Below are 57,671 nucleotides of genomic sequence, written 5' to 3'. Positions count from 1 at the left end.
AGTTGGGACGGTATTCCCGATCGCGACAAAGCTAAACAAATCGGTTCTACAATACTAGCGATCGTACCAAATCCCGACAATCCAAGCGAAGGTAAAGTGTTGCAAGACAAGGGTAATAGTCGCTACGTGATGGGCGACGACGTGCTGACATTGATTACAGAATCAGACACCCTCCATGCCGAAGAAAGGCTGTGGTATCTCATGCCCAATTTGCGGCTGCGGACTAGCTTTGTTAAACAAGCTAACGGTACGGAACAAGCTTCTTTTTGTTCGGAAATTCGGATGGGAGTAACTGCCCCAAGCGAAAAGTGAAAAATAACTATCTAGTACGCAAAGTTTACACTCTATTTCTGTTTTCTCCCTTCTTTCTTCGGCCTTCTTTGGCAATCGCTTTTAACTTGGTATGAAAATCAGTGTGTTTGACAACTGGGAATGATTTTGCCACAGGTTTGTCCGCTAATTTTTGCTCGGCTTCGGCTCGATCGGCGAGGGCGGTAACAGCCACATCTTCATATACAACAAATTCTGTATTTTCTTTTGTGCGATCGTCGGCTGCGGGCAATTTTCCTGTTTCCTCTGCCTCTGTGTTTGGGACTTCTGCATGAAGCGCCACATCAAGTTGCGCCTCTGATATCCCAAGCAAATCTAACTCTGCGGCAGTTACTTTGGATTCCGGGTCCGATAAAAGTATATCTTCCTGTGGTAGTTGAGCAGCATTTTCCCCGGTTAAATTTTGAGGAAAATTATTGCATACCAAGCGTTCAAACTCGCGATTGAAATGATAGAGAGGTTGACCTATCCGATGCCACATACTCAATAGCTGTCCCACAGAAACAGCCTTGTAGCGGCCTTGGTAAAGCGCTTCAACCACTGCTAAACGCAGCCAATAGCCGGGATACTTGGTCAGCCATTCACCCGCCAATTTCTCGGCTTTTTTGCCACCTAGGTCAAAACCGTAGTGAACCAGCAGAGCCGCTGCTTGTGCAGATATTGCGGTCACTTCTGTCATTTGTTGACTGTTATCTGTTGACTGTTATCTGTTGACTGTTATCTGTTGACTGTTATCTGTTGACTGTTGACTGTTGGTTCCAAATTCCCAATGACCAATGCCCAATTAGCAAATTGAATTAATCGGATAAACGCACCCCTCCTTCTACAGTTCGCGCGTCCCCGGAAAAAGGTTCGGGAGTCCCATTCCAGTTGAAGTCGCTAACTCTAAAAGTCAGGCTGCCGACTTGACGCTCAGGATTAAAACGCAAAATGATTGCGTAGCTGCGGCGACTGTATTCTAAAGTGTAATTCGTACTGATTGTTTCCCCGCTTTCTAAATTAATAGCACTTTGAAATCCAACTCGAAAGCCTCCGTAAACTTGCTGGACAAGTCCAAAAGACAGGACTCTCAAATCTACTAAGCGATCGAATAAAAACGGCGATATACCGTCCCGTCCCACCTGGGTATAAGTCACGTTAAACCCAGTGTAATCGAGGAAAGGGCGGGAGAAATGGCCGAACTGCCCTTGAATGCCGACGCTGCCGGCGAGCGAATTTTGTCTGTCGCCACTGCTGTAATAAGTTCCAACCCCCCGGAGTCCCAAGGCCAGTTGCAAGAAAGGAACCACCGGCGTCCGCGTATACCTCAAACCCTGGGTGGGAGTGCGAGGCAGCGGTTCGCCCTCCCACAGGTTGAAACCGCGACTCAAGGCAAAGCTGAGCTGGGAACGCCCCAGATCGACGCGGTTGTTTTCCCGCACTGGTTCGAGCAAGTCTGCTTGATCGGTGTCAGCATTGATAAATTGATACCCAGCTTGGTAGCTGAGATTGATGCCCGTGCCTCCGAGTGGGATGACTGGGGAAGTCAGGACTGCCCCCAGGCTGCTCTGCACGGTTTGATAGCCCAGAGAACCGTTGAACAGTCGATCGCGATAACTGTATTCTGCTGCCAGAGTGTGAGTGCCGATCAACTGTCGCAGGCGCAAATTCCCCCGAAAGCTGTCTTCCGGCAAATTGGGGAAATCTTCAAAACTCAGAAATATTGCCGATCCGTCCAGGCTGGTGCGCGGGCCGAGACTAGCGCGTAACCTCGCTTTCAGCCCGTAGCTGTCGGGAGAAAATGGATTACCGCCGTTCTCTGCCACGAGCCGCTGGAGGTAAATTTGGGGCGTCAGGGTCAGCCGCACCGGCCCGTTCTGCAACACCTCAAAACCGCACTCGGCATACAAACCGCCTCTGTCCCCCCCGTCGTAGCCAAAGGTCAAACATGGGCCGTTTTGCTGCCGGCTGTCAAACACTTGCCTGCGGGGATACACGGGTATTTTGACGCGGTTGTCGAACACCAAGCGGGGTTTAGTTGTGACTAATTCCTCTGCCGTGGGCGAAATCCTTCTAATCGTCGCCGTCCGGGCCCTGTATTCAAATTCCGGCGGGGAAAACGGGTCGTTAGTAAGCCGAATGTTGGTTGCTACCCTCGCGCCGTCTGGCAGGAGTTCGATGCGTTCTGCTTCAAAGCGGATGCGGTTGACGGCACCGACCACTTGGGGGGCTGCTAGCTGTCCGCCTCCGCCGATAGTCACTGTAGCAGCGCCGGGGGATTTGACTCCGCGCAGGGGCTGCTGGCTGGTAATTCGATCGCTCAGAGGCTGTTCAAGAATCGTCCCGGCACTGATATCTGTCGGCAGTGTGGGAGTCAATTCGCTACCTGCTGCGGGCAGGAATATTTCGCCCCTGGCTTGTTCGACTGCGCCGCTGTTGAGGCCGAGATTGAACTCCATCCGCTGACCGCGCACTACTTGTTGGCCGCGGGTATAGGCGACATTGCCGGATGCTACCACTTGGCGGGTGACTAAGTTGACGATCGCTCGATCGGCATCAATCACAGTTTGCCGGAACCGCACAACGACATTACCAACTGCCGTGACAATTTGCTGCTTGTCGTCGAATTCTTGGCTGTCAGCTTTAACTTCGATAGTATCGGCCGGACTCACCGGAAAAGGCACGGTTCGCCCAGAAGGGGCGGTGCGGACTCCCGGCGGCGCGGCTGGTTTAGGTTTCGGTGTCGGGGCAGCGGGGGTTCTGGGTGCGGGGGCAGTTCCTGGTGTGGGAATGTCGAACTGCTGTTGCCCGCTGGGTGCTGGTTCTAGCGCGGGTTCTGGAACGGGAATCTCCGCAGGTTCGGGAGAGTTATCTTCTAACTGCCGGCCTTGGGCCTGATACCAACTTTCCTGCTTTCGGACAACATTCCCCTCCTGTTGTTTCTGGGCCTCTGCGGTTCGTTTTCGATTGCGAATGGCAACGGCATTTTCTACCGAACCCAATGGGTAAGCCGTAAACGAGGAATCTTTCGGAGTTTCCGCAGTTTCGGGTTCTCTCACAGGGGCCTGACGCTGAAATCCCACCACTGCCTCGCCGCTTTCCACTGCAGCTAAGGGGTCGGCGATTTCTGGAAGCTGGTCGGTGGCTGGGGTGGTGCCCCGGAGTGGGGCTGCGGGTTCTTCTGGGGCCGGTGTGGGTTCTGGCTGAACGATATCTGGGCTTGGTTCCGGTATTTCTGTGGGGTTGCGGAGGGTGTCTCCATCGCCGGCCGCGACAGTGAGGGCGACTTTTTTTGGTTTTGCGATGTAGATGATGCCAGGGGGTTCTGGCGGCGGTACCGGATAGGGCATAGTTACAACAGGTAAGTCATCCGATTTTAGATTTTAGATTTTAGATTTTAGATTTTATAGGGTGCAAATTATTGAAAATTTTGCATCTAGAAGGCAACTGTTTAAACATTAATCTGATATCTAAAATTCCCCGTGGCTTTGGCGCGCCGGAATAGGGCTGCTTTCAGAAGTTGCTTTCGCCACAAGATAACCTCGCTGGCGGTGCGAGGTCAAGTTTTGTCCGACTAATTTTCGCGGGTTTGTCGGCTGTTGCAGGGGCTGCGGTGGCGCGCCCCTACTCTGCGGGCGAGATAACTTGTTTATTCCATGTCTCTGCGGTTGGGGTTCCGGGCTGGGTCATTGGACAAAAATCCAAATACAAACAGGGAAACAAAAAATAGGACAACTACATTAACTACGATTTTGAGGGTTAGCACTGTGGGAGTCTCCAAAGATGGCATAATACTGAGCTGATTTGCTGCTGTTGCGGCAACTTTTTTATCATAAGCTAAAGATTAGTCAATTTTATCTTTGCTTTTGAGGATTTTGGGCAAGTTGATTTTTGCCCAATTCCATAGTTGCTCGGCGATGTTTTCTAGCCGCAGCATAACTCGATCGAGCCATTCGAGCACTTGTTCTAGGGGGTGCTTAATGTATCCCATCGATTCTGCTTTTGTTTCTAAGTAGTCGTCTTCTGCTGGGACGCCTGCGCTGGGATTTTTGGCTTCTGCTGTGGCGGGGGTTGCGGCGGTGTATCTGCTAGTTTGGGCGGTGATTGCTGGAGAGTGGTTGTTTTGTCGGGTGTTCGGGTTTGTGTTTTTTGGCACTTGGGTTTCCTGTGCACGCCCTGGGGTTGATTCTGCTGCGAGTGCAGAGCTATTTTTTTGAGTAACTGCTAAATCAGATAAATCAGATGCTGTTTGGGGTTGACTTGTTGGGCTTTTTGTCAGCAAGCTCTGTTTTAGCTGCCCCAGCAGGCGGTGAAGTGCTTCGGGGTACGGGGATATTGAGACTGCGGTCGATCGACCTTCTGACAATTCTCCTAATTCTGCAATTTTTTGCTTGACTTTTGGACTGCTTTGTGATATTAGGGGCGCGGAACTTTCCTCTATTAAATGCTGCGGTGCTGGTTCCCCAAATAAGTCTTGCCAATTCAGCCACGGTCGATCGACCTCTGGGCTTATTTGCGTGTTTTCTTGTTCTTGTCGCTGTTTCAAATAATACTGAATGGCGACGGATTTCTCCGTATTATCACTCGCTGCCGTTTCTTTGCCCAGGAGGTGGTCTACTGACGACCAAATCACTTGTTCGATGTTTCGAGCGTATTTTTCGAGGATGTCGCGGGCGGACAAATCTAAATTAGTTTCGTTGCCCGATGTGCCAATTTTGACTCCGGGGTTTTCTGTGGGTGCGGGGGTTGTTTTTACCGAGGGGGGGAGGGTAAATTCTTCGAGGTTGACGGCGGCGCGATCGAGTAATGTAACAAAGGAGAGAGGAGTAGGGGGTCGATCGAACTTGCTGTTAAAATTAGTTTCTAGTTTTGGGGTATTGTGGTCGATCGAATTCGATGCCGCAATTGACTGCTGTACGGTTTTTGCTTCAATCTGCGCGCGGGCTTTTTGGACTAGGATGGCATTGCGGTCGATCGATTTTTTAACTGCGAGGATTGATTCTCCAAACTGATTTCTTTTCAGAGCAACCGGACTCGTCTGAAGCCATGCCATCAATTCCCAAAAACGACGCATCGGCGGCAACTGCGCTTTTTTGGCAGCCGACTCCAAACCAAGATTAAATTTTAATTCTTTTTGGGTAATTTCCCGTTGTTCGGGCCCGCAGTTTGCTACTTCCCAAGTTATGCGACCTTCGAGCATTTCCTGCTGTTCGGGCGTCAAAATATCTAATATCTGATTTTCTTTTCCGACCAATACTAAAGTGCGGGCTGGGATAAAACTGGCAATTCCTTCAACTTTCGGTTGCGGTTTTAATTGAGTTTTAGCAAGGGGGTGTTCTAAGACGGAAGTGGTTTGATAATTGGCGGTTTGTCCGCTAAAATTGATGGCCGGAGGTAAATCGTTAACAGCATTTCCCTGATTTATTAACAGCGGGAAGCTGGCTAAAGTTTTCGCAGTTTGCGACGAGTTTAGTAAATTTTCGGCTAGGTGTAAAATTTCGGCGATCGAACTTTCCTCGGAAGTTTCCCCCTGATACCAATTTTGTTGCCCATCGGCATTTTCGTCACCGCCAAATTCTTGCAGTTCCGGTAAATCTATTTTTTGACTTGATTCCCGCAACTGTCGGCCCAGCAGTCGGGAACTTTGCACCAGCAAGTAAGCTGGATAAAGCAGAATTTGGGTGGCGGTGAGAGTTGTTTCTTTAATTTGACGCCAAGTTCGATCGCAATTGTCAGCGACTTGGCGGGACTGTTTCGATATAAAATTTAATAGTCGGCTTTGGTATGGGCCGTAGTAACCGTTGGACATAAGTTTTATTCTTGAATTCAGATTTTTGATTCGCGCCGGAATTGCTGAATATTGCTGTAAAATCAAAGCGAGATATTAATCGCAGCTTCAAACCCTCTGAAACCTTTATTTCTTCGCGTCCTTTGCGTCTTCGCGGTTCAATCCGATTTTTGATTAATACACAATTCCTATTTTAGCGAAATATGAGCGCTTCTGTGTCACCTGCTAGCAATAATATTTCTGAAGTTGTCGAGAAGTTGCGCCGCCTCAGCCAAGTGGAGGTTCAGTCTGGTTGGAGGTACTGCGATTCTGACTCTGCTGTCTCTTCAGTAAATATTTGTAACAGTCCTGTTGCCGAACTTAACGACAAAGGACATATTGCTTGGCCGTCGGGGAAGCAAGTTTTATATTTGGGCCAGCAATTTGTAATTCCTGACAATTTGCACGGCTATCCTGTGGTTGGTTTGCGGTTGCTGCTGGGTTTGACTTGGTGGGCAGAAGATGCTCAAATTTTTGTGAACGGCGAGTTAGTCGGACAGGGAGATTTATTTGATTTTGCCGATCGAGTTTTGTTGAGTTCGTCGGCCAATCCCGGAGATGAGTTTTTAGTTATTTTGCGGTTGGTAAGTCCGGGTCACGATAACGGTGCTTTAGTGCGATCGATTTGTCTGTACGAAGCTGCGGACTCTTCTTGTTTCGATCCGGGTTTTGTGGCTGCCGAATTAGAGATTTTGCAGAATTCGCTAAGTCGAAATTTAGAAAATGTAAATTCCCAGTACCTCTCCACTGAAACAATAGCAAATCGCCCTATGTTTGTCAAGGGGGAAACGCTGAAATCAGAGATTGATTTGGCGATGAATTTGATTGATTGGTCGGCTGTGGGCGATCGCGAAATGTTCGATCGATCGCTGTCGGTTTTGCGGCACAATTTATTGGGATATCTGCGGGCTTTTTTGGGGGATTTAGATGAGGGAACTGCAGAGGCCGCAGAGGGCGCAGAGGGAGGAAGAAGAGAGGAAGTTTCGGAGGTTGGAGAAAATAGCAATGCTACATCTATATATATAGGAGAAATTGGTGAACTGACATCTATATATACAGGTAAAATCTATTTGGTCGGTCACGCTCATTTAGACTTAGCTTGGCTGTGGCCTGTCTCGGAAACTTGGGAAGCGGCAAAGCGAACTTTTGAGTCGGTATTGAAATTGCAATCGGAGTTTCCCGATTTGATTTTCTGTCATTCTACTCCGGCACTTTATGCTTGGATGGAAGAGCATCAGCCGGACTTATTTGCTGCGATTAAAAAACAGGTGGCGGCGGGTTGCTGGGAAGTTGTCGGGGGGATGTGGGTAGAACCGGATTTAAACTTGATTTCCGCTGAATCAATGGTGCGGCAAGTTTTTTACGGACAGCTTTATGCAAAAGAAAAATTTGGGGAATTGATGCGGGTGGCTTGGCTACCGGATACTTTCGGTTTTGGGTGGCAATTACCTCAGATTTTGCGCGACGGTGGAGTTGATTATTTTGTGACGCAAAAGTTGCGTTGGAACGATACAACGGAATTTCCCCACGGTGCGTTTTGGTGGGAAGGGTTGGACGGTACTAAAATATTTAGTATGATGTCTCCTCCAATTGGTGAAGGCATAGAATCTGTGAAAATGGCAAGTTATGCTTTTGACTGGCAAGCTAAAACTAATTTGCAAGATGCTCTTTGGTTGCCTGGGGTTGGCGACCACGGCGGTGGCCCGACTCGTGATATGTTGGAGGTGGCGAAACGCTGGAAAATGTCGCCTTTTTTCCCAAGGTTGGAGTTTGCGAAAGCGGTTGATTATTTGTCTTTGATTGAGAGTCAGTTTTTGCCTGAAGTTACGACAACTAGGGCAGAAAGTGATGTTCCAGAATCAGACAATCAGGAGAATTTGCAGGCGCGAGAATTGTCTAACTTGTCGGCCATGAAGGATGGAAATCCTTTCACCTCAAAACTCAAAACTCTTCCCGTTTGGAAAGACGAACTTTATTTAGAATTCCACCGGGGTTGCTACACGACTCGCGCAGACCAAAAACGCCAAAACCGCCGCTGCGAAGAATTGCTCTACCAAGCGGAGTTGCTGTCTTCGCTGGCCACTATTTGTACTGGTGCGGTTTATCCGAAATCTGAGTTAGAATCAGCTTGGAAACAAATTTTGTTTAACCAATTTCACGATATTTTGCCCGGTTCTGCGATCGCCCAAGTCTATGCGGATGCTAATCTAGCCTTTGCTGAGGTCGATCGCACTTGTCGCGAAATCCTGTTAAAATCTTTGGATGCCATCTCGGCTCAGATTTCTCTGCCGAATCCTCCTGGGCCCGACGCTCAACCAATTTTGATTTTCAATACTCTCAATTGGTCGCGCTCTGAGGTTGTCGCTGTACCGCTTCCCGATTCGCCTGATTCCGCTTGGCAAATTTACGACTTGTCCCGACGGCGATTGGCTTCGCAGATTATCAAGGGCGATCGACCGCAATCGCCATCTACACTGTTATTCTGGGCAAATAATATGCCCGCCGTTGGCTACCAGGTGTTTTGGCTGTGTCGCGAAGACGCTCCAACTGTGGATAATGCGTCCGCGAGTCCAGAAACCGAAAAAAAGACAGAGTTATCAAAACTTACATACGGTATAGCACAAAAAAACACAGTTAGTCAAGAAACGCCTTTTGCAGCCGCACAAATGGTATTAGAAAATGAATTTATTCAGGCAACAGTAGATGACAAAACTGGGGATTTATCCAGCATTTGGGATAAAGTAAATAACCGAGAAGTCTTGAATGCAGCAGGCGGCAATCAACTGCAAGCATTTCAAGACAGCGGTCAATATTGGGATGCTTGGAACATCGACCCAAATTATCAAAAACATCAATTACCCGCGCCGACACTCAAAGAGATTGCTTGGGTAGAGCAGGGAGAAATACGGCAGAGTTTGCGCGTAGTCCGACAAATTGGCAAATCGGAGTTTTGTCAAGATTATATACTAGAAATAGGTTCGCCGCTGCTGAAAATCAAGACAGTGGCAGATTGGCAAGAAAAGCACGTTTTAGTAAAAGCAGCCTTTGGGTTAAATGTAGAAGCAGATTTTGCAACTTGCGAAATTCCCGGTGGTGCGATCGATCGCACCACCAAGCCGCAAACACCCGCCGAAAAAGCCAAATGGGAAGTGCCGATTTTGCGCTGGACTGATATCAGCAATGACGGTTTTGGAGTGAGTTTGCTCAATGATTGCAAATACGGTTGCGACCTTCAACCAAATCAAATTCGGCTGACATTGCTTCGGGGTTCGACTTGGCCGGATGAACAAGCAGATGTAGGAGTTTCCGAATTTACTTATGCCGTCTATCCCCACAGCGGAAATTGGCAAGATGCAGGTACTGTTCGACAGGGGTACGAGTTAAATTTACCACTGCTAGTAAAGGTGTTGCCCAAGTCGGGAGAAAATCGAAACAAGAGTTTACCCGCAGTGAGGAAGTTCTTGGATTGGTCCGCCGAAAATTTAGTGTTGATGGCTTTCAAACAATCGGAAGATGATTCTAATGTTTGGATTTTGCGGTGTTACGAGTGTCACGGTAAAGAGGCGAAGTTGGAATTAAAGAGCGATTTGGGTTTGGCGATTAGTCAGCCTGTCGATTTATTAGAACAACCCATAAATTTGCCCCAGAATTCAGACGATGGGACAAGTTTCAGAATATCACCGTGGAAAATAGCCAGTTTTGCAGTAAATTTATCATTACCAATTCAGATATAGCGGTTCTCAAAAAAAAGTGCGGTATGCCCTATGCCCTATGCCCTATGCCCTATGCCCTATGCCCTATGCCCTATGCCCTATGCCCATGAGTACCTCATCTTTCTGAGAAAGGCTATAGTACCCCATCGCAAATTTATCCCACATTTTGAGACTTTGGGAACTTAGTGCTAACAAAATTTGTCAACCTACGCCAATTAGCTCTCACAATTTTCTTCTGATCTAAAATATGCAAAATTACGCAGGCTAAAAACGTGTACCCAAGCCAAAAATGCAAACTCCTTCCTACCTCAACCAGTGCGGAATTCTGCGGAAACATATCCGGCAAAAGAATTCCGAAAAATTTCACATTGTTACTTTTGTAAGAGTTAGAAAGTAAGAAACCCGCAACCGGAACTAGCCACATAAAAACGTACAAAGTTGCGTGCAGAGCAAAATTTTTGTACCATTCCTTAGTAAACTTTGGCAGGCGTTTCGTATATTTTTTCCACCATACGCGCAGCAGAGTTAAAATCCGCCAAGTCAGCAAAGCCATTGTCAGCACTCCTACGGATTTGTGAAAATCGTAAAGGGGGCCTCGAATAAACAATTCTCCCGGCAATCGAGCCATAGACGTACCGGTAATAAACAACACTAAATAGCAAGCTGACATCACCCAGTGTAAGGACATCAGTTGTTTGAACGCAGAATTAAGTCTGGGTTTCGCAGCGGGTTGGGTAGTCACTCTTCCTTACCTCCTTAGCGTTTGCTGGACAAGATTAAGTATAAACTATAGGACTAAAGCTCGTGGTCGATTGTGCATTATAAGATTTACTTAACTTAAGTATTATAAATATTTATTAAACAGTCTAATTAATTAGATTCACGATCGTCATTCCCAACACAAAACATCGTACTTGGGTCGATCGCCTCCCAAGCAGTTTTCAGGTCGAGTATCCCCAAACCCACCGCAAAAGCTGACCCGATAATTGCCACCGCCGCCCGGTTCATCCGCAGCCTCGGCAAATATCCCCAACCGAATCCGAAGTAGGTCAGTCTCACTACTAGGTATTTGAGTGTTATCATATATACTTAAAACTATTGATTGCCGATTTTTTTTATTGTCTAGGATGCTAAAAGTACAGCCTGGGTAATTGCAGCTAAACCTGCTGGCATTGCAACTATCGGGAAATATCGTCTGCAGACCGTGTACCAGCTACAAACAAACACAGTGGTTGCATTGGGAAGCGAAAATCAGGGTGCTGGACAAGTCGTATTTTTGTTACAAGTTGTAACTTTTTTCAAACAACAGGTTTAATTTAGTTTCACAAAAAAGTTAAATTCCAGAAAGTAAAATTAATTACAGTCGAGTTAAGCTAAAAGTGTTTGCTAAAAAAAGTCATTCAAGCAGCCCCGAAACCAACTATTCTCACTTGATCGACACCGACGGCGACTTCGCGACAGCAAAACTTTCGTGCAGCCAACAAGTCGAACAAGATTGGTATGGAACTCTCTACGAGAATTTTCCGGGCATTTACTTCGTTCTAGATGCTTTGGGAAGAGTTTTTTCGCTCAATCAATTCGGTGCGTCTCGCCTCGCCTACAAATCGCAGGAATTAATTTGTCATTCAATTTTTAACATATTTTACTGCCCAGAGCAAGGCAAAATGCAGGCAGAATTTGCCGGATTGGCCCAGTCGGAAAACGGTACGTCAACTCCAAAAGTTGCCTGTTGGGAAGGCTGCTTGACTTGCAAAGATGGCAGGATTATTAGGGTAAAAGCTACCGCGCGCGCAATGCCGGCGTTAGATTGGAAAATAGAGGAAAATACTAATGGTCGTTCAATTGCCAATTTCCAACGACCGGCTGTACTGTTAGTTTGCGAAGAAATTAAGGCCGCTTCGCAGTCACCCATGCCGCCCAACCAGAGAGGAAATTGGCGCAGTCCAACTTTGGCGATCGCAAAATTAGCCAAAAGTCAACTTAAAGAACGCAATAATATAGAAGACTTCATCCGCGAAGTAACAGAAACCGCTGTCAGTATTGTCAACTGCGATCGAGCCAGTATTTGGCTGTATGGCGAAGACAAAACGCAGCTTCACTGCATCGACCTTTACCAACAAAATACTAAACTCCATTCCGTACAAATCATCCTCACTGCAGCCGACTGTCCGGCTTATTTTCAAGCTTTAAAATCGGCAAGTGTGATCGCAACTGTGGCCGCAGAAAATGACCCCAGAACGCGAGAACTTGTCGGTCTTTATTTCGTCGATAAGAGCACGACTTCCCTGTTAAACGTACCGATTGTGCTAGCAGGTCAAAGGTTGGGAATAGTCAGCGCCGAACGCCAGGGTTCCGACGGTGATTGGACGGAAGAAGAACACGAATTTACCCAAATATTAGCAGATTTTGTGTCCTCAAGTTTGTCAGCTAGCGAAAAGTTAAAATTAGAAGCAATGCGGCACGAACAGCAGCAAAACTTGCTGACCCAATACTACGATCAACTAGAAGAAAGAGTAGAAAGACGCACTGCTGAACTCAAAAAAGCTAATCACAAACTGCAAAAAGAAATAATTAAAAGAAAACAAGCAGAAGCCGAACTACGCCTGCAGCAACAAGAACAGCAAATTATTTTTGATTCCGTGCCGGCGATGATTTGGCTCAAAGATACCGAAAGTCGTCTGCTGCGAATTAATCAAGCCGCCGCTGCATCGAGAGGTTTGCCTGCTGCTCAATTAGAAGGTAAATCTTTTTATGAAATCTATCCAGACGAAGCAGAGCAATATTATTTAGAAGATTTAGAAGTAATCAAGTCGGGCGTTCCCAAACAGGGGCAAGTCGAACTGCTACCAACAGTTTCGGGTCAAAAATGCTGGGTGCGGACAGATAAAATACCTTACCGGGATGAAACAGGTAAAGTCGCTGGTGTAATCGTGTTTGCCGTTGATATTACTGATTTAATTAGAGTCGAAAAAGAACTGCGAGAATATCGCGATCGCCTCGCACAAAAAGTCGAAAAACGTACTGCTATGTACAGGCAAGCCATGACCGCTTTGTACTCGGCAAATACGCAATTGCAACAGTTAATTAACAACAGCTATTCTGCCGCAGAAAATGGCAGCAGCCACTCAGCAGCGCGCTTGCTCGAATGCGAAGCTTATTTTGAAGCAGTTGCCGTGGCTGACCGCGACACAATTTTGAGCGTCAGCAGCAATTTTGCCGAACTTTTCGGTTACGAACCGGCGGAAATGGTGGGAATGAGCTTGCTGGAACTACTGTCGCCTAAATCATACAAACAGGCGCCGCAAATGATTTCTGCAGCTAGCAATACAGTCTGTGAAACTATTTTTCTCAAGCGAGATGGAACTGCTTTTCCTGCTGACGTTCGCAGCAAATTTGTATTTTGGGAAGGTCGTTTAGTACAGGTGAAAGCAGTCCGAGACCTCACGGAACGAAAATTGACCGCAGCAGAATTAGAGCGATCGCGCTCTCTGCTGCACGCTACCTTAGAAGCAACCGCCGACGGCATTCTCGCCGTTACTACGGCCGGAGAAATGATTAGCTATAACGAAAAATTAGTTCAAATGTGGGGAATTTATGAAGAAGTTAGAAATTCAATGGATAGAACGCTGCGGCTGGCATTTCTCACTAAGCAAGTGAAAGATCCGAGAGCTTTTTTGCAGAGAGTTAAAGAATTTTATAGCGATGCGGAGTCGGAAGGTTGCGATATTCTAGAATTTAAAGACGGCCGCACTTTTGAGCGCTACACGCAGCCGATTCGAGTCGGACAAAATATTATTGGCAGGGTGTGGCGCTTCCGCGATATTACCTCTCGCGAAAAGGTGACGGCAATGTTGGGAGATTCTCAAAGGCGGTTTCGGGCAATTTTTGATTCTTCTTTCCAATTTGTGAGCTTATTGAAACCGGACGGTACTCTGCTGGAAGCTAATCAAACTTCTCTAGATTTTGCCGGAATTAAGCTACGGGATGTGGCCAATAAACCGTTTTGGCTATTGCCCTGGTGGGGAGATTCTGAGGAAGTTCAGGAACAGTTGCAAGAGGCGATTTCTCGATCGGCACAAGGTGAATTTGTCCGCTATGAAGTGGAAGTTCAAGGTGTAAATCGGACGGCAATTGTTGATTTTTCTCTCAAACCTGTCGCGGATGAAACTGGGAAAATAGTATTGTTGCTGCCGGAAGGTCGGGACATAACTAAAAGTAAGCAAGCCCAAGTCGCGCTGCGGCAACAAATAGAACGGGAACGCTTGATCGCACAGATTCAATCACGCATCCGTTCTTCTCTGGATCTTCAAGATATTCTCAACACTACAGTAGCGGAAGTGCGGGAGTTTTTGGTAACCGATCGCGTGCTGATTTTCCGCTTCCGACCAGACTGGAACGGAGATGTGGTGGTGGAGTCGGTTGCAGAAGGATGGATGCCACTCAAGGGGATGGGAATTGACGATTGCTGTTTTGCCAATACTTACATCGGACAGTATTTAAAGGGCCGCATTCGCGCCATAGAGGATATTCATGCTTCTAATTTGAGCGAGTGTCACCTTAAATTTTTGGAGACTTGTCAGGTGAAGGCAAATTTGGTGGTGCCGATTGTCCAGCAGGGCATAGAACCTAGGGAAGGTAACGGTTCTTGTCAAGTGCCGAAGTTGTGGGGTTTGCTGATTGCCCACCACTGTTCGGCCCCCCGCCAGTGGCAGCAGTTTGATGTGGATTTGCTGAGTCAGTTGGGTACTCAAGTGGCGATCGCGATCGAACAATCTTTACTTTACCAGCAGCTAGCTGCGGCCAACCAGCGGTTGGACGGGTTGGCGAATTTGGACAGTCTGACTCAACTAGCTAACCGCCGCCGTTTTGACGAGGTGATCAACCGAGAATGGGAGCAGTCGAGCTCTTCGGAACCGCTATCTTTGATTCTGTGCGACATTGACTGTTTTAAACTTTACAACGACAATTACGGCCATCAAGCCGGGGATGCTTGTTTGCAGCAAGTGGCGCGGGCGATCGGAGATGCTTGCACAAATGCACCCCCAGAACGCCTCTATTTGGCTGCTAGGTACGGCGGCGAGGAATTTGGGGTAATTTTGCCAAATACGGATGTCGTCGCTGCACAGGCGGTTGCGGAGGCAATCCGCAGCCGCGTCAAAGCATTGGCCATTCCCCACATCAAGTCTGTTGTCAGTGATTCTGTGACTCTCAGCTTGGGAGTTGCGGCAGTTTCGCCAAGTCAAAATTCCCCGAAAATGTTGATTGAAGCGGCGGATAAGGCACTGTATCGAGCTAAGTCTGGCGGGCGCGATCGAGTGGCTATTAATCAGTAGTCAGGTTATTTGAGATTTGAGATTTGAGATTTGAGATTTGGGAATTACTGATGAAGCTGCTGGTTTGGGGCTTGTCTACAGTTCCATTCTTGTTTGAAACTGGTATTACTAAAAAAACGATCGCCCTAACTGGCATAAAGTTAGTGCGATCGCGGTACTATGAATCAGCTATTTATCTATCAGACTCAGCGCGGAATTTTTACGCATTTCCACGAAGATTGTTACAAGACTTCACAGAAAGAGGGGAAGCGTGAGAGATGCGGAAATTTTTCCTTATAATGACAACTGATAACAGTCAACCGTCAACAGTCAACCGTCAACAGTCAACCGTCAACTGACAAAAGTTTTTGAAACACCTTATACATATCCTCAGCCAACTTTTTAGGATTCCACAAAGGTGCGAGATGTTCTGGCTGCTTAGATTTTACTAAATGCTGTTTCACCGCATTTCTGAAACCAGCATCGCGGCCAAACTTAACTCCCCACTGCGTGTATTCCTCCCAACTCCATGCTGCACCAACATCAAGATTTGCACTTTTCAGAAAAGCGTAACCCATGCGCGAAAGATATTGGTCACCCGATCGAGTTACCACTGGCAAATTCGCCCACAAAGCCTCTAAATTGTGAGTCCCGCCGTTGTAAGGATAGGAATCTAAAAGCACGTCGGCTACATAATAAATAGCCCGGTGTTCTTCTTCACTTCTGGTTTGCCCTATAAACTTAATCCGAGCAAAATCTACTCCCTGAATTTCGCATTCTTCGCGGTAAGTGCTGTGAATAACATCGGGGTCGCCTTGACCTTTGCGGATTAACACACTATCTGGTACTTCCTTCAGAATTGTAACTTGAGCTCGTACCATTTCTGGATTGGTTTTTCTCCCTGGGGCAACGCACAGATAAGTCATTTGATTTAAGCCAATTCCGAGAGCATTTCTAATCGCCTCTCGATTCACAGGAATGCTTTGCAGTGCGCCAATTGCTACCGAACCTGCAGGCAGTCTTACTAACTTTTCTAAGTAATTTTTTTCAACACCAGGGGGGTGAGTGTGTTCGTCGCACAGAAAGTAGTGATTATCTGAAATGTAAGGTGCGTCGAATCCCAGCCAAGAAACGCAAATCCGCGCAGGATATTGATACAGCACTTCCACATTTGTGGGTACTGTCATCGAGTCTAAGTCTATCAATACATCCAAGTTGTCTTGCGCTACTTCGGCGAAGATTTCGCCGCCGTCAGCAAAGCCGTTTGGATATTTTTTAGGCCAGTAAAACTTGCCCGCCATGTCTTCAAACCGCTGCGTAACCTCATCTCGGTGGAGTTTCCCGGTGACGTAAAGGTGAACGTGGGGGGTGATGTGGCTTAATTCGCGAATTAAAGCTTCGCTGCACCAGCCTACTGAGTGGCGGCGGAAGTGTTTGGAAAGGAAGCCTATTTTTAAAGGACGCTGTTCTTTTGTTTGGTAATTTGCTAGGTTGCTTCTGTTAATTTCCTGGCGTTTAGGAACGGCTTTTTGGTAGTATTCTTTGGCAATGAGTCTGTAAAAACTGGCATTCTTTTCGCGGTTGTCTCGCAGGTGAGAAACTGCAAACAGGAAGATTTCGTAGAGTAGTTTTAGTTCGATCACGCTAAAGGTTTCGACCTTTTCGTAGCATAGTTTCTCGATTTCTTCGAGTTTCTGAATTGCCTGTTTGCTGACACCTGATTGCAGGTAGGAAAAGACGTAGGCTGTAGCTGACATGACTGGGGCATTTTCGCCGCAGTTTTCGCAGTATTTGTCGGCTACGCTACGGGCTCCAGCGAGGTTGGTGGAATGGCTTAGCAAGTCGCACAGTTGTTGGTAGGCTTCGCTAAATTTGGGGTTGCATTGGATCGCTTTTTCAAAATTGGCGATCGCCTCCAAGGGCTTATCTTGTTTCTGAATGTGTCCCATCCGGCAGTAAACCTCTGCCCAACTCGGTTTTAATGCCAAAGCTTGCTGATAGCTGGCTAGAGCTTCTTCGAGCCGCCCCTGCATGGAAAAACAACTGCCGAGGTTAGCGTGAACTTCCGGCCAGTCGGGCTTAATTTTCAGAGTATTTCGGTAATTAGTAATTGCTTCGTCGTACTTGTTTTGCTGTAAAAAAGAATTGGCTATATTGAAGTGCAAAACTTCTAAATGTGGCTTTAAAGCTACAGCTTTCTGATAATAAGCGATGGCGGCGTCGAGATTGCCTTGTTGCGATCGCGCGCTGCCGATGTTACCGTAAGCTTCTGCCCAATCCGGTTTAATGGCGATCGCCTTTTCGTAGCATTCGATGGCTTCGTCGCGCTTTCCTTGGCCCAAAAGTCGATTACCTAAGTTAAAGTGGAAGTCTGCACCGACTAGCTGCGGGTTGAGTTCGGAGGTTCTTTTAAAACAGGCGATCGCTGCTTCGATGTTGCCGTGTTGGTGATATACTTTCCCTAAATTCCAGTGAGCTCCCGCTAAATCGGGACTCAGGGCGATGGCTTGCTGGTAATGGGCGATCGCTTCTTCCAAACGCCCCATTTTGAAATACATACTGCCGATATTGGCGCGCACTTCCGCAAAATTTGGCTGCAATTCTAGGGCTTGAGAATACGATCGAATTGCAGCTTCAGTTTTGCCTCCTGCTTGCAAAGCATTGCCTAAAGTGACGTAAGCGTAGATGAAATCCGGTCGAATTTTTAGCGCTTGCTGACAAGCTGCGATCGCCTCTTTAATTTTACCTTGAACTAAAAAGTCTTCGGCGAGTTTATTGTACGGTTCTACTTCTTGAAAATTGGCAACTTGTCCGCTATCTGGAACATTAATCGAGGTAACTTGTTCGGAAAGTTCGGCGGGGTTTGTAAACGGAGTATTTAAAGTCTCAGTGGTGGGCGCTGCCGGCAAATTGATACTCGAAGGCTGCAAGCCGTAGCCTTCATCTTTGTTGACAGATACTGGTGGCGATTCCCCTGATTCTGTTTCTAATTCGATAAAGTTGCTGTCAGTAGCGACCAGCTCTTTTTGTGCGATTAAACTCGATAATTTCTCAGCAGCGCTGGCATCTCCCGGTTGCTGTTGCAGCACTTTTTGATAGCAAGTAATGGCTGCCTCTAACTTTCCTTGCTGCTGCCAAACACTGCCCAGCATCATATTGACAGAAGACAATTGAGGATTAATTACCAGAGCTTTTTGGTAATAATTGGCTGCCTGTTCCAATTGCCCTAACTTGTAATACATACTACCGAGATTCGCGCTGGCTTCAGCAAATTCTGGCTGAATTTCTAAAGCTTGCAAGTAAGCTTCTATTGCCATCTCCAGCTTTCCTTGACTGTGCAAGGCATTGCCCATTGTCAAGTAAGCGGCAGCAAAATTAGGTTGGAATTTAAGAGCGAGATTGCAAGATGCGATCGCCTTTTCAAATTCTCCTTGCAAAACATAAACTTCCGCCAACTTTTTATGAACTTCTGCATCTCCTGGATTAAACTCTAAAGCTTTCTGATAGTTCTCGATTGCGCCACCGAGATCACCTCGCTCTTTCAGCCAATTTCCCTTTTGAAAATAATCTCTCACTGCCTCTAAACCTACTAAAGAATTCCCGATCATTTGCTCTGCCACTCTTACAGGTTTTACACTAATACTATTCAGCCATTCTACCCACTATCGGGATCGCACAGACCAAGTACACCCTCGATTTATATATTCTACCTGCTGTCTCAGATGATTTTCAGCAGTTGCGCCACCCGCACCGCTCGCCTCATTTAAAACTCCGACTATCGCCTCTAAAAACCGCCTTGTATATCCCTCCCAATCTGCGTTGCCCGCCCGCTTCCAATTAGTTATCGATGCAAAATTTTTCACCCCTGACATTGAAACTAGACGGGCAAATCCAGCAGTTGTTTCCGGCAAAGCTGCCAATTCACTCGTCACAATCCGGCAACCGCAGGCCATCGCCTCTATCACGGCAATAGATGAGGTTTCCAAATAGGTATTTGGGTAAGCTAAAACCGCGACTGAACGCAGTTGCCGGACGAGTTCGGGTTGCGGTAAGGAACCGACTTACTCGACGCCTTCTGTTTCCTGACACTGGTAGTAAAGTTGACCGAAAAAAAGCTGTTATCATTGTCGTCTATTTGGTGTACTTTAATGCTTGAAGATACTTTTAATCTGGTTCCGGGGACAGCTTGACGAATTTCGGGAAAGACTTTTAACAAAATATCAAGTCCGCGAAATGGAGTGCTGGTGTAAGCTAGAATGGGCGGTCGAGATTTTTGAGAGAGGATAAAAATATTATCAACAAAAATATTAGCAAAACCAGGTAGGATCGCATTTATTAAAACACAAATGCGATTGGAGTCAATCAGGAAACGGCAATGAAATTGCTCACGCTGCCAGTCGCCGACAAATACAAAAGCATCGCAAGCATTGATTTCTCGCTCATTCTTAAAATCTTGGAGGAATACAAAGCCCGGTTCGTTATGAATCCACAAAATTAATTGAGTGCGATCGCCCAAAAGCGGCTTAACTTCCAGCGCTTTGCCGACTGTATTGACTATAACTAAAAAATCGAGCGATCGCAGCAATTATAAATTTGATTTGTCTCCCACCCTGCGCCTGCAATCAACACCGTGCGACATCCCCGACTCGGAGGTATTGTTGAGCAAAAATACCTCGTTTCCCTGTGCAGCCAACGCCTCAGCTAAGTAACAAATAGCAGACTGAGTGCCGCCCAAAGGTTTGCAGTAAGGAGTTTCAATATTGTAATCCCAAGTGTAGGTATCGAGAAAGCCGATTTTCATTGTGGCAATTATCCACCGATTTGTGAACTAGATTTTTTTATTTAACCGCAGAGGACGCAGAGGGACCAGAGAAAAAAGAGAGAAGTTCCCACTTGAAATAATTTGCGATTTCCCTCTCTTCTTCTTCTTCCTCTCTGCGTTCTATGCGCTCTATGCGGTTAAATAAATCCATAATAAATGGTATAATCTTAAAACTATTAAGGAGTACCGAACATGACCACAGAACAAGATCCCGTAAAATTGATGAAACAGCAAGTCGGCTTTGCTGCTGCCGATCGCGTAAAATCTGGTATGATTGTCGGACTCGGCACCGGGTCAACTACAGCTTATACTATTCAAGCATTGGGCGATCGCATAAAATCAGGTGAACTCAAAGATATCAAAGGAGTGCCGACATCTTTTCAATCAGAAGTGTTAGCCAAACAGTACGGAGTACCGCTGACAACACTAGATGAAATTGACAGAATTGATGTGGCTATTGACGGCGCTGATGAAGTCGATCCCCACCTCAACTTAATTAAAGGTGGCGGCGCAGCCCACACCCGCGAAAAAGTAGTCGATTACCTCGCCACTCAATTTATTGTAGTAGTTGACAGTTCTAAAATTGTAGATAAATTGGGTTCGACTTTTCGCGTACCCATCGAAGTTATACCGATGGCATTAACACCAGTGATGCGCGCCATTGAAAAATTGGGCGGCAAACCCGAACTCCGCATGGGCGTGAAAAAAGCAGGCCCGGTAATTACCGATCAAGGTAATATGGTAATTGATGTCAAATTTGATGACATTGCCAACCCCGGAGAAATGGAAAAAAGCTTGAATAACATTCCCGGTGTGTTAGAAAATGGTTTGTTTGTAGACTGTACAGATTTGGTTTTAGTCGGCGAAATACAAGACGGAAAACCCGTAGTCCGGGAGATTTCTAAATAGTCAAAACTGCCACACTGGCGGTCAAAAACTCTTGGTGGAACAGGCATTTTGCCTGTTCAGGAGAATGCTGCAATATGCGAGTTAAGCTGTTGGGCATCTAAATTGTATTTTTAGGGCGGGCTTTCGGGCCCAACCCCTACTCCACACAAGACTTTTCTTAAATTTGACTATACAATTTAAATGCACTTGGGCTTACCTTGACTTTGATTGTCAAAATTCAGGGGTTTAAACTCCTGTATGGCGGAGGAATATTTTTAGGGTGGTTTATAAATCTCCATCCTAAAAACCAGGCGATTCATCTGTCAACTGTCAACTGTCAACTGTCAACTGTAAACTTTTTATGATGCAATATCGCAGATTCGGTCGCACAGAATTATCCATGCCCGTCTTTTCCTGCGGTGGCATGAGATATCAGTATAAATGGCAAGACGTGCCAGCCAATGAAATCCCCCCAGACAATCAACAAAATCTAGAAGCGACGATTAGCTACTCGATTGAATGCGGCATAAATCACATAGAAACTGCTCGCGGTTACGGCACTTCCGAAATGCAATTGGGGTGGATTTTCCCGAAGTTTTCCCGCGAAAAGTTGATAGTGCAAACGAAAGTTAGCCCCAAACCAAACTCCCAAGAGTTCCGCGAAGACTTTGATAAATCCTTAGCTTATTTGCAACTAGAATACGTCGATTTGCTGTCGCTACACGGCATTAATACGTGGGAATTGCTAGAGGAGTCTATCCGTCCGGGCGGCTGCATGGATGTGGCGAGAAAGTTACAAGCAGAAGGGAAAGTTAGGTTTATTGGTTTCTCAACTCACGGCCCGACGGATGTGATTGTCAAAACAATTGAAACCAATCAATTTGATTATCTTAACTTGCACTGGTACTACATCAATCAAAGTAATTGGTCGGCTATAGAAGCTGCTAAACGTCACGATATGGGCGTTTTTATTATCAGTCCTTCCGACAAAGGAGGTCAACTTTACAGCCCGCCGCAAAAATTGGTAGATTTGTGCTATCCGCTGAGTCCAATGGTGTTTAATGATTTGTTTTGTTTGTCGCATCCGCAAGTACATACTTTAAGTTTGGGGGCCGCCAAACCTGAAGATTTTAACGAGCATCTTAAAGCTGTAGAATTGTTAGATAGAGCCGATGAAATTTTGCCACCATTGTTAGAAAAGTTAGAAAAAGCAGCCATTGATAAATTAGGAAAAGATTGGTTTAAGACTTGGCACGTCGGTTTACCAACTATCGAAAATACTCCCGGAGGTATTAATATTTATGTGATTCTGTGGCTGTGGAATTTGGCGCAGGCTTACGATACGATCGACTATTGCAAGATGCGCTACAACCTCTTAGGTAATGCCAGTCACTGGTTCCCGGGCCAAAAAGCCGATCGCCTCAATGAATTAGACTTGCGCCGCTGCCTAGCCCACAGTCCTCACGCTGCTAAAATTCCCGGTATTCTCCAAGCAGCCGATCGGCTTTTTGGGGGCGAAGCCATCCAGCGCTTGTCCCAAGAATAATCAAAAAAAACCCGGTTTCGAGACAGAAACCGGATTAGTGAACCGGAGCACGTGAGTTAGTTACGCGCACACAATTAGCCTATACTTGAGAAACTATCACAACCATCGCCCATCCGTCTCATCCATTCGGGCGATACCACTTTTTTTCTCAACTCACTCCCATTTTGCTTTAATCTGAGATAAAACAGTTAATAATGCACTTAGGTACTTTTTATGACTCTCAAACGCCGAGATTTCTTGTATTTAGTGACAGCCACCGTCGGAGCTATTACCGCAGGTGCTTGCCAAGCGTCAGGAAATAATGTATCGCAAGCAAGTCCAATTGCAGAAAGTCCCAAAATAGCCCAAACCCCCGGGCCTTTTACACTGCCACCTCTGCCCTACGAATACAATGCTTTAGAACCGCACATCGATGCGCGGACAATGCAATTTCACCACGACAAACACCACGCCGCTTACGTTAAAAACCTCAACGATGCTGTCAGTAAATACCCGCAACTCAAAAATATCTCTGCGGAAGATATGCTGCGAGATTTGAGCAAAGTGCCGGAAGATATTCGCACAACCGTGCGTAACAATGGTGGCGGGCACCTAAATCACAGTATGTTTTGGGAAATCATGGGTCCCAACGGCGGCGGCGAACCTACAGGGGCACTTGCAACAGCAATTCAGCAAAATTTCGGCAGTGTTGACGATTTTAAAACAAAATTTAACGATGCCGGCGCCAAGCGTTTTGGCAGCGGTTGGGTTTGGCTAGTCCGCAATAAAGCTGGCAAACTTGAGATTACAACTACGGCAAATCAAGACACTCCTTTCATGGAGGGCAACTATCCAATTATGGGTAACGATGTTTGGGAACACGCTTATTATCTCAAATACCAAAATTTGCGCGCCGACTACTTAAAAGCTTGGTGGAATGTTGTTAATTGGGCGGCAATTAACAAGCGCTACGAAAAGGCTATCGGGTAGTTTTCAATTAGATGAAATACAGGACACGGCCGATGAAATACAGGACACGGCAGTGCCGTGTCCCTACTAGCGCACGGGACGCTCGAACTGCTGTACAACTTTCCGCAAGTAAACGCAGTGCCGTGCCCCCTGACTCGTCGGCGTTGTGAATGCTTCGACTGACTCAATGGTGCCGCCCAAATGCTCGATCGCCCTTTGCAACTCGGTTTCTTCCTCCACCGTCCAATTCCCTCGGTAAAGTACAGCTAAACCGCCATTTTTCAGCAGAGGCAGTGCGGATTTAGCGCAGAGAGGAGCGGCTCCCACTGCTCGGAGAACTGCTAAATCGTAAGCTTGTTTGTGCTGTGGCTGTCGGGCAATTTCATCGGATCTGCCCAACAAAGTCGCCGCATTTTCTATCCCTAAAGACGGCACAACTGTTTCCAAAAAAGTAATTTTTTTGCGAGTAGAATCCAGCAAAGTAACTGATAAATGCGGCAGGGCGATCGCGATCGGTAGACCCGGAAAACCCCCACCAGTCCCAATGTCGATCGCTTTCTGAACCGACTCGGCGCCTAATTCGGGATTTTCCGCCGAATTATGATTAGCTGGCAGCAGTCTCGCAATTCCCCGCAGAGAATCCCACAAATGTTTTTCCCAAAACTCCATCGGCTCGGTAATTCGAGTTAAATTCAAGGAGCGATTTCCCTCGACAATTAACTCATAAAGTCGCTGAAATTGTTGCTGCTGCGAGTCATCCGGCTGCCAATTCAGCGTTTTTTGCCACAGGTCGTTCATCTGGGGCAACATAGGCATTGTAATCTGATTCATCTTCTATTCCCACTCTTTTGTAAGCTCTGCAAATTCTCTGTACTTAAAAATGCTTCATAATGCGATAGACCCGCCCGCACTAACTAATGACTAATGACTACTGACTACTGACTACTGACTAATGACTAATGACTCACAAAACTCGTTTCCTTAGCTTCTAATTTAGCCCGATCGACCTCCTGCAAATCCCCGTGATCTAAAGTCCAAAATCGGTCAGCAACGCTCAGCAAATCGCTAGCATCGTGAGTGACAATCAACAAAGTCCAGTGACTTTTCAACTTACTCAACAAGCTTACCAACTGCCGGCGCATCGACCAATCCAAACCCGCCGTCGGTTCGTCCAAAAGTAGCAAATGCGGCTGCCGAATTAGCTGCACTGCCAGGGCTACCCTGCGCTGTTGCCCGCCGCTCAAAGCGTGGGGGGAAGCGCGCAGAGGCAAATGTCCGAGTCCCACTTCTGCCATTGCTTTGTTGATTTGTTCTTGTCCCAATTCAGGATGCCCCAGTCGCAATTCTTCTAAAATTGTGCCTCCGCAAAAATGCCTTTCTGGAAACTGGAATACTAACCCTCCTAATTGTTGCAAGTGTTCCGGTGTTAATTCTTGTTCCCGCCAGCGGATGTCGCCGCTAGTTTTTTCCGCTAAACCTGCTAATATTTCTAATAGGGTACTTTTGCCTGAACCGCTGCGGCCCACAATCAGCCCCATTTGCTGCGAGGGAAGTTCTAAGTTAATATTTTTCAGAATAGGATTCGGACAGGCGGTAGGATGATATACTAAGTTTTTTAGATAAAGCATTAACGGCAGTTGTTAGTTGGCAGTTGGCAGTTGGCAGTTGGCAGTTGGCAGTTGGCAGTTGGCAGTTGGCAGTTGGCAGTTGTTAACAGTCAATAGTAAACAGTCAAAAATCAGAAAAATATTTATTGTTGGAGCGGGGAAATTCGGGTTGTGCTATTGATAGTTAAGGCTGTTTTTGGCTGGGGTCGATCGCAGAGAATTATTTTACATAAATCTTGACAAAATTTTTCTTTATTTTTCAGGATTGGCATTTGATTTTTCTGTTTTTTCATGGTATATTTTGATAATGGGAATCTGTGCTTCAATATATTACAAGTCACAATTCCATTATTAAAATATACCTCAACAACCATCAAAAATCAAGCAAATTTTACTCTTTTTTTGGTCGCGGTCCGAAAGTCTAAAAATTTTACTCTCTTGTTTCTAGTTTACAGTATATTACATTGAGAGAATTGACGATGACGAAAACCCCTTTAGCATCGCTGGGCAAGCAAATGTTAAGTTCTAAACAGACAGTGCGGGCGATCGCCAGTGCAGCAGCGATCGCCCTCAGTATCTGCATTAACTCCGCAGTAGCGGGCGATCCCTTTCGCAGCAGCAACCCGCAGGCGATCGGGCCCAACACCGAAACCGCTTTCAAAACAATGTTTCAGCAAGGAAACTACAAACAAGCAAAAACTCAAATTAAACAAGCACTATCAACCGAACCAAACGAGCCGCTAGCCTATGCAATGGCAGCCTCCCTATCCTACATCGAGCAGGACTTAAACTCGATGAATTCCTACGCACAAAAAACCCGCGAAGTCGGCGAAAAATTGACTAAAACTAATCCATTGCGCGGCAATATTTACACAGCAGCAGGTTACTTTCTAGAAGGGGCGAACATTATAGCCAAAGAAGGAACAGCCAAAGGCGCGCCCCAAGCGTTGAGTAAATTGCGAGTAGTATTTCAATACCTAGATGCCGCCGACAAAATAGCGCCCAACGACCCAGAATTAAACCTAATCAAAGGCTACATGGACTTAATGCTAGCCACAAACCTACCCTTTTCCAATCCCAACGAAGCAATTCAAAGACTCGAACAAAAAGCCTCTCCCCGCTACTTAGCTTATCGCGGCATGGCAGTAGGATATCGAGACTTAAAAAAGTACGATCGCGCTTTAGAATTTGCCAACAAATCGCTAGCTGAAACGCCAAATAATCCCGAAGTTCTCTATCTAAAAGCACAAATCTTGTTTTCCCAATCCCAGGGAAAAGACAGCAACAAAACCTTACTTGAGGAAGCCAGAAAAAACTTCGACGCAGCCTTAGCAAAACCCGACCAACTGCCACGCAGTTTAGTAGCAGAAATTTTCTTTCAGCAGTGCAGAACCCGTAACCGTCTCGACAGCCAATCTCGCGCCTGCGACCCGATGCGCGATAAAATTAGAGATGCAGATGGAGTCTGGGGGCCGGCGGCCTTACCACCACTATAAAAACACAAAAAAACTATGCAAGTAGAGTTTCGCGAGTTTAACCCCTTTGACCTCTGGATTTGGCTGAAGTTCAGCAACGTGCCTTCAAACGGTGAAAAACAGTATGTTGAAGAAGTGTTTGACTCTTGGTTTTTCTTGGGAAAACTGGGAGGATTTAATGCAGAAAATTTGCAAGTTCAAGATGAAGGCTTAGATATCAGTCAGATGAATTACGATGTTAATCTAGCCGACCAAAGCATGATGGCTTTGATGCACAATATGGGAGAAATGGAGTATCAAGGTTCTTGGGCTCGCTGCTGGTTTGATTTGGGTACTAGCGATGCAATTGGCCTCGATGTCTTGATTAATGTTTTCCAGCAACTCAGCAAAGAATTCGTAACCATTGAAAAACTCATTATTGGCGGGGAAAATAGAAACTGGCCCGTTGACACCAGTCGCCGTCGAGAGACTTTTGCCGCTGATAATTAGTGATTAGTGATTACTCATTAGGGGCGGATTCTACTCGTTACTACGCTCTGCCTGGTCACACATATCCGGAGGCTCTGCCTCCTATTTTGCTGCTCCGAAAGCGAGGCAGAGCCTCTGGACATTGATTCCTAGACATAGCCTAGGAACCAGTTAACTGATAACTAATGACTGATGACTAATGACTGATAACTAATTATGCAAAAAGGTAAAGTTCGCGTAATTGTTTTAGGATTAATTCAATCGGGCGATCGCATTTTCGTGTCAGAATGCGAAGATCCCGTCAAACAAGACACATTTTACCGCGCTTTGGGCGGTGGCATAGAATTCGGAGAACACAGCATCGACGCTTTGCAAAGAGAGTTTCAAGAAGAAATTCAAGCCGAGTTGACAAACATCAAATATTTGACTTGTTTGGAAAACTTCTTTGTTTATAATGGCCAAGCCGGACATGAATTAATACAATTATACCAGTGCGATTTTGTCGATGGCAAATTTTATGAATTGGAGAGTCTAGCCTTTGCAGACGGAGAGTGGGTATTTAACGCACTTTGGATACCGATCGAGCGCTTTCGATCGGGCGAATTGCGCCTCGTTCCAGAGCAATTTATCCACTACTGCGAAAGCAAATAACTCAACCAATACCAAAAAACAAATACCTGATATGGGGGAATTAAACCTAAAATATTTGCCGAAGAGGCGGGTTTCACCTGAAATATTTGCGATAACTAACAGGATGAATAAACCCGCCCTTTCCTTCCGCCCCCCGCATTACCCGGATCTACCTTACACTAGGCAGAGTCCGCAACAGCTCATAGAGCAAAGAGTTGATAAAACCGAGGGCGATAGCCCCCAGCAAAGCACTCCAAATTCCCCAGCGCAAGCGAAATCCATCCACTAGCCAAGCCGCCAATCCAAAGATAATCGCGTTGATAACAATTATCCACAAACCAAAAGTTACCAACACCAAAGGAAAACCCAAAACCACAAAAAGTGGCCGCACCAAAGCATTCAGCAATCCAAAAACCGCAGCCGAAATCATCGCTTTTCCAAAAGTGTCAATATCCACCCCGATGGGCAATTTGGAAATGATAAAAAAGCTCACCGAAGTTACCAGCCAAGCAATTGCCAGCGAAACGATATCCATGTGCCAATCTCCTTAAAAAAGCTAAACATTAAATCGGAACAACAGCACATCCCCCTCTTGTACAACATACTCTTTCCCTTCACTGCGAACTAAGCCTTTTTCCTTAGCTGCATTCATCGCGCCCGTAGCAACCAAATCTTCATATGCTACAGTTTCGGCCCGGATGAAACCCCGTTCAAAATCCGAGTGAATTACCCCCGCAGCTTGCGGTGCTAACATTCCGGCGATAATCGTCCAAGCGCGAGTTTCCTTCGGGCCGCTAGTAAAATAAGTCCGCAAACCCAATAATTCGTAAGTAGCTCGAATCAGAGATTTCAAACCCCCTTCTTTTACCCCCAGAGATTCTAGGAAATCCGTTCGTTCTTCCTCTGACAACTCCACCAATTCTGACTCAACTTGCGCCGAAACTATGACAACCTTAGCATTTTCTTTAGCTGCTACTTCCCGCACTTGTTCGACATAGCTATTTCCAGTTGCTAAATCGTCATCAGACACGTTAGCAGCATAGATAATTGGTTTATTGGTCAGTAATTCCAAACCTTTAACTAATTCAGATTCTTCATCTGTGAAACTGTACTGCCGCGCAGGTTTCCCCGCATTCAAAACCGCGACCAACTTTTCGAGTACATCCACTTCAGCCTGGGCTTCCTTGTTGTTGCGGGCTTGTTTGCGAGTGCGATCGAGCCGGCGTTCAATTTGAGCTAAATCTGCTAGAATTAATTCGAGATTGATAATGTCAATATCTCGGATCGGATCGACAGAACCCGCAACGTGAATGATATCATCATTCTCAAAACAGCGGACAACGTGGACGATCGCATCTACGGCCCGAATGTGAGATAAAAACTGATTTCCCAGTCCTTCCCCCTGACTCGCCCCCTTCACCAAACCCGCAATATCCACAAACTCCATCCGCGTCGGCACAGTTTGCGCGGAATTGGAAATATTGCTCAGCACCTTCAACCGTTCGTCTGGCACTGCCACGATACCCGTATTTGGCTCGATCGTACAGAAAGGAAAATTAGCAGCAGTCGCCTTGGCATTAGCAACCAGAGCATTAAACAAAGTAGATTTGCCAACATTAGGCAGTCCGACAATTCCGGCAGTAAGCATAGCTATTTAGAAACATATCACTGTTTCAAAATATCATAAGCAATAGCAATATATCTGACTTGTCCCTTCTAACTTCTACAGCTAAGCTTGAATAAATATCTAACTTGAGGTAGATGGCTCAATGGTTAACAAGTGGTTAAGCAAAGTAACGATCGCTGCGGGGCTGTCGCTGCCCCTGTTAGGGCTGGCAGCAGCTAGCGTTTTCGCTGAGGTGGTCAAAATTTCGGTGATTAACAACAGCGGCAAGACGATGACAGCCGTTTATATGTCTCCTCCCGATAAGGATACTTGGGGAGAAAACGAGCTAGAGGCCCCCATTACCGATCGGGAAAAGGCAGATTTTGAGTGGGATCAAGCTGACTACGGCGGCTCGGATGCGGGCTGTATTTTCGATGTCAGGGCCGAATACGATGACGGCAAATGGACTGCTTTGGGTGCTGTTGACCTTTGTAAAGAGACTGCGCTCAACTTCAAGTAATCGATAATCTACGCAAAAACCGAGTTTTTTCAAGTCTGATATTCAACAAAATGATTGGGGACTTGGGAGAAAGCCGGTTTTTGCGATCGACCTTACAAACAATCTTAAATTTCGCGATCGACCAAAACATAATTTAAACAGGTTCAGGGATTGTCTGAGGAATTGGCCCCGGCACTGTTTGAGGAATTGGAGAGGGTACAGTTTCCGGCACCGGTTCGGGAATGGGCTGCGGAATTGGCGCAGGTACCGGTTCGGGTACAATGCCGGGAATCGGTTCGGGAACGGGGCCCGGCACTGGTGGCGATGCGGGTATAGTCGGGAACCCCGGTTCGGTACTGGGAATCTGCGGGCCGGGAAATGGACTAGGGTTGGGAAAAATCACGGCAATTCTATTAATAACTCGATACGATCATGGTAGATAAAAAACTAGAAATACGACATCTATCTAAATAGTGAAAATTTATTAAAATTGATATTTTGTACCATTTTAAATCAGCTTTTTGGAGTAGACGAAAGCAACCGGGTTTATTTGTATTTAATTTTTTAGGCTGACCGAAAGCAATTTGGTCACAGCCCCCCGGTACAGGCCGTGAACCCTTGAAAAAAGCGTAGCGTACTCATCACGTGCGATCGATACAGCCCGTGGGAGCAAATCTAAAATCTACAATCTAAAATCGATCGCCCTCCGAAAAGCCTTGCCAGCCTGTGGTTTGGCACGACACCTAGCCAAAAGTACAGGTTCTGTCCTGTACTTACGGCCAGTTGCGAGCTGGCCTTTTGGCTAATTTAAGACTGAACTAAAAGCTAGGAAATTTTTGGGGGTTGCTCTCTTAGAATCAAACCACGACCAGCCCCAAATTTTAGTTGAAATTCAACAACTAAAATTAAGCATTATGACACAGAGTGATGAATTATATCAAAAGCTGTTAGAGCTTGATGAAGATAGTCTCAAGGCGCAGCTTGGAATCAGAGTTCAAGAAATAGCGAGAGATCCAACAGCGCGATCGGCTTCTTTAGAAAGCCTTGATGAGGCTCTAATTGCGACTCCGAGAGGTGGAACTCCCGATCGTGCTGATGTCAACTTTGGCGATCGTCTCTTCAAGAAGGGGCTAAATGTCAAATCCTACAATCTGATGTGCAGCGAACTGTTTACTGATTAAGACTAGCTAATTAGCTTTCCTATAATTTTGCCTTGTTCTCTCTATAAACTAAACGCTCATGACTCGTAACATCTACGCACTATTAGTTGGAATCGACAAATATCAAGACCCAGTTCCTTCATTGCAAGGCTGTGTTAACGACATAACAGCGATCGAACTATATCTAACCCAACGTTTTGACAAAGACAAAGGGTATGAGCTTATTCCGCCAAAAAAACTCCTGAATTCGGAAGCAACCCGTCAGGCGATTATAGATGGATTTCGGCAACATCTATGTAATGCTCAAAGCAATGATGTGGTTCTTTTCTACTATAGTGGTCATGGCGCTCAGGAAGAAGCACCAGAGGAATTTTGGCACGTAGAGCCAGACCGACATAATGAAACATTGGTCTGTTATGACAGTCGCCAGGAAGGAGGCTGGGATTTAGCAGATAAAGAATTGGCAAAACTGATTTCTGAAGTCTCAGCTAAAAACCCACACATTACTATTATTCTTGATTGCTGTCATTCCGGTTCTGGCAGTAAAAATCCATTCCAAGAAACAGGAGTCCGTCTCGCTTCCACAGACAAGCGCCAGCGCCCAATAGATAGCTTTATCTTTAAACTTGAAGAGTTAGAAAAACTCTCTAATTCCAGTAACGGTGAACTGAATTCCATTGGCCTGAAGCTTCCTAAAGGTCGTCACATTCTCTTAGGGGGTTGTCAAGATAGTCAACTGGCGAAGGAATATAATGGAGGGGGTCAAAAACGGGGTGCTTTTTCCTACTTTTTGATGGATACGTTGCAACAAGCTAATGGCAAGTTGACTTATCGGGATTTGTTCAACCGAGCAAAAGCTATAATTGGTAGTCGAGTTTTAGATCAGTCTCCCCAACTTGAAATAAATCATCCAGGAGATGATAATCAATTTTTCTTAGATGGCGCGATCGCCGAACGGACTCCCTATTTCACCGTTAGCTATCACAAAAAGTATGGTTGGGTCATTGATGGGGGTGCTGTTCACGGAGTTCAAAGTCCTTCTAACGGCGAAACGACTTTACTAGCACTCTTTCCCTTTGACAGCCATGCTGAAGACTTACGGGAACCATCCAAGTCTGTCGGTGAAGCCAAAGTAACTCAGGTTTTGCCCCAGTTAAGTCAGGTCGAAATCAGTGGAAGTGAAAACCTAACGTCCGATCAGAATAAGACGTTTAAAGGTGTTATTACCAGTTTACCTTTGCCACCTCTAGGTGTTTATTTTGAGGGAGAGGAAGCGGGGGTAAAGTTAGCACGTCAAGCGATACAGTCAGCAGGACTGAACAACCAACCCTCTGCTTATGTCCGCGAAGAACAGGAATTCACCAAAGCTCAGTTTCGTTTGCTATGTCGGAATGACCAATATTTGATTGCCCGACCCGCTGACGATCGCCCCTTAGTAGCTCAAATTGAGGGTTATGCCCCAGAGAATGCCGAAACAGCGATTCAACGATTAGAGCATATTGCGCGATGGAATGCGATCGCAGAACTCCCCAGTTCGGGTAATGGTCTGATTAAAGTTGGGGATGTGGAAATGAAACTTATCTTTAATGATCCAAACATTTCTCAATCCGGGCAGATGCGTTTGGAATACAAGCACAATGACGATCAGTGGGAACCTCCTAGTTTTCGGGTTAAATTGACTAATAAAAGTCAGAAAAAACTTTACTGCGCTTTAGTCAATCTAACAGATTCTTTTGCAATTAGCTCTCCTTTTTTTGATACAGGAAGTGTAGCTCTCAAACCTGGAGAAGAAGCTTGGGCTTTAGAGCGAGAAGAATTAGAGCTAGAAGTACCTGATGAGTTATGGGAGCAAGGAATTACCGAGTTTAAAGACATTATTAAGTTGCTTGTTTGTACGGCTGAGTTTGATGCTCGGTTACTGACTCAACAAGAATTGGATTTTCCCCGACCCACAGCAAGAGATGTTCCATCCTCCAATCAAAACTCTCTGAATCGTTTGATGAATCGAGTGCAAAGTCGTACTATCAAACCCAAAAGTCAAGGAAAATATGATGATTGGTTCACAGATTCGATCGCAATTACAACTGTTCGACCCTTAGATGCTATTCGAGTTTCACCCACAGCAGAAAAGGAACTGGCAGCAGGAGTCAAGTTACAAGCGCATCCTAGCTTACAAGCAAATGCGCGTTTAACGACAATTCCTCAAGTGAGTCGGGATTTAGGAAATGCGATCTTGCCTCCTATTTTGCGAGAAGATCCTCAAGTCACTCAAACTTTTCAATTCACGAACAGTCGCGGAACCGATCCAGGTTTAAGTGTACTGGAATTGAGTCAAGTTGAAGACTATACAGTTGTTACCCCTGAGGCGCCTTTAAAGTTGTTAGTTGACACAACATTAGGACAAAATGAACATCTCTTACCGGTTGGCTATGATGGTGAGTTTTTCCTACCGTTAGGTCGAGGTCAAAAAACTAAAGATGGCAAAACGGAAATTCAGCTACAACGATTACCAAAACCATTCAATCAGGACAGAAGCGTACAAGGGTCTATTAAAATCCTATTTCAAAAGGTGTTGTGGGAACCGCTGGGTTTAGAGTTTGAATATCCGCTTCTGAGAGTGGCTAAGGTAGCGTCAGATGAAACGATAACCTATGTCACCGATCAAACGCAGATAAAAGCACTGGTAGCGAAGAGCAAGCGAATTTTGCTCTATGCTCACGGCATTCTCGGTGATACCGATAATATGGTCAAGAGCGTTCAACGAGCGAAAGTTAAATTGAATGGGAAACTATGTCCTCTCAAAGACCATTACGATCTAGTTCTGGCTTTTGACTACGAGAATATTAATACTTCAATTGAAGATAATGCTCGTAAGTTGAAAAAACGCCTAGAAGAAATAGGATTGAAAGCTAATCACGGCAAACTTTTGCATATTGTTGCTCATTCAATGGGGGGATTAGTTTCCCGTTGGTTGATTGAGCGAGAAGGCGGCAATAAGTTGGTTCAACATTTAATCATGTTGGGGACACCAAATGCAGGTTCTCCTTGGCCAACGGTTCAAGAATGGGCTACTTTTGCTTTGGGAATTGGGCTTAATAGTCTTTCCACCGTTGCTTTGCCTGTGAAAGTATTGGGGTGTTTACTCAGTGCCATAGAAGCTGTGGATGTAGCCCTAGATCAGATGAAACCGGGTTCTGAGTTTCTGAAATCCTTGGCTGCGAGTCCTAAAGATCCAGGTATTTCCTATTCAGTTCTTGCTGGTAATACTTCTATCAAAGCCATGCAAGGACAAGGAGAAGAAGCGAGTCGATTAAAGCGGCTGATGCAAAAATTATGCAGTCAAATTGTAGAATTTCCCTTCCTGGGTCAGTTGAATGATATTGCTGTGACTGTGCAGAGCATTAAGAGCATTCCCGAAGGAAGAAAAATTGCTCCTGTGATAAAAGACGTGGCTTGCGATCATTTGACTTATTTCGATGATTCAGAAGGTTTGAAGGCGTTGAGTTTAGCGTTGACTCAACAACATTAAAATTTTAAAAAGGTGCAGTAATTTTCTTGATGGCTGTTGCCTTTCTCACCTTGTCATTTATTTTAAATAGGAGTGCATCAATGTCTAAGTCTAAACACGATTTTCACCGTAATATCGCTATTATTATCGGAATTAATGATTACAGCAATGAAGTTCCTCGCTTAGAGACAGCAGTTCCAGATGCTGAAGAATTTGCTCGCCTTATGCAAGAGCGATATCAGTATGAAGTTCATTTGTTACTTAATGAAGATGCTACACTGAACAAGCTAAAACAACTGATTGACTGCTTCAGTAATAAAAAAATACCTTTTGGAAAAAATCCAGAGATTAATGATAAAGATCGCATCATACTCTATTTTGCAGGACATGGAAAAGCCTTGGACGCTAAGGAAAAACAAGAGGGACCAGTTGGTTACTTAATTCCTCAAGATGCTACTGATAATCCTGATACTTACTTGAAAATGCAGGATTTACACGATGCACTACTAAAACTTCCTTGTCGGCATCTATTGATCATTCTTGATTGCTGCTTTTCAGGAGCATTTTACTGGTCAAGCATCAATCGAGATGTTGTTCCGAAAGTTAAACTTTATAAACAAGTCTACGACCACTATATCAAATATCGGGCTTGGCAAGTTATTACCTCAACTTCTGATAAGCAAACAGCCATAGATTCTCCTCCCCGAGGCAAAGTAGTAGTGGGTTCAAAGGTTCATTCTCCCTTTGCAAAACATCTTTTTGATGTTTTAAAAAAAAATGATGATTATGAGGGTGGCATTATTACTGCCAATGATTTGTATAGATTTCTGCGAAAAGCAGTTGCAGTAGAAACAGAAGAATATAAAGCACAAACTCCTGGTATATGTCCGCTTAAACTACACGAGAATGGAGAATATCTTTTTCTATTGCAGAGTGAACCTAATTTAGAGGATGCACCTCCACTACGCCTAAAAGATAGTCCGTATCGAGGATTAGAGTCATATCAAGAAAAACACAAAGACTTATATTTTGGGAGAAAGGAACAAATTGAACAGCTTTACGAAAAAGTTAATAATTTCAATAACCGATCGCTAACAATAGTGCTGGGTGCTTCGGGAACAGGAAAATCTAGTTTAGTTGCAGCGGGCTTGATTCCCTACCTAGAAGAGAAAAGAAAAAGTCTGCAAAAATGGCACATTTTGAAAGAGCCGATTCGACTGGGAGAATTTCCTCTTATAGCATTAAAAAATAGTCTTTCACAACAGCTTAATTTTATAGATCCTAATCCAGATTCTGAGGAGACGCAGCAGGCAGATAAATCTACATGGTTTAGTAAAATCTTAAACTATGTATTTGGTAGGAAAGAAGTTAATCCAACCAAACCACAACAATCGCTTGAGGAAGAAGTTAAGTTACTTTCCGATCGCCTCAAAAACTGGTTTGACAAAAATTCATATGGCACGCTTATGTTGGCGATAGATCAGTTTGAAGAACTGATTACTCTCCAACCTCGCCCGGAACAAAAAGAGCAAAAGAAAAAGCAGAAAAAAAAGGGCCAACCAGAAAAGACACAACAAGAACTGGTTTTGATATGGCTGAAGGACTCACTAGATTTTTATAAAGATCGGCTGCGGATTGTATTGACTATTCGTTCTGATTTTGAAGTTCAATTTCAAGATAAAGACTTGAAGGACTATTGGACAGAGAAAGCCCGATTTCATATTAAAGAGATGACAACAGCCGAATTGCGAGAGGCAATTACAGAACCTGCGTCAAAAAATTCAATATTTTTTGTGCCGAACACGCTGATCGATACATTGGTGGATGAGGTCGCAGGGATGCCAGGAACTTTGCCCTTGCTTTCATTTACGTTAAATGAGCTTTACCGCATATTTGCAGAAAGTGTTAATGAGGGAGAAAGAGACGATCGGGCAATTATCAGAAAAGATTACGACAAACTGGGGGGAGTGGCGCGATCTCTGACTCAAAGAGCAGAGAAAGAATACGAAAAGTTAGTCAAACGCGAACAAGTTTATCAGTATTTACGCAAAATAGTCATATTTAACGATCCGCTGATAAGCCAGAAGTATTCTCGAATTTTTCAGTGGCTGTTTTGGGCAAGTTTTGCATACGAGCAAACAATTTGTCGTGTGATGTTGCGGATGGTTGCAGTTGGTAGTGGTGAATTAGCTCGCCGACGAGTACTTGAGTCTGAATTGGAGTATTCAGAGCCAGAAAATACCAGACGGAAAAAAGTAGTTGACGAATTTGTAAATGCACGCCTACTTGTTAAATATACTGAGGACGGTCAAACCTATGTCGAACCTGCCCATGATGTCTTAGTGCGAGGATGGGATAGGCTGCTGAAGTGGAAACAAGAGGAGGAAAAGAAGGGAAACTTAATTTTACAAAGGCAGCTTACACCTGCGGCTGTTGAGTGGAAATTTGAGCGATCAAAATCAAACAGGTATCTTTGGGACAATCACCCACGTCTTAATTGGTTGAAAAAAGAGCTAAAATCCTCTCAAAATTGGTTCAATCAGTTAGATGCTGAGTTTGTGAATTGCAGCATTAATGAAAAGTATCGGAAAAATTTTTTAATTATCTTGCTGAGCGGAGTCATAGGAATTGGGTTTTTCAGTCTCATTGCAATTAGCTTGAGAAACAAAGAAATAAGTGGAATCCGTACTTCTACAGATGCAGCAAAAGCAAAATTATCGCAACAAAATGATTTAGAAGCTTTGATAGAGCTTTTGCAAGCTAGCAAGAATATTGATAATTCATCAAGTTCGTGGACTCAATGGATAGCTCTACTTGAGCAGAATCAAGCTATAAAGAATCTTGATAGTCAATTAAATAGCAGTTTAAAATTTAGCCCTTTAAACTTGATAGGTGTGTATCAGCAAGATGAAGCTATGATAGCGAATGCGCAACTAAGAGCAACTTTGCTTAAAGCAGTTTATGTAGCAAAAGAACGCAACCGACTGCGACTGGATAGAGGGAGTATTTATCGGGTTGCTTTTCACCCTACAAAAGATTTACTCGCTACAGTCGGAGAACGAGATGTGGTTAGGCTATGGGATAGTTCAGGTAAACAAATTGACTTACTATTAACGGGTCAAGGTGAACAAAATGTTGAAGTTTACAGTGTAGCATTTTCTAATGATGGCAAGTTCCTAGCTACAGGCGATAACCAAGGCAAAGTCAAGCTTTGGGAAATCAAAGATGATAATACAGTTAAGTCTCAACCAATGCAAACTATCCCCCTCGACGTTGAGTCTAAACCAACGCAAACTATTGCCGCCGACACCGACAAAAAAAATTCTTCTATTGTCCGTGATATAAGCTTTAGCCCCGACAACAAATTCCTAGCAATAATCAAAAAAGAAGCGACAACCGAAGCGACTGTTGAGTTTTTCAAAAAAGAAAAAAACGGTCAATTCAAACCCAAAGATATCTCGAATAGTCAACTAGGTCAACAAAAAAATATATGGGATTTAGAATTCAGTAGAAAAGAATCTCCAGTACAACTTGCAACTCTTAACCCAAATAACACAGTTAGCTTGTGGAGTATTTCTTCATCAGAAAAAGATAACACGCTTAGCTTTGATAAAATTTCATCAGCACAAGAAAAAAATCATTTCAATAGTATCGCATTTAGTGTAGATAATAACCTAGTAACAGGTGGATACGGTAATATTGAAAACGAAAAAAACGAAAACTTTGATAGCAAATACTTGTGCGAAAATGATAGCCAAGTTCGACTTGAAGACAAGAAATGTGAATTTCAAAGCCAGCAAAGGGAAATCTATGAATTGGCATTCAGTAAGGATGGCAAGCTAGCAACTGTTGGTGCTGATGATACAGTCAGAATCTGGAAATCAGGTACAGAAATTGACAAAATTCAACCCCCTGAAGAGAGAACTGAACAAGTCCAAGCCCAAAGTATAGCTATTAGTCCTAATGGTCAACTTTTGGCAACCGTTAGAGGTGATGATAGCGTCACGTTATGGAACGTTTCAGGTGACGCGATACGCCGATTCCGAACAGAGGGGGGAAAGATCAACAGTGTGGCATTTAGTCCTAACAACGAACTGCTGGCCATTAGTACAGAACAAGGTAATGTTAGTCTATGGAATACTCAGGGCAAAAAACTTGATGAAATTCAGCGAAAGAAAGACGATAAGGGACAGTCGATAAAGAATGTGATCTTTCATCAGGAGAACAATGTCTTGAAGTTAATAACTATTCCAGAGAAAGGTACTATTTTTGTTTATAATCTTGAAGACAAGAAGTTTAAGAAGAATAAAGGAGAATACGATCGTACTGAACAATCAAAACTATCTGATTTAAAGAGCCTAGCGTACTCTCCTACGAAAAAGCTAGTAGCAACGATTGGAACAGATGGTACTTTCAAGTTATGGAATTATCCCGATTTCACTACTATCCAAAATGTTCCTGGTCAATTTAGTAGTGTAGCATTCAGTCATAACGGCAAGTGGCTGGTAACTGGTGACAAGAACGGTACAGTTAAGCGTTGGGAGATTAAGGAAAATTCACAAGGCTTGACGCTGTATGACGAATTCTCAACAGGGAAAACAAGCCTTAATGACGTAGCATTTTATCCTTTAAATAGCTATAGAATTTTCACGGCTGGGGATGACGGTACAGTAAGAGAATGGGACTTATCATCTAATCGACAACTTCCATCTTCAGCAAAAAATAAGGAAGAAAATGTCAAAAAACAAGTTTTTAGCCCTGATGGTAAGCTATTAGCTACTCTTGATGAAGAGAAACAACTCAACTTATGGCAAATTCCAGATAACGGCACTTTTTCAGAAAAGAAAGAAATTAGCAAGGCTGATATTTTTAAATCAAAAAGTTTTGAAAGTGTGATATTTAGCCCTGACAGCAAGTTCATCGTGACTGCCATAAACCAAGACGGTAAGAACCAGATCGTTCTAGGGAATATAGAGGGCCAAGAGGTCAAACAGCTTGACAAGCAACCTCTTGACAAACAACCTCTAGAAAAAAATCAGAATATTAAAAGTCTAGATTTTAGTAAGGATAATAAACTGTTAGCGATAACAGGTGATAATAAAATTAAGCTTTGGCAAATCAAAAATAAAAAATTAGAAGTTCTAGATGTTCTTCCCGAAGAGCTTAAAAAAAAGAGTATTGCTTTAGCCAGATTTACCCATGATGGTAAGAAAATAGCAACTGTTGAAGTTACTAAAGATAAAAACAGCGAGAATAAAAATAAAAACAGCAAGAATGTAGAGTTGTGGCAGATTTCCTCTGATGATTCACTTTGGCAAAAAATATATTGCCACTTGCCCTGGTCTAAATGTCCTCAACCTAATCCTTTAATCACTGTCATACCCACGGAACAAGAAAGCGTTGAGAGCTTGGGATTTAGTCGTAATGGTCAAAAACTGGCAATAGGTGGTTCTGACGGTACGTTTAAATTATGGACTATTAAGACAAAAGAGTTCAAAAAGTTTACCATAAAACAAAATCAACAAGCAAAAATTTATCAAATCCAGTTTAGCAAAGATGGTGAACTAATAGCAAGTATTGAAACCGATCCAAACACAGGAAATAACACCGATCCAAAAACAGCAAATAACAATGTTATATTATGGGATTTGGAAGGCAACCAACTCAGGACAATAGCATTGCCAGGAGCGAGTGTCAAAAGTGTATTCTTCACTGAAGATAGTAAACGATTACTCGTCGCAGATAACCAGGGTAAAACTATATTCTTTGAAGTTGATTTAAAGGAGTTAAGAAAGAAAAGCTGTCAATTAGTTCAGGATTATTTAACGTACAACTCCGATCTCAATATAAATGAGACGAAGAAGCTTTGCCCCAGCACTAAAGGTGATTCTTCTTCAAATAGGTATGTTGATGATAAAGTTAGTGGAGGTGAAAAAGTGTTATTAACAAAAATCAATAATTCTTATGAAAAAGAAGAAGGAATCGAATATTTTGAGCAGGGAGATTTTGAATTAGCTGAGTTACTTTTTGATTATTATTTACTAGAAAACAAAAACGATCCAGAAGCCAGAATTTACCTAAACAATGCCCGAATTGGCGAACAATCATCACACACGATCGCAGTATCAGTTCCCATTAGCAGCGATGTCAACGGTTCTTTAGAAATCCTGCGGGGAGTAGCTCAAGCTCAAAACGACTATAACAACTGGGCAAAGACACAACAGGGTATCATACCAATACGGGTATTAATTGCGGACGATCGCAACGATCCAAAAGTAGCGAAAAAGATAGCAACAAACTTAGCTGACAACTCTGATGTTCTCGGAGTTGTAGGACACTTTTCCAGCAGCGTCACCCGGGAAGCAGCCACAGTTTACAACGATAAAGGATTGGTGACAATTTCTCCAATTAGTACCTCAGTCAAATTATCAGAAGTGATGGGTAAAGATAAATACATTTTTCGCACGGTTCCTAATGACAAAGTAGCTGCCCAAGAGTTAGCTAATTATACGCTTAACTCGTTAAAGAAGCAGAAAGCTGTCTTGTTCTATAACTCCCAAAGTGAGTACAGCCAATCTCTTAGCTCTGAGTTTAAATCTGCTTTTGCTTCCAAAGGCGGGCAAGGATTGAAAGAAAATGAAGTTGACTTGTTCAACCAAAGTTTTGATCCTACAAAGATTCTTGAAAAGATTGATGAAAATACTGCGCTGGTTTTCTTAGCCGATAATAGCAAGCTCAATCAACTTTTTGAAGTTGTAAAAGCAAATAATGGAAAGTCGCCTATCTTAGCAGGAGATGATGTCTATGGGCCTCAAGTATTGGAATTCTTTCATAAACAGAAGTTACCAAATCCAAAAGGCTTATTTGTTGCAATTCCTTGGCACATTGGAAATAATCCCAGCTTACAATTTTCGAGTCTCTCTAAAGGACTTTGGGGCGATCGAGATGTTAACTGGCGAACTGTTACCGCTTACGATGCAGCAAAAGCTTTGATTGCAGCTATCAAGCAAAATCCCGACCGCAAAGAAATCGCTAAAATTCTCCATTCCAATACCTTTCATGCTCAGGGGGCAGTCGAACCAGTACAGTTTTTACCATCGGGCGATCGCGATGGAAATATTATCGAACTCGTCAAGATAGTTAAGCCTACTTCTAAATCTCGTTCCGGCTATGACTATGAGTTTGTTCCCGTTGAGAATCAAACTAGGTCAAACTATGTCACTAAACCAAAAACCTCAAAATAGGTACGTTTAGGAATCCAGTAAAAGCGATAGCAAAAATTATTCCACTTTAATCACATCCAAACACTCAGGAGTCATTATGTTAACCCTTCCGTTACCTTGCCATTGGCATTGGCGAAGATCGCCTTCCTAAAAAGCGATCTTGCAACAGAAAAACACACTCTAAAAAGGCAATAAACAATGGTATTAGAAATTAATCGCAATTTACGCTCTGAAAGTTTGCACCATGACCATACTGCCTGCACGGCACCTATTGGTTTCACCGCAGAAGAAATCGAGCAATTCAGTTGGGGAACGCGAGGTCTTTTTGAACAAATGCCTGCCAGTGGGGTTGGCTATGAATGTTACGGACTCCCTGACAAGTGCTATGGTCACTCAAACGTCCTTAAGGCTCTCCAATACATCTGTACCGAGTGGGCAAAACTCTATCCCAATGGGCCTCGGATTGGCATTGGAAATATTAGTCTTCCAGACGGAGGGCCGATGCCACCCCATAGCACTCATCAACACGGACTCGATGTTGATATTGCGCCTGTTGCTAACACTGATGAAGAAATTTCTCTCACCTATTACGATAGTAAATACTCTCGCCAACGCACTAAAGAATTGGTAGATTTATTCTACAATAATCCAATTTTGGGTATTCGGACAATTCTCTTCAACGATCCAGAAATTACACAGGTAGCGCCTTGCGCGGGACATGACGATCACCTTCATGTGAGTTTCCTTTCCCCTGGAATTGATTCAGCCCCCTATAGCAGCGACCAAGACGGGGATTTGCGTCTGGTGATACCTCCGATGCAGGGAGAACGAGTCCGCAAACTTCAAGAAGATTTAGCCAACGTTGGCATTTCAGTTACAACAGATGGTATCTTTGGCACCCAAACTGATGCCGCAATCCGAAAATTTCAGGCTGAACAAGGCTTGCAGGTTGATGGAATTGCGGGATTTGTAACGCAAACTAAACTGACACAATTAATTTCTGGACAGTCTCGTGGGGTTTCCGGCGAACCATCGGGTCTGAAACTCCAAGACGTGATTGACCAAAAGCAATCGATTCCTTTTGATAATATTCACTCTGGAGTGTTAGTTGAAGATCAACTATTCTGTGCAGAAATTCAAACCATCTTACGCGCTAATCATCTTTTAGAGGTTGTTGATGGGATTTACGGCCCTCAAACCCAAGAAGGCTTAAGGAACTTTAAAGCCAGCCGTAAACTTGATGGCGGAGATGTGTTAGGCCCAACAACCGCTAAAGCATTACTGGATGCAAAACCAGGTGTTGGAATGTTACCAGATTGGCAAGGCGGTTATAAGCAAGCCACAGTGGAGGCAATTATCAAAGAAGCTCATCGCCAAGGGATTACGTCTCAAGCTCAAATTGCTTACATTCTCGCAACCGTTGAACATGAAACAGCAGACAGTTTCCAACCCGTAAAGGAATCGTATTATTTGGGCGAACCAGAAGCTGAAAACCACCGCAAAACCTTACGCTATTATCCGTTTTACGGACGGGGGTACGTGCAACTGACCTGGGATTACAATTATCGGAAATATTCTGATGTGTTAGGCCTAGATTTGGTTAACGACCCCGATCTTGTCATGCGTCCCGATATCGCACTCTTTATCCTGGTTGATGGTATGAAATTCGGTGTGTTCACGGGTATCAAACTGGATGACTGTATTTCAAACAACCGCATGGATTTCTTGAAAGCCCGTACAATTATCAATGGCACTGACCAGGCAGAAAAGGTTCAAAGTTATGCTATGAATTGGCAAGCTCAATTAGGGTAGGAGTTAGGGCGATCGCAACTCAACAATCTACCTTGAATTTAAGCTTGACTTTGATAGCTATTGGATCAAGCTATTAAAGCGTCTTGGTAGTGTGTGACAGTAGTGCGCGATCGCCCAAAACTTCCTCACAACAGTAAGCTGAAAAATAGCCGCAGACTGTGGTAGGATTTTGTGCTGTAACTGAAACCACAGCCCCTAGAAAAACCATAAGTAAAGCAGTAGCCAGGATTTTCAACTGTTTCGGTTTCATACTTAAGCAGTCCATATTCAGTCATTTTAGAGAAGTTTGAAATTGAGACAGTGTTGCTTGTGGGCGATTGCAAGGAAAAAGGAAGAAGTCGATACGATCGCAAAATTTCCAGCAAGGGTTTCAGCAATTAATAACGTCCAGTGAAACCTCGGCGGTTGCTATAATTCCAAATAATCAAATCAGGATTAAGCGTGTCACCAGCAAACTCTCAACAACAAACTCCCCTATTAGATGCTTTGCGCGCTCGCACAAATCACCCACACGCCCCATTTTATGCCCCCGGACACAAAGGCGGACAAGGAATCTCTCAACCCCTAATTGACTTATTCGGTGCGACAGTATTTCGATCGGATTTGCCGGAATTGCCGGAATTAGATAATCTCTTTAACCCAGAAGGTGCAATTGCCGAAGCTCAAGACTTAGCCGCCTCAGCATTTGGAGCCCAATCAACTCGGTTTTTGGCTAACGGTTCGACTTGCGGAATAATCGCCGCCATCTTAGCGACTTGCGGCCCTGGCGATAAAATTATCCTACCTCGAAATATCCACTCCTCGGCAATTTCTGGTTTAATTTTATCCGGTGCAATTCCAATTTTTGTCAATCCAGAGTACAACTCGGATTGGGATATTGCCAACAGCATCACCCCAGAAGCCACAGCCGCAGCATTAGAACAACATCCCGACGCGAAAGCAGTAATGATAGTTTACCCAACCTATCACGGCGTCTGCGGAGATTTGCGGGCGATCGCCCAAATTACCCATCAATACAACATACCGTTATTAGTAGACGAAGCCCACGGCGCCCACTTTAACTTTCATCCAAACTTGCCAGAACCAGCACTATCAGTCGGCGCCGATTTAACAGTACAATCAATCCACAAAACCCTCGGTGCAATGACACAAGCATCGATGCTGCACGTCAAGGGATCTCGCATAGATATCCAAAAATTAAATAGAGCATTGCAGTTAGTACAATCTACCAGTCCGAGTTATATACTATTAGCATCATTAGACGCAGCCCGCCAACAAATCGCACTCCACGGCAAAGAATTAATGGCGGAAACTTTACAGCTAGCAGAAAAAGCGCGATCGCGCATCAGTCTTATTCCCGGCTTATCAGTTTTAGCACCGTTAAATACAGCGGGTTTTGCAGCATTAGACCGCACCAGGCTAACAGTAAAAGTATCAGATTTAGGAATCACAGGATTTATAGCCGATGAAATTATGCACTCTCAACTCGGCGTCACCGCAGAACTTCCCATGCCTCGACATTTAACATTTATTATCAGCTTGGGAAATACAGAATTAGATATTGACAATTTAGTTAAAGCTTGTACTTTTTTAGAAGGAAGAAGGAAGACGGAAGCAGGAAGTTTGGTAACGGATGTAACGGATGTCAGGAAGAAGGAAGAAGTCCGAAAGAAGAAGTCCGAGAGAAGAAGTCCGATGTCCGATGGAAGATTTGCCCAATCTCCCAATCTCCCACTCTCCCCCTCTCCCCCTCTCCTCTCCCCCCGCGAGGCCTTCTTTTTCCCAGCGGAAACAGTACCCGCAGACAAAGCAGTCGATCGCCTGTGCGCCGAACTCATATGTCCCTACCCCCCAGGAATACCCGTCCTGATGCCCGGTGAAATCATTACCCCAGCAGCCGTTGACTACCTGCAACAAATCCTTGCCGCCGGCGGAAAAATCACAGGTTGTAGCGATAGAAACCTCCAAACTCTCAAGGTTGTGCGACAGTAAATATTAAGGCTTGGGGGAAATTGGGAGAATTTCTACTTCTTCCGCGAGTTCCAACTTCGGTCTTGCTTCACTCAAAAATCAAAAATCAAAAATATAACTATGCTTTGGCCCTACGTCACTCCAGGCATCCCGGATGACTTATTTGAACGTTTACCGGGAATTCCCATGAGTAAGCGAGAAGTCCGACTGCTGTTAATCTCCCACCTGCGGCTGCAAGCAGATTCAGTGGTGTGGGACATCGGTGCAGGTACTGGTACGATCGCCGTAGAAACAGGTTTGCTGTGTCCCAAAGGCCGGATTATTGCCGTCGAAAGGGACGAAGAAGTAGCAAGCTTGATTCGCAGAAATTGCGATCGATTCGATCTCGACAACGTAGAAGTCATAGAAGGCAGTGCCCCGGAGTGCCTGGAAAACCTGCCCCAACCCCCCCACCGAGTCTGCATCGAAGGAGGTCGCCCCATTAAAGCCATTCTCCAAGAAGTGTGGCGCTACTTGCCACCCCACGGTAGAGTTGTCGCCACAGCATCCAATTTAGAAAATCTTTACGCCCTTTCCGAAGGGTTCGCCGAGTTACAAGTCCGCAACATTGAAGTAGTCCAGTCCGCCGTCAACCGCTTGGAGACTCGCGGCCTCAGTCAAACCTTTGCCGCCGTCAATCCCATATTTATTCTCAGTGGCGAAAAGCTGGATTAGAAGTTAGTTGACAGTTGGCAGTTGACAGTTGACAGTTGACAGTTGACAGTTGACAGTTGACAGTTAACTTTAACCTGGTTCCTCGGCAGATGCTGGGAATACATACCCAATGCCCCATGCCCTATGCCCTATGCCCATTCCTAAATGTAATTCTTAATCTTTTTTAAGTTCACTTAACCTTCATACTTAAGAATAGGGGCCACCATAGCTGGATTGACCACCTGACTTGAGATATTGGATGACCGATGGGGGATGGGGGTTAGTTGTGCAAGGGATCAACTCGTGCTCTAGAAAAATCCAAAATCTCCAATCCAAAATCCAAAATCTAAAATCTAAAATCTAAAATCGAGTGATCCACCGCCGTCTGCAAGAGAAATTCATTTTATGCCTTGGTCTCGTATCCTGAGTGGAATAGTTGCGATCGCCCTTGCTTTGGGAATGATTATTATGGGCGGATGGTACTTCACCGTCGGCTTTGGAGTCATAGTCTACCTAGGCCAATTGGAATATTTTCAATTAGCCAGGGCTAAAGGCATTGCACCCGCTGCCAAAACTACCTTAGCAGTCAGTCAAGGGCTATTAATTACTGCAGCCCTAGCACCGGAACTCGTAGATGCCATGTTCCCCTTAGCGGGAACCTTAATTTGTTTCTACCTGTTATTCCAGCCTAAATTATCGACGATCGCCGATATTGCCTCCTCAGTTTTAGGATTGTTCTACGGCGGTTATTTGCCCAGCTATTGGGTACGGCTGCGAGTCGGCCTCGACCCAGGGAATCTTGCTACAACCCAACTTTCGCAAGCAGTAGCAAGCAATTTGCCGGTTAACATTTACCCGTCCCCGTCTTGGACAAATTCCAGCCACATATCTTTAGGATTGACTTCGCTGCTGCTGGCTTTCTTCTGCATCTGGGCCGCTGACATTGGGGCTTATTTTGTCGGCAAATTCTTCGGGCGCACTAGCCTATCCCACATCAGCCCCAAAAAAACCGTTGAAGGTGCCGTATTTGGAGTTTGCGGCAGCATCGCCGTGGCAGTCGCTGGTTCTTGGTATTTACACTGGCCGGGGTGGCAGTATACTGGGGCTGCTTTTGGTCTGTTGATTGGGGTTGCTAGCCTGTTGGGAGATTTAACTGAGTCGATGATGAAGCGAGACGCCGGCGTTAAGGATTCGGGACAGTTGATCCCCGGTCATGGCGGCATTCTCGATCGCACTGACAGTTATGTTTTTACCGCGCCCTTAGTCTACTATTTTGTGACTTTATTTTTGCCCGCGATCGACTCTTTTTTAATTAATTGGTAATTGGGAATTGGGGATTGGGAATTGGTAATTGGGAATTGGTAATTGGGAATTGGGCATGGGGAATTGGGCATGGGGTATGTATTCCCAGCCTCTACCGAGGAACCAGGTTAAAGTCAACTGTCAACTGTCAACTGTTAACTGTTAACGAACTAAGGCAAAACTGTAATTCCTCCCCGACAAACAATCTCCCCCTGACTCAAAATCAATTCTTCAATCTCAACTTCCGGCCCAAAATCAATTTTAAAACCATTGAAATCACTGCTCTTTAATTCTCCATCCATTTCGATTTCTGGTGATTCAAACATCAATTCGCGACCGCTGGCTATCCGCAAACCCGTCCGCAATACCAAAGGAATTTGCCTACCGCCAGCGCGCAAAATTGCAGCCGAAAGCGTCAACAAACCCGCCTCAATTGCAATCTGCGAATTTTGCAACTTCAGCGACTGTTCCCTATCTGTCAGTGGCAGCATTGGCAGCAAAAATTCGCTTAAAGCATCAGCCAGCAAAGGCGCTTTCAGCGACGCATTCAAATCCGCTTGGCTAAGCCTCAAAACGCCTGCCACGGGAACAGATTCCAGAAGGCGTAGGGGTTGGCCTTTGAGAGCTTGACCGAGGTTGATGCGAATGCCACAGCCCTCTATGGCAACTTCAGTTAGGTGTAGTCCTTTATACACAGCACCGCGAGCGGCAGCCGTGACTTTGGGGATCGCACCGCTGAAGATTTGTCGATCGCTCCCCTCAATTTTCACCTTCAACTCGTCCACCTGCTGAACTTGCGATCGCAGCCACAACTGCACAGCCGGAGACAGCACTGCGCTCGCGATCCGGCTGCCTTGACTCGGCGAAGGTCTCCCCGGCTCAAGGTCGAGATTAACCGTCCCACCAGAGCCAGCAGCCCCATCTCTATTGTCAAATTGAAGAGAGTTTCGATCGACAGTCATAAACAATTTCAGAATATAAACCTTAATATTCAAGCACATAAATTTAACTAGAACTTGCACATCCAGCCTCAAAAACCCGGTTTCTACACAAATATACGGCTATCAACCTCTGATTTTCGTGAGAAACCGGGTTGATGAACACAAGTCCGATTAACTCCAAAATCAAGCATCAATCTGGCATCAGCAACGCCAGAAGCAGAAAAATTCTCAGCTTTCTCCCCTTGGGATATTGGGGTAATTCACGAGTTGTGCGATCCCGATGAAAAATTCGCGATCGAGCGTATAAATTTAACCAGGAGTACGGGATTTATGGTAGTGTTGGTTTATGGTCGGGTCAGACCCACACCTTTCAAACCAGCCGCAAACCAACGGTGCAAACCTGTGCCTGCCGCGAGTCTTTTCGTCGTAGTTTTTGCACAGCATTCAGGGTAATGCCATCAGGACAATCTGCACCGGGCACAAGGACAATCTGCACTCTTGCCGGGCGTCCTGTAATAATTGGTCAGCATTATAATTTATTCCCAACCAGGAATTGAGCATTGCTAGTACGGTTAATCAATTAACCGTGTCGTGTTTCCTCCCCACCGTTCGCTCGTTGGGGATTTCCACACTCCCGTCATGTCTGATGAAAGGCTGCAAAAAATCCTCGCCCAGTGGGGCATTGCCTCTCGCCGTCTTGCAGAACAGATGATTGTAGCTGGACGAGTCCGAGTTAATGGCAATATTGTTCGCTTAGGAGAAAAAGCGAATCCCGATCGCGATCTCATCCAAGTCGATGGAGTTCCGGTGAAACCAACGGATCGACCCGCAAAGGTCTATCTGTTGCTCAACAAACCGGCAGGCGTAGTTTCTACTTGCAGCGATCCAAGAGCCCGATCGAAAGTTCTCGACTTGCTGCCACCCCAACTGCGCTCCGGTCAAGGCATCCACCCCGTAGGACGCTTAGATGCAGATTCCACCGGCGCCCTCTTGCTCACCAATGATGGTAAGCTGACATTTTGTTTGACCCATCCGCGTCACTTGATCGCCAAAACTTATCAGGTTTGGGTGAGCGGCGATCCCCCGGAACCCATACTACAAACGTGGCGTCAGGGCATCATCTTGTCCGGCAGAAAAACTTTGCCCGCGAAAGTTAAAGTTCTCGATCGCGCGCGAGACCAAACTCTGTTAGAAGTCATTCTATCAGAAGGCAGAAACCGACAGATTCGGCGAACGGCCGAACAGTTGGGATATCCCGTGGTGCGCCTGCACCGCACAGCCATCGGCCCGATTCAATTGCAGCGGCCCGGTTCGCCAATATTGCCACCCGGCTGCTGCCGACCCCTAGAAGATGCGGAAATTATTTATTTATGGAATCTAGTCAACCTAACATCAATAAGCGTGCCAGTAAATTCCCAGGAGCACAGCATATGACAAAGAATTTATTGTTTTTATTCTTCAAAACCACTAAGCAGAAACTGCACTCCCAAGAGCCAGAAACAGCTCAGAAGAAGCTAGCGGAAATAGGAACTCAACTCCGCCAGTACCGCGAACAGCAGTCGATTTGTTTGGACAAAGTAGCCGTGGTAACAATGATTCGGCGGAATCTGCTGCAAGCCATCGAGGACGGTCAACTCGACCAACTTCCCGAACCCGTCTACACTCAGGGTTTGATCAAGCGCTACGCTGAAGCAATGGGTTTGGACGGAACTCAGTTTGCCGACTTTTTCCCGATCGAACCGCCACCCCGATCGAGAACCAAGCTATCCTGGCAAGATGGGCCTCAGTTGCGGCCGATGCACCTCTACCTCTTTTACACATTTCTAATTATCTGTTCGGTCAATGTCTTATCTCAGTTGATGAGTGGTTCTGTTACCGCAAAAAACGGTGCGGGAGCCGAAGAACTAGCGCTTGGGCAGCAAGAACAAGCCCGTTTAGCTGGTGGGGCATCGAGTTCCTCACAAAATCAGAAACCGGATAGTTACGAGGCTCTAGAAGCAGTAAGAACCGGTCAAAATTTAAATAAACCTGGCAATAAACCAGTGATGGTTAACGTCACTTTTAAAGCAGAATCATGGATGCAGGTTGAAGTCGATGGTAAAACAGAGTTTGAGGGAACTTTGCCGACCGGGACTGTTCGCACCTGGGGGGCTCAAAAGCAATTGGTAGTGGTAGCAGGTAACGCCGGCGGGGTAATGGTTGCCGTTAATAACGGACAAGCCGAACCACTCGGAGATCCTGGAGTCGCCAAAGAAGTTGTTTTTAAAGCAAACGAACTCAAGCCTTCAGCACCGCCCAAGAATGAAGGTTGAGTGTTAATTGGTAATTGTTAATGGGTAATCAATAGGTAATAGCGGGCAGTCCACAGATTTTAATGATAATGTCGGTCTTTATTGACTTCTTACCCATTAGCAACTACCCATTACCAACTACCCCTTCTACATTTTCAATGTTTATTAGGAGCGCGCCCGGAGATGTAAGTCATAGTTTTGAGCCGATCGCGCACTTCCCAATTCAAAGCTTCGGGTCGATACCTCCAGCCCCAATTTCCCTCTGGTTTACCCGGAAAATTCATCCGCGCGTCAGTATCTAAACCCAACAAATCTTGAAACGGCACAATTGCCATATTAGCAATAGAAATCCAGCCCATGCGGATTAAAGACCAGTGAATTCCTTGGGGATCGATGCAGCCCAAATAACGCAAAACCTCGTCTCTTTCGTAGTTTTGCAGTTGATTGAACCAGCCGACAGTCGTGTCGTTGTCGTGGGTACCGGTGTAAACTACGCAGTTGCGATCGTAGTTGAAAGGCAAAAAAGGATCGCCAGGGCCCGCGCCAAAAGCAAACTGCAAAATCTTCATTCCTGGAAACTCGTATCGATCGCGCAAAGCTTCCACTTCTGGAGTAATTACCCCTAAATCTTCAGCGATAATCGGCAAGTTGCCAAACTTCTCGTTAATTAGATCCAACAAAGCTGTTCCCGGCGCTTTAATCCACTCTCCCTCGATCGCAGTTTCTTGTCCGCGCTTCACCGCCCAGTAAGCGTCAAATCCTCGAAAGTGGTCGATCCGAGTCACGTCTACATAAGAGAAAATCGCTTCAAAACGCTGCACCCACCAGTCGAAATTAGTTGCTTGCAACTTCTCCCAATTGTATACGGGGTTGCCCCACAATTGACCTGTATTGCTGAAGTAATCTGGGGGAACTCCTGCCATTAAAGCTGGTTCTCCGCTGGCTTCATCCAAGCAAAATATTTCTGGATGAGACCATACATCGGCGCTATCGTGAGCTACATAAATCGGAATATCGCCAATAATTTTAATGTCCCGCATATTAGCATAGCGTTTCAACTCCGTCCACTGGCGAAAAAACTCAAACTGAACGTATTGGTAGTAATAAATCTCAGCATTTAGCTGCTGACGCCACTTCTCTACTGACTCTGGTTTTCGACGGGCAATTTCTGGTTCCCAATTGTTCCAGCTAACACCGCCAAAGTGATCTTTTAGTGCCATAAATAAGGCGTAATCTTCCAGCCAATTCTCTTTGCTTTGGCAAAAACCTGAGAATTCTTTTTGCTGGATCGGGGATGCTTTGGCTTTGAAGTTTTCGCAAGCTTTTTTGAGCAAAGGCACTTTCAGCGTGATCGCTCGATCGAAGTCTACATAATCCAGCGGAAATTCGGGCAAATTAGCGAAGTCTTCATCTCCGAGCAATTGCTGGTCCCGCAGCAGTTCTGGGTTGATCAGCAGCGGGTTTCCCGCCATTGCTGAATAGCACGAATAAGGAGAATTGCCGTATCCTGTCGGCCCCAGCGGCAATACCTGCCAGTATTGCTGGTCGCTCTCTACTAAAAAGTCAATAAAGCGATATGCTTCTATTCCCATGTCTCCAATGCCAAATCGACTGGGAAAGGACGTGGGGTGGAGTAAAAGGCCACTCGATCGGGGAAAAAGCATAATCTATCTAAAGATATAGGAATTTAACATTGACAATTTGACCTATCTTCCCTACTAATTAAACTTCGTAGTCTTGAGGGAGATTCTCAGGGCAAATTCTTTTGTGATTGTCTCATATTTTCTGCGATAACGTGCTTACCAAATATTTTTATAACACTCTACTCACAAGTCCTGAGTAGAAAGGAAAACATCACAATCTGAAGTTATGCGATCGCCCTGCTTTCACAGCTAGGTTTTTTTACCCAGACTCGTTTGCTGCAACAAAGTATTTTGCTTGAGCGTACCCGGTTTCTGCTTAATCTTTAAATATACTTTTCTTTTGTTTTCGCCCCCTCTCTCTGCAGTCGTAAATTGCCCGCCAACAATCAGCCATCACTTAAGCAGAGCCAATGCACAAATTAGCCGGCTGTTTTGTATCTCAAAAAACAGCCGGCTGCGAAATTACTGGTGATAATGCTTAGTTCACGCTTGCTTGTTCAACAATTTCTGCACTTGTTTGAGAGCTATAGCGCCGACGTTGTAAGCAGCCCAGCCGCCCGCCAACAATACGGGCATCAATACTATTAGTATGCGGAAGTCAAAATCCATGAGTTCTCCTCCTAAAGTTTTTTAACAAATTCTCATAATCTATTTGTATCTCATTTTGTCGCCATTCTCCTGACTCTTTAACCAAATATTCGGGATACACAGGAGGACATCGCTCCGCAAGAATTGAGAGCGAAAGCGAAACTCCTAGGCGGGCGATCGGTCTTCGCTGTACCAATTATCCCACAATCTGTTTGGCAATCCCTTCCACCACCTTAGTTAGAGGGTCGTTAGGGAAGTGCAGCGCAAACACCCCCTTGCTGGCGAGCAGCATCATCTTGTCGCTGTGGGGCAGTACCCCTGCCACTGGGATTTTGTAAATACTCTCTACTTGCTGCTTCAAATCCTCGAAATCCAGCGATTCTGGGGCTTTATTAATCGTCATCAAAATCTTGGGAACTTCTAATTTGCGGGCCACATCTACTGTGACAGCCGTTCCCTGAAAATCTTGCTGATCCGGACGCAGAATCAGCAGCAGGATGTCGGAAATGGTGATGCTGAGGAGGGTTTCTTCGTTGAGTCCCGGGTGCGTGTCTATAAATAGGTAGTCTAAGTTCAAAACCTCGATCAGTTCTTGAAAGCCGTCGGTAAGCAGTCCCACATCGTAGCCTTCCCGCAAAACTCGCGCTATCTCCCCTGCTTTAATGCTCGAAGGAATCAGGTAGAGGCTGCCGTTACTGGCTAATTTTGGCAGCAGCGAACTCACATTGTATGCCGTATCCGCGATCGGACATCGGCCCCACAGGTAATCGTTCAAGCAGCGATCCATATTGCTCTCGCTGAAACCGAACAGCACGTGAATCCCCGGTGATTGAATGTCTGTGTCCACAATGGCGACTCGATTTCCGCCGCGAGCGATAATAGATGCCAGGTTTGCTGTCGTGTTCGATTTGCCAGTTCCGCCCCGGTAAGAGTGGACAGAGATGATTTTGGACATGATCTACGTATTAGGGTAAGAAACGGCGAGAACCCATTATGATGCAATTTTCGATGATGCAGTCGAGTTGTCTGTCATTCTTCCTTGCCCCCCAAATCCTCCTTATCTGTTAAACTATCAATTTTTTCATCTTTTATCATCTTTTGGGCGCCCCTGCGCTGCCGCATCTGTTTGGCTTTGGTTTGCAAATCGCTGAACTCGTCATCAGGTTTGGTTTCGGCTGAACTAGCCCCGCCGCCCGCATTGATCGGGACACCCGTTTTTGAGCCGCTTTCCGATTCAGTCACGGCGGCGCGCTGCTTCTGGTGTTTGGATTTTTCCTGCAACTGAGCTAGGTATTCGTCTGTCTGACTTTCGACCTTGGGAAGCTCTGGGGTAATGGCAATTATTTCTTCGGGTTCGGAAGGTGCTTTTTCAGAGGTTTCTTGTTTGCTAATCCTCAGTTTCTCTTTCTTTTGCTGCAATTCTTTAAAGAAATCAGATTCTGTGATTTCTGCGACTTGCTGCTCTTTTTTGGCTTGGTCTATTTCGATTTTGAAGACTTGTTTTACTCGATCGCTAATTGCTTTCCCGTATCCGGCTTTATTAAATCTTTCTGCTGATACAATGCTACCGCCAGTTACGATTAATGCTAATGCTGGCGCTGCCACAGGCACCCACCCTCCCAACAGAAAAATCCCAAAGCCGAGCGCGCAACACCCCGACAGCAGTGCTCCGAATGTCACTGTCAACTTCGCTGGGTGAGCCATCCGCGATGCCAAGGTTCCTCCGACAATTGACCATGCCGAAATCCACAGGATTTCTACCCATTCCGGCCAAAACCAAAACATCGGTCTGTTGTCTAAAACAGCACTCATAATTTGGCTGACTACTTGTGCGTGTGCCACGATCCCCGGCATGAATTGGTTTTTTTGCTGTCGCCCACTGTAAGGAGTATAAAATAAATCTTTAACGGTTTCTGTGGTGTAACCGATGAGAACTATTTTATCTTTAACTAAATTCGGGTCTACTTTCCCTTCTAAAACATCCGTAATTCTGACTTGGTTTGCGACTTGCCGCCGGGAACGATAGTTAATTAATATTTGATATCCCCTGACATCGGCATTTTTGTATCCTCCGTCATTACTTGCTAGTTGTTTTAATTGGGTTTTTCCCAGCCATAAAGATTGATCAGGTGCCAGTTTGGGATAGATTTTTTGCCCTTGCAGGTAGCGGAGTGCTAGCTGGAGGTTGAAGGAAGCTAAAACTTGAGAATCGTCATTGCAAAGATGTTTTTGGGTAGAAGAGTTGCCCTCAATTGTCGGCGGTTTCATAAATAATAAAGCCCTGCGGAGTATGCCACCCGGATCGACTCCGAAATCTGCAAATCCCACCCGGTTTTGTGGCAGCCCCGGCGCAGGCGGAGAACCGGGATTGTCCGGGCTTCCGTCGGTGACTAAACATACCCCGATAATTCGATCGCTTTTTTGTAAAAGTTTAGTTAATTCCTCGCGCCCGTCTCCTAAAGGTACGTCTCGCAGTACATCTAAACCGATGACTGCCGGCTGCATTTTGTCAAGTTTTTGTAAGATTTCAGCTATTGTGCGATCGGATATTGGCCACTCTTTCAGTTTCTGAATGTCTGCTTCGGTAATCCCCACCACTAGCAAACGCGAGTCTGGCTGTTCATCGGGACGCCACCTCACCATTTGGTCGTAAGCGCTTAATTCTACTGGTTCGAGTATTCCTAGCTGTCTGGCCCCCATCAAGGATAATGTTACTGCCGCGCTGGCAATTAATACAGACTTAGCCAATGCTAGTGATGGTTTATACCTTTGACTCAATTGAGCCACTGCCGATCGAATTTTGTTAGATATTTTACTCATTATCCGAGCATAAAAGTTTGACTCGTTTCTGGAACAGCAGTTGTTTCGCCTTTGCCACCTGCCGGAGACTTCTTCTATCTTAGAACACTCGGAAACTCCGACCACTTTGTTACAATAATTTACAGTACGTACCGAGCAACTGTATTCAATGATACTTGCGACCTTGGCAACATGATTATTCCGACAGAGAATCCACTTGCCGCTCGAATTAATTAATGTTATTGATGATATGTCAAGGTATAAATTGTGTATCTGCGCCCTCGACTAGCATCTCAAAAATATTTATCGCCATCAGCGAATGCCTGTGTTTGCAATTATAGTGAAAGGTACAACCAAATGAAACGTTTTCTACATCGGGCTACACTGGCGGTCGCCGTATCTGCGATCGCAGCTACTGTACCCAGTTCACTGGCACCGATGCGCGCACAATCCCAGCCGCTTCTGCTGAGTCAAAATGTTAATTTCAAGCCTCCCGACGTAACAGCCCCCGCCAACCGACAAGGAGGAACACATCGCGGCAACAAGCTTTGTCCAGCGGGTTTATCTATTACTCCTTTAGTACCTCCAACTAATATCGGTTTAACCCTAACAGAGTCTCCCACTATTTTTGTCTATGTTCCTCAAACCTCTGCAAAAATAGAGTTTACTGTGCTCAACGACAAGGAAGAGGAAGTGGTCTACGAAAAAACATTTAAACTAGACAAATCTGGGATTGTTGGAGTTACCATTCCTGCTACCGTTGACAACAACAAATCCCTTGAAGTTGGTAAGCGATACGTGTGGTCATTTTCGCTAGTTTGCGACCCCGAAGACCGAGCTGCGGATTTAGTTGTTAAAGGGTTCGTGCAGCGAATTGAACCGCAGGCAAATCTCAAGAGCGATTTGGCAAATCCCGACCCGATGACTAGGCTCAACGTTTATGCTCAAAATGGGATTTGGTACGAAACTATCGCTACTTTAGCCCAAATGCGGCGCCAGACACCGGGGGATGTGAAGCTGACAGCCAAGTGGACGCAATTATTGCAGTCCCAAGGACTGGAATCAGTTGCAGCTCAACCACTGGTTGCGCCTCTTTAAATCTCGCTATTTCTGAAAATTTTGTCGGTCAGCCGATGGCGATGTGAAAATTGACCCATTTACTCGATCGCGCCCGGGGCTAAAACTCCGGGTTAACCTTTAGAGATGCGCTCTATAAATATTTTTACAAGTGGGTGGAAAAATGAAACGTTTTATACATTTTACTGCACTGGTGATGACTGTATTGGCGATCGTCGTTACTCTCCCGAGTTTGCTGACACCGATGCAGGCTGTGCCTGCACCCATGCTGCTGAGTCAGAATGTTAATTTCAAACCCCCAGATGTAACAGCCCCCGACAACAGGCAAGGGGGGACGCATCGAGGCTGTAAGTTACGGGATGGTTTATTCATTACTCCCTTAATACCTGAAAGCAATATTGGCTTAACGCTAACAGATTCGCCCACATTTTTTGTATATGTTTCTCAACCGGCGGCTCAAGTAGAGTTTATTTTGCTAAATGCAGATGAATCCGAAGTAGTCTACGAAACTACTTTAAAAAATGACAAAGCCGGAATTGTTGGAGTTAGCCTTTCTGAGAAAGACAAGACAAAAAATATTGAGGTTGGTAAACGATATGTGTGGTCGTTTGCACTAGCCTGCGATCCTCTGGAGCGTTCGGGAGATTATATTGTTAAAGGATGGATGCAGCGAATTGAACCCCAGGCAAATCTCAAGAACGATTTGGCAAATCCCGATCCCATGGCTAAGGTGATTGCTTATGCTAAAAATGGGATTTGGTACGAGACTCTTGCGACTCTAGCCGAAATGCGGCGCCGCGCACCCGATGATTCGCGACTGACGACCGAGTGGACGCAATTGTTGCAGTCCCAAGGACTAGAATCGATTGCCACTCAGCCGGTAGTTCAGTCTTTTGAATAACGACTCTTGACCAATCACTGCTGAGTGTTTGCATAGTCAATTCTTCAATGATTCAATCCAGTGACCGAAAGCAGCCAGGGTACAAGCCCCCGTCTTTATCCTGGCATCACCA

The 57,671-nt window shown here is 45.2% G+C and carries 43 protein-coding genes (1 of these 43 only partly in view); 22 read left to right on the top strand and 21 right to left on the bottom strand.

Going from position 1 to position 57,671, the window contains the following annotated elements:
* Positions 1-312, top strand: the 3' portion of a protein-coding gene (locus QT979_RS07690) for a phycobiliprotein lyase (RefSeq protein WP_333309112.1). 204 nt of this gene lie to the left of the window's left edge; 312 of the gene's 516 nt are visible here — the last part of the coding sequence; its start codon lies beyond the left edge, outside the window; its stop codon occupies positions 310-312.
* A gap of 25 nt (positions 313-337) precedes the next feature.
* On the opposite strand, the gene QT979_RS07685 is transcribed toward QT979_RS07690, so the two are convergent.
* The 4 genes from QT979_RS07685 to QT979_RS07670 all read right to left on the bottom strand — a co-directional run bounded on the left by QT979_RS07685 (position 338) and on the right by QT979_RS07670 (position 6,118).
* Positions 338-1,009 (bottom strand): hypothetical protein, encoded by a 672-nt coding sequence (locus QT979_RS07685; RefSeq protein WP_333309043.1) that lies wholly within the window; start codon positions 1,007-1,009, stop codon positions 338-340.
* Positions 1,010-1,127: 118 nt separating this feature from the next.
* Positions 1,128-3,659 carry a DUF3769 domain-containing protein gene (locus QT979_RS07680; RefSeq protein ID WP_333309041.1) on the bottom strand — a complete coding sequence of 844 codons (2,532 nt, stop codon included), beginning with the start codon at positions 3,657-3,659 and terminating at the stop codon, positions 1,128-1,130.
* Between the two features lie 299 nt (positions 3,660-3,958).
* Positions 3,959-4,075 carry a photosystem II reaction center protein I gene (locus QT979_RS07675; protein ID WP_106151135.1) on the bottom strand — a complete coding sequence of 39 codons (117 nt, stop codon included), beginning with the start codon at positions 4,073-4,075 and terminating at the stop codon, positions 3,959-3,961.
* A 78-nt stretch (positions 4,076-4,153) separates the two neighbouring features.
* Entirely contained in the window at positions 4,154-6,118 is a 1,965-nt protein-coding gene (locus QT979_RS07670; RefSeq protein ID WP_333309039.1) for a hypothetical protein, read from the bottom strand.
* Between the two features lie 182 nt (positions 6,119-6,300).
* Here QT979_RS07670 and QT979_RS07665 point away from each other — a divergent pair, with 182 nt between their 5' ends.
* On the top strand, positions 6,301-9,870 hold the full coding sequence (locus tag QT979_RS07665) for an alpha-mannosidase (protein WP_333309037.1): 3,570 nt from the start codon (positions 6,301-6,303) through the stop codon (positions 9,868-9,870).
* A gap of 133 nt (positions 9,871-10,003) precedes the next feature.
* On the opposite strand, the gene QT979_RS07660 is transcribed toward QT979_RS07665, so the two are convergent.
* Together QT979_RS07660 and QT979_RS07655 are read right to left on the bottom strand one after the other, a co-directional pair.
* A complete protein-coding gene (locus QT979_RS07660; protein ID WP_333309035.1) occupies positions 10,004-10,591 on the bottom strand; it encodes a cytochrome b in 588 nt (195 codons plus the stop codon).
* Between the two features lie 128 nt (positions 10,592-10,719).
* The gene (locus QT979_RS07655; RefSeq protein ID WP_333211729.1) at positions 10,720-10,932 is read right to left on the bottom strand and encodes a hypothetical protein; all 213 of its coding nucleotides are present in this window, start codon (positions 10,930-10,932) and stop codon (positions 10,720-10,722) included.
* 296 nt (positions 10,933-11,228) lie between these two features.
* On the opposite strand from QT979_RS07655, the gene QT979_RS07650 reads away from it, so the two are divergent.
* A complete protein-coding gene (locus tag QT979_RS07650; RefSeq protein WP_333211730.1) occupies positions 11,229-15,182 on the top strand; it encodes a PAS domain S-box protein in 3,954 nt (1,317 codons plus the stop codon).
* A gap of 23 nt (positions 15,183-15,205) precedes the next feature.
* Positions 15,206-15,436, top strand: a complete 231-nt coding sequence (locus QT979_RS07645; protein WP_333211732.1) for a hypothetical protein — start codon at positions 15,206-15,208, stop codon at positions 15,434-15,436.
* A gap of 69 nt (positions 15,437-15,505) precedes the next feature.
* Here the strand turns inward: QT979_RS07645 and QT979_RS07640 are convergent, their stop codons facing one another.
* Genes QT979_RS07640 through QT979_RS07625 form a run of 4 tightly spaced genes read right to left on the bottom strand, consistent with a single transcriptional unit; the run spans position 15,506 to position 19,962 of the window.
* Entirely contained in the window at positions 15,506-18,781 is a 3,276-nt protein-coding gene (locus QT979_RS07640; RefSeq protein ID WP_333309033.1) for a tetratricopeptide repeat protein, read from the bottom strand.
* A gap of 42 nt (positions 18,782-18,823) precedes the next feature.
* Entirely contained in the window at positions 18,824-19,147 is a 324-nt protein-coding gene (locus QT979_RS07635; protein WP_333211736.1) for a hypothetical protein, read from the bottom strand.
* Between the two features lie 17 nt (positions 19,148-19,164).
* On the bottom strand, positions 19,165-19,746 hold the full coding sequence (locus QT979_RS07630; protein ID WP_333211738.1) for a hypothetical protein: 582 nt from the start codon (positions 19,744-19,746) through the stop codon (positions 19,165-19,167).
* Positions 19,747-19,962, bottom strand: a complete 216-nt coding sequence (locus QT979_RS07625; protein WP_333211740.1) for a hypothetical protein — start codon at positions 19,960-19,962, stop codon at positions 19,747-19,749.
* A 213-nt stretch (positions 19,963-20,175) separates the two neighbouring features.
* Here QT979_RS07625 and rpiA point away from each other — a divergent pair, with 213 nt between their 5' ends.
* The 3 genes from rpiA to QT979_RS07610 all read left to right on the top strand — a co-directional run bounded on the left by rpiA (position 20,176) and on the right by QT979_RS07610 (position 23,386).
* On the top strand, positions 20,176-20,892 hold the full coding sequence (rpiA, locus tag QT979_RS07620) for a ribose-5-phosphate isomerase RpiA (protein ID WP_333153978.1): 717 nt from the start codon (positions 20,176-20,178) through the stop codon (positions 20,890-20,892).
* Between the two features lie 340 nt (positions 20,893-21,232).
* Entirely contained in the window at positions 21,233-22,417 is a 1,185-nt protein-coding gene (locus QT979_RS07615; RefSeq protein ID WP_333211742.1) for an aldo/keto reductase, read from the top strand.
* 213 nt (positions 22,418-22,630) lie between these two features.
* Positions 22,631-23,386 (top strand): Fe-Mn family superoxide dismutase, encoded by a 756-nt coding sequence (locus QT979_RS07610; protein ID WP_333309030.1) that lies wholly within the window; start codon positions 22,631-22,633, stop codon positions 23,384-23,386.
* A gap of 66 nt (positions 23,387-23,452) precedes the next feature.
* Here QT979_RS07610 and rsmG read toward each other — a convergent pair whose 3' ends face one another.
* Complete coding sequence (rsmG, locus tag QT979_RS07605) at positions 23,453-24,196, bottom strand: 16S rRNA (guanine(527)-N(7))-methyltransferase RsmG (protein WP_333309028.1); 744 nt, start codon at positions 24,194-24,196, stop codon at positions 23,453-23,455.
* Between the two features lie 125 nt (positions 24,197-24,321).
* Positions 24,322-24,993 (bottom strand): energy-coupling factor ABC transporter ATP-binding protein, encoded by a 672-nt coding sequence (locus QT979_RS07600; RefSeq protein ID WP_333145528.1) that lies wholly within the window; start codon positions 24,991-24,993, stop codon positions 24,322-24,324.
* Positions 24,994-25,451: 458 nt separating this feature from the next.
* Between QT979_RS07600 and QT979_RS07595 the strand changes: the two genes are divergently transcribed.
* The 3 genes from QT979_RS07595 (at position 25,452) to QT979_RS07585 (ending at position 27,566) form a co-directional block, all read left to right on the top strand.
* Complete coding sequence (locus QT979_RS07595; protein ID WP_333309026.1) at positions 25,452-26,468, top strand: Sll0314/Alr1548 family TPR repeat-containing protein; 1,017 nt, start codon at positions 25,452-25,454, stop codon at positions 26,466-26,468.
* A gap of 15 nt (positions 26,469-26,483) precedes the next feature.
* Complete coding sequence (locus QT979_RS07590; RefSeq protein ID WP_333038358.1) at positions 26,484-26,936, top strand: DUF3531 family protein; 453 nt, start codon at positions 26,484-26,486, stop codon at positions 26,934-26,936.
* A 195-nt stretch (positions 26,937-27,131) separates the two neighbouring features.
* Positions 27,132-27,566, top strand: a complete 435-nt coding sequence (locus QT979_RS07585) for an NUDIX hydrolase (protein WP_333211750.1) — start codon at positions 27,132-27,134, stop codon at positions 27,564-27,566.
* 148 nt (positions 27,567-27,714) lie between these two features.
* Here QT979_RS07585 and QT979_RS07580 read toward each other — a convergent pair whose 3' ends face one another.
* Together QT979_RS07580 and ychF are read right to left on the bottom strand one after the other, a co-directional pair.
* Positions 27,715-28,080 carry a phage holin family protein gene (locus tag QT979_RS07580; protein ID WP_333030414.1) on the bottom strand — a complete coding sequence of 122 codons (366 nt, stop codon included), beginning with the start codon at positions 28,078-28,080 and terminating at the stop codon, positions 27,715-27,717.
* 21 nt (positions 28,081-28,101) lie between these two features.
* Positions 28,102-29,193, bottom strand: coding sequence for a redox-regulated ATPase YchF (gene ychF / locus QT979_RS07575; protein WP_333211752.1), 1,092 nt, complete (start codon positions 29,191-29,193; stop codon positions 28,102-28,104).
* Between the two features lie 121 nt (positions 29,194-29,314).
* Between ychF and QT979_RS07570 the strand changes: the two genes are divergently transcribed.
* The gene (locus QT979_RS07570; RefSeq protein WP_333309024.1) at positions 29,315-29,671 is read left to right on the top strand and encodes a hypothetical protein; all 357 of its coding nucleotides are present in this window, start codon (positions 29,315-29,317) and stop codon (positions 29,669-29,671) included.
* Positions 29,672-29,804: 133 nt separating this feature from the next.
* On the opposite strand, the gene QT979_RS07565 is transcribed toward QT979_RS07570, so the two are convergent.
* Entirely contained in the window at positions 29,805-30,053 is a 249-nt protein-coding gene (locus QT979_RS07565) for a gamma-aminobutyric acid A receptor, epsilon-like protein (protein ID WP_333211756.1), read from the bottom strand.
* A 511-nt stretch (positions 30,054-30,564) separates the two neighbouring features.
* On the opposite strand from QT979_RS07565, the gene QT979_RS07560 reads away from it, so the two are divergent.
* From QT979_RS07560 to QT979_RS07545, 4 genes are all read left to right on the top strand, one after another.
* Positions 30,565-30,831 carry a hypothetical protein gene (locus QT979_RS07560; protein WP_333309022.1) on the top strand — a complete coding sequence of 89 codons (267 nt, stop codon included), beginning with the start codon at positions 30,565-30,567 and terminating at the stop codon, positions 30,829-30,831.
* Between the two features lie 58 nt (positions 30,832-30,889).
* Positions 30,890-34,339, top strand: a complete 3,450-nt coding sequence (locus tag QT979_RS07555; RefSeq protein ID WP_333309020.1) for a caspase family protein — start codon at positions 30,890-30,892, stop codon at positions 34,337-34,339.
* 29 nt (positions 34,340-34,368) lie between these two features.
* The gene (locus QT979_RS07550; protein WP_333309018.1) at positions 34,369-41,562 is read left to right on the top strand and encodes an nSTAND1 domain-containing NTPase; all 7,194 of its coding nucleotides are present in this window, start codon (positions 34,369-34,371) and stop codon (positions 41,560-41,562) included.
* Positions 41,563-41,739: 177 nt separating this feature from the next.
* Positions 41,740-43,353 (top strand): penicillin-insensitive murein endopeptidase, encoded by a 1,614-nt coding sequence (locus QT979_RS07545; RefSeq protein ID WP_333309017.1) that lies wholly within the window; start codon positions 41,740-41,742, stop codon positions 43,351-43,353.
* A 73-nt stretch (positions 43,354-43,426) separates the two neighbouring features.
* On the opposite strand, the gene QT979_RS07540 is transcribed toward QT979_RS07545, so the two are convergent.
* Positions 43,427-43,603 carry a hypothetical protein gene (locus QT979_RS07540; RefSeq protein WP_333309015.1) on the bottom strand — a complete coding sequence of 59 codons (177 nt, stop codon included), beginning with the start codon at positions 43,601-43,603 and terminating at the stop codon, positions 43,427-43,429.
* 191 nt (positions 43,604-43,794) lie between these two features.
* Here QT979_RS07540 and QT979_RS07535 point away from each other — a divergent pair, with 191 nt between their 5' ends.
* From QT979_RS07535 to QT979_RS07525, 3 genes are all read left to right on the top strand, one after another.
* Positions 43,795-45,345 (top strand): aminotransferase class I/II-fold pyridoxal phosphate-dependent enzyme, encoded by a 1,551-nt coding sequence (locus QT979_RS07535; protein ID WP_333309014.1) that lies wholly within the window; start codon positions 43,795-43,797, stop codon positions 45,343-45,345.
* Between the two features lie 99 nt (positions 45,346-45,444).
* The gene (gene cbiT / locus QT979_RS07530; protein WP_333309012.1) at positions 45,445-46,038 is read left to right on the top strand and encodes a precorrin-6Y C5,15-methyltransferase subunit CbiT; all 594 of its coding nucleotides are present in this window, start codon (positions 45,445-45,447) and stop codon (positions 46,036-46,038) included.
* Between the two features lie 384 nt (positions 46,039-46,422).
* The gene (locus QT979_RS07525; protein WP_333309011.1) at positions 46,423-47,340 is read left to right on the top strand and encodes a phosphatidate cytidylyltransferase; all 918 of its coding nucleotides are present in this window, start codon (positions 46,423-46,425) and stop codon (positions 47,338-47,340) included.
* A gap of 149 nt (positions 47,341-47,489) precedes the next feature.
* On the opposite strand, the gene QT979_RS07520 is transcribed toward QT979_RS07525, so the two are convergent.
* Positions 47,490-48,281, bottom strand: coding sequence for a DUF2993 domain-containing protein (locus QT979_RS07520; RefSeq protein WP_333309009.1), 792 nt, complete (start codon positions 48,279-48,281; stop codon positions 47,490-47,492).
* A gap of 618 nt (positions 48,282-48,899) precedes the next feature.
* Between QT979_RS07520 and QT979_RS07515 the strand changes: the two genes are divergently transcribed.
* Positions 48,900-49,694: a pseudouridine synthase gene (locus QT979_RS07515; RefSeq protein WP_333211812.1), complete on the top strand. Its 795-nt coding sequence runs from the start codon at positions 48,900-48,902 to the stop codon at positions 49,692-49,694.
* Positions 49,691-50,572, top strand: a complete 882-nt coding sequence (locus QT979_RS07510; protein ID WP_333211777.1) for a RodZ domain-containing protein — start codon at positions 49,691-49,693, stop codon at positions 50,570-50,572. Before QT979_RS07515 ends, QT979_RS07510 begins: the two co-directional genes overlap by 4 nt.
* A 134-nt stretch (positions 50,573-50,706) precedes the next feature.
* On the opposite strand, the gene malQ is transcribed toward QT979_RS07510, so the two are convergent.
* From malQ to QT979_RS07490, 4 genes are all read right to left on the bottom strand, one after another.
* On the bottom strand, positions 50,707-52,215 hold the full coding sequence (malQ, locus tag QT979_RS07505; protein WP_333309007.1) for a 4-alpha-glucanotransferase: 1,509 nt from the start codon (positions 52,213-52,215) through the stop codon (positions 50,707-50,709).
* A 462-nt stretch (positions 52,216-52,677) separates the two neighbouring features.
* Positions 52,678-52,803: a photosystem II protein Y gene (locus tag QT979_RS07500; protein WP_333053037.1), complete on the bottom strand. Its 126-nt coding sequence runs from the start codon at positions 52,801-52,803 to the stop codon at positions 52,678-52,680.
* Between the two features lie 175 nt (positions 52,804-52,978).
* Positions 52,979-53,737 (bottom strand): MinD/ParA family protein, encoded by a 759-nt coding sequence (locus tag QT979_RS07495; RefSeq protein ID WP_333229759.1) that lies wholly within the window; start codon positions 53,735-53,737, stop codon positions 52,979-52,981.
* Between the two features lie 74 nt (positions 53,738-53,811).
* A complete protein-coding gene (locus QT979_RS07490) occupies positions 53,812-55,602 on the bottom strand; it encodes a CHASE2 domain-containing protein (RefSeq protein ID WP_333309005.1) in 1,791 nt (596 codons plus the stop codon).
* A 336-nt stretch (positions 55,603-55,938) separates the two neighbouring features.
* On the opposite strand from QT979_RS07490, the gene QT979_RS07485 reads away from it, so the two are divergent.
* A complete protein-coding gene (locus tag QT979_RS07485; RefSeq protein ID WP_333295054.1) occupies positions 55,939-56,679 on the top strand; it encodes a DUF928 domain-containing protein in 741 nt (246 codons plus the stop codon).
* 142 nt (positions 56,680-56,821) lie between these two features.
* Positions 56,822-57,559, top strand: a complete 738-nt coding sequence (locus QT979_RS07480; protein ID WP_333309003.1) for a DUF928 domain-containing protein — start codon at positions 56,822-56,824, stop codon at positions 57,557-57,559.
* The last annotated feature ends 112 nt before the right edge of the window (positions 57,560-57,671 follow it).

It is taken from the genome of Microcoleus sp. w2-18bC1 (assembly GCF_036700365.1).
Classification (GTDB): Bacteria; Cyanobacteriota; Cyanobacteriia; order Cyanobacteriales; family Microcoleaceae; genus Microcoleus.
This window is presented reverse-complemented; position numbering and strand designations above follow the sequence as displayed.

Excerpts from the sequence above, each read along its gene's own strand:
- QT979_RS07570 (WP_333309024.1), top strand. The coding sequence starts at position 29,315 with ATGGTTAACAAGTGGTTAAGCAAAGTAACGATCGCTGCGGGGCTGTCG.
- rpiA (WP_333153978.1), top strand. The coding sequence starts at position 20,176 with ATGACCACAGAACAAGATCCCGTAAAATTGATGAAACAGCAAGTCGGC.
- malQ (WP_333309007.1), bottom strand. The coding sequence starts at position 52,215 with ATGCTTTTTCCCCGATCGAGTGGCCTTTTACTCCACCCCACGTCCTTT.
- QT979_RS07685 (WP_333309043.1), bottom strand. The coding sequence starts at position 1,009 with ATGACAGAAGTGACCGCAATATCTGCACAAGCAGCGGCTCTGCTGGTT.
- QT979_RS07540 (WP_333309015.1), bottom strand. The coding sequence starts at position 43,603 with ATGAAACCGAAACAGTTGAAAATCCTGGCTACTGCTTTACTTATGGTT.
- cbiT (WP_333309012.1), top strand. The coding sequence starts at position 45,445 with ATGCTTTGGCCCTACGTCACTCCAGGCATCCCGGATGACTTATTTGAA.
- QT979_RS07560 (WP_333309022.1), top strand. The coding sequence starts at position 30,565 with ATGACACAGAGTGATGAATTATATCAAAAGCTGTTAGAGCTTGATGAA.
- ychF (WP_333211752.1), bottom strand. The coding sequence starts at position 29,193 with ATGCTTACTGCCGGAATTGTCGGACTGCCTAATGTTGGCAAATCTACT.
- QT979_RS07550 (WP_333309018.1), top strand. The coding sequence starts at position 34,369 with ATGGCTGTTGCCTTTCTCACCTTGTCATTTATTTTAAATAGGAGTGCA.
- QT979_RS07490 (WP_333309005.1), bottom strand. The coding sequence starts at position 55,602 with ATGAGTAAAATATCTAACAAAATTCGATCGGCAGTGGCTCAATTGAGT.
- QT979_RS07485 (WP_333295054.1), top strand. The coding sequence starts at position 55,939 with ATGAAACGTTTTCTACATCGGGCTACACTGGCGGTCGCCGTATCTGCG.
- QT979_RS07500 (WP_333053037.1), bottom strand. The coding sequence starts at position 52,803 with ATGGATTTTGACTTCCGCATACTAATAGTATTGATGCCCGTATTGTTG.
- QT979_RS07515 (WP_333211812.1), top strand. The coding sequence starts at position 48,900 with ATGTCTGATGAAAGGCTGCAAAAAATCCTCGCCCAGTGGGGCATTGCC.
- QT979_RS07670 (WP_333309039.1), bottom strand. The coding sequence starts at position 6,118 with ATGTCCAACGGTTACTACGGCCCATACCAAAGCCGACTATTAAATTTT.
- QT979_RS07625 (WP_333211740.1), bottom strand. The coding sequence starts at position 19,962 with ATGAAAATCGGCTTTCTCGATACCTACACTTGGGATTACAATATTGAA.
- QT979_RS07555 (WP_333309020.1), top strand. The coding sequence starts at position 30,890 with ATGACTCGTAACATCTACGCACTATTAGTTGGAATCGACAAATATCAA.
- QT979_RS07580 (WP_333030414.1), bottom strand. The coding sequence starts at position 28,080 with ATGGATATCGTTTCGCTGGCAATTGCTTGGCTGGTAACTTCGGTGAGC.
- QT979_RS07595 (WP_333309026.1), top strand. The coding sequence starts at position 25,452 with ATGACGAAAACCCCTTTAGCATCGCTGGGCAAGCAAATGTTAAGTTCT.
- QT979_RS07655 (WP_333211729.1), bottom strand. The coding sequence starts at position 10,932 with ATGATAACACTCAAATACCTAGTAGTGAGACTGACCTACTTCGGATTC.
- rsmG (WP_333309028.1), bottom strand. The coding sequence starts at position 24,196 with ATGAATCAGATTACAATGCCTATGTTGCCCCAGATGAACGACCTGTGG.
- QT979_RS07600 (WP_333145528.1), bottom strand. The coding sequence starts at position 24,993 with ATGCTTTATCTAAAAAACTTAGTATATCATCCTACCGCCTGTCCGAAT.
- QT979_RS07480 (WP_333309003.1), top strand. The coding sequence starts at position 56,822 with ATGAAACGTTTTATACATTTTACTGCACTGGTGATGACTGTATTGGCG.
- QT979_RS07495 (WP_333229759.1), bottom strand. The coding sequence starts at position 53,737 with ATGTCCAAAATCATCTCTGTCCACTCTTACCGGGGCGGAACTGGCAAA.
- QT979_RS07610 (WP_333309030.1), top strand. The coding sequence starts at position 22,631 with ATGACTCTCAAACGCCGAGATTTCTTGTATTTAGTGACAGCCACCGTC.
- QT979_RS07525 (WP_333309011.1), top strand. The coding sequence starts at position 46,423 with ATGCCTTGGTCTCGTATCCTGAGTGGAATAGTTGCGATCGCCCTTGCT.
- QT979_RS07665 (WP_333309037.1), top strand. The coding sequence starts at position 6,301 with ATGAGCGCTTCTGTGTCACCTGCTAGCAATAATATTTCTGAAGTTGTC.
- QT979_RS07545 (WP_333309017.1), top strand. The coding sequence starts at position 41,740 with ATGGTATTAGAAATTAATCGCAATTTACGCTCTGAAAGTTTGCACCAT.
- QT979_RS07510 (WP_333211777.1), top strand. The coding sequence starts at position 49,691 with ATGACAAAGAATTTATTGTTTTTATTCTTCAAAACCACTAAGCAGAAA.
- QT979_RS07615 (WP_333211742.1), top strand. The coding sequence starts at position 21,233 with ATGATGCAATATCGCAGATTCGGTCGCACAGAATTATCCATGCCCGTC.
- QT979_RS07680 (WP_333309041.1), bottom strand. The coding sequence starts at position 3,659 with ATGCCCTATCCGGTACCGCCGCCAGAACCCCCTGGCATCATCTACATC.
- QT979_RS07520 (WP_333309009.1), bottom strand. The coding sequence starts at position 48,281 with ATGACTGTCGATCGAAACTCTCTTCAATTTGACAATAGAGATGGGGCT.
- QT979_RS07590 (WP_333038358.1), top strand. The coding sequence starts at position 26,484 with ATGCAAGTAGAGTTTCGCGAGTTTAACCCCTTTGACCTCTGGATTTGG.
- QT979_RS07585 (WP_333211750.1), top strand. The coding sequence starts at position 27,132 with ATGCAAAAAGGTAAAGTTCGCGTAATTGTTTTAGGATTAATTCAATCG.